The sequence below is a fragment of the Paraburkholderia sp. D1E genome (assembly GCF_052682275.1).
Window position 1 is genome coordinate 4,877,949 of the sequence record NZ_JBQYMB010000001.1, and the last position, 54,036, is coordinate 4,931,984.

General features: G+C 61.5%; 61 protein-coding genes, 1 pseudogene and 1 riboswitch (2 of these 63 running past the window's edge). Of the genes and pseudogenes, 49 read left to right on the forward strand and 13 right to left on the reverse strand.

The annotated features are described in order from the left end of the window. Window positions 1-433 carry the beginning of an MFS transporter gene (locus tag ACUN0E_RS21790; protein ID WP_408236075.1) on the reverse strand. 827 nt of this gene lie to the left of the window's left edge, so the window shows 433 of its 1,260 coding nt (coding positions 1-433); it begins with the start codon at window positions 431-433; its stop codon lies off the left edge, out of view. Between the two features lie 251 nt (window positions 434-684). Between ACUN0E_RS21790 and ACUN0E_RS21795 the strand changes: the two genes are divergently transcribed. Continuing rightward, on the forward strand, window positions 685-1,611 hold the full coding sequence (locus ACUN0E_RS21795) for a tyrosine-protein phosphatase (RefSeq protein ID WP_408236072.1): 927 nt from the start codon (window positions 685-687) through the stop codon (window positions 1,609-1,611). Window positions 1,612-1,824: 213 nt separating this feature from the next. Here the strand turns inward: ACUN0E_RS21795 and ACUN0E_RS21800 are convergent, their stop codons facing one another. Both ACUN0E_RS21800 and ACUN0E_RS21805 read right to left on the reverse strand, forming a co-directional pair. Then, complete coding sequence (locus ACUN0E_RS21800) at window positions 1,825-3,096, reverse strand: ATP-binding protein (RefSeq protein ID WP_408484822.1); 1,272 nt, start codon at window positions 3,094-3,096, stop codon at window positions 1,825-1,827. Continuing rightward, complete coding sequence (locus tag ACUN0E_RS21805) at window positions 3,093-3,833, reverse strand: response regulator (protein ID WP_445567930.1); 741 nt, start codon at window positions 3,831-3,833, stop codon at window positions 3,093-3,095. Before ACUN0E_RS21805 ends, ACUN0E_RS21800 begins: the two co-directional genes overlap by 4 nt. Window positions 3,834-4,252: 419 nt before the next feature. Here ACUN0E_RS21805 and ACUN0E_RS21810 point away from each other — a divergent pair, with 419 nt between their 5' ends. The 4 genes from ACUN0E_RS21810 (at window position 4,253) to ACUN0E_RS21825 (ending at window position 6,158) form a co-directional block, all read left to right on the forward strand. Beyond that, window positions 4,253-4,435, forward strand: coding sequence for a hypothetical protein (locus tag ACUN0E_RS21810; RefSeq protein WP_408236063.1), 183 nt, complete (start codon window positions 4,253-4,255; stop codon window positions 4,433-4,435). Window positions 4,436-4,480: 45 nt separating this feature from the next. Further along, window positions 4,481-4,648, forward strand: coding sequence for a DUF6726 family protein (locus tag ACUN0E_RS21815; protein WP_408236139.1), 168 nt, complete (start codon window positions 4,481-4,483; stop codon window positions 4,646-4,648). A gap of 3 nt (window positions 4,649-4,651) precedes the next feature. Then, window positions 4,652-5,362 (forward strand): hypothetical protein, encoded by a 711-nt coding sequence (locus tag ACUN0E_RS21820; protein ID WP_408236061.1) that lies wholly within the window; start codon window positions 4,652-4,654, stop codon window positions 5,360-5,362. Between the two features lie 124 nt (window positions 5,363-5,486). Then, on the forward strand, window positions 5,487-6,158 hold the full coding sequence (locus ACUN0E_RS21825; protein ID WP_408236058.1) for a flagellar basal body L-ring protein FlgH: 672 nt from the start codon (window positions 5,487-5,489) through the stop codon (window positions 6,156-6,158). Between the two features lie 66 nt (window positions 6,159-6,224). Here the strand turns inward: ACUN0E_RS21825 and ACUN0E_RS21830 are convergent, their stop codons facing one another. From ACUN0E_RS21830 to ACUN0E_RS21850, 5 genes are all read right to left on the reverse strand, one after another. Further along, entirely contained in the window at window positions 6,225-6,965 is a 741-nt protein-coding gene (locus tag ACUN0E_RS21830) for a response regulator (protein ID WP_408236055.1), read from the reverse strand. A 93-nt stretch (window positions 6,966-7,058) separates the two neighbouring features. Then, a complete protein-coding gene (locus ACUN0E_RS21835) occupies window positions 7,059-7,700 on the reverse strand; it encodes a hypothetical protein (protein ID WP_408236052.1) in 642 nt (213 codons plus the stop codon). Window positions 7,701-7,779: 79 nt separating this feature from the next. Further along, window positions 7,780-8,241 (reverse strand): hypothetical protein, encoded by a 462-nt coding sequence (locus ACUN0E_RS21840; protein ID WP_445567931.1) that lies wholly within the window; start codon window positions 8,239-8,241, stop codon window positions 7,780-7,782. A 233-nt stretch (window positions 8,242-8,474) separates the two neighbouring features. Next, window positions 8,475-9,248 (reverse strand): SDR family NAD(P)-dependent oxidoreductase, encoded by a 774-nt coding sequence (locus tag ACUN0E_RS21845; protein ID WP_445570502.1) that lies wholly within the window; start codon window positions 9,246-9,248, stop codon window positions 8,475-8,477. A 59-nt stretch (window positions 9,249-9,307) separates the two neighbouring features. Next, window positions 9,308-11,059 carry an ABC transporter ATP-binding protein/permease gene (locus ACUN0E_RS21850; RefSeq protein ID WP_445567932.1) on the reverse strand — a complete coding sequence of 584 codons (1,752 nt, stop codon included), beginning with the start codon at window positions 11,057-11,059 and terminating at the stop codon, window positions 9,308-9,310. A 368-nt stretch (window positions 11,060-11,427) separates the two neighbouring features. Beyond that, window positions 11,428-11,551: riboswitch (TPP riboswitch) on the forward strand. Window positions 11,552-11,782: 231 nt separating this feature from the next. Here ACUN0E_RS21850 and ACUN0E_RS21855 point away from each other — a divergent pair. The 29 genes and pseudogenes from ACUN0E_RS21855 to tatC all read left to right on the forward strand — a co-directional run bounded on the left by ACUN0E_RS21855 (window position 11,783) and on the right by tatC (window position 34,014). Then, window positions 11,783-12,913: an FAD-dependent oxidoreductase gene (locus ACUN0E_RS21855; protein WP_408520175.1), complete on the forward strand. Its 1,131-nt coding sequence runs from the start codon at window positions 11,783-11,785 to the stop codon at window positions 12,911-12,913. Window positions 12,914-12,999: 86 nt separating this feature from the next. Continuing rightward, on the forward strand, window positions 13,000-13,197 hold the full coding sequence (gene thiS / locus ACUN0E_RS21860; protein WP_408236041.1) for a sulfur carrier protein ThiS: 198 nt from the start codon (window positions 13,000-13,002) through the stop codon (window positions 13,195-13,197). A 39-nt stretch (window positions 13,198-13,236) separates the two neighbouring features. Continuing rightward, window positions 13,237-14,052 carry a thiazole synthase gene (locus ACUN0E_RS21865; protein ID WP_408216807.1) on the forward strand — a complete coding sequence of 272 codons (816 nt, stop codon included), beginning with the start codon at window positions 13,237-13,239 and terminating at the stop codon, window positions 14,050-14,052. Continuing rightward, window positions 14,049-15,152, forward strand: a complete 1,104-nt coding sequence (gene thiE / locus ACUN0E_RS21870; protein ID WP_408236038.1) for a thiamine phosphate synthase — start codon at window positions 14,049-14,051, stop codon at window positions 15,150-15,152. Before ACUN0E_RS21865 ends, thiE begins: the two co-directional genes overlap by 4 nt. Before the next feature lie 95 nt (window positions 15,153-15,247). Continuing rightward, window positions 15,248-16,069, forward strand: coding sequence for an ABC transporter ATP-binding protein (locus ACUN0E_RS21875; protein ID WP_408216801.1), 822 nt, complete (start codon window positions 15,248-15,250; stop codon window positions 16,067-16,069). Continuing rightward, complete coding sequence (gene mlaE / locus ACUN0E_RS21880; protein ID WP_201079580.1) at window positions 16,066-16,833, forward strand: lipid asymmetry maintenance ABC transporter permease subunit MlaE; 768 nt, start codon at window positions 16,066-16,068, stop codon at window positions 16,831-16,833. Before ACUN0E_RS21875 ends, mlaE begins: the two co-directional genes overlap by 4 nt. 91 nt (window positions 16,834-16,924) lie before the next feature. Beyond that, window positions 16,925-17,488, forward strand: a complete 564-nt coding sequence (mlaD, locus tag ACUN0E_RS21885) for an outer membrane lipid asymmetry maintenance protein MlaD (protein WP_408236036.1) — start codon at window positions 16,925-16,927, stop codon at window positions 17,486-17,488. 11 nt (window positions 17,489-17,499) lie between these two features. Beyond that, window positions 17,500-18,558, forward strand: coding sequence for an MlaA family lipoprotein (locus tag ACUN0E_RS21890; RefSeq protein WP_408236033.1), 1,059 nt, complete (start codon window positions 17,500-17,502; stop codon window positions 18,556-18,558). Between the two features lie 118 nt (window positions 18,559-18,676). Next, on the forward strand, window positions 18,677-19,309 hold the full coding sequence (locus tag ACUN0E_RS21895; protein ID WP_408236030.1) for an MlaC/ttg2D family ABC transporter substrate-binding protein: 633 nt from the start codon (window positions 18,677-18,679) through the stop codon (window positions 19,307-19,309). Next, window positions 19,306-19,599 (forward strand): STAS domain-containing protein, encoded by a 294-nt coding sequence (locus tag ACUN0E_RS21900; RefSeq protein ID WP_408236027.1) that lies wholly within the window; start codon window positions 19,306-19,308, stop codon window positions 19,597-19,599. The genes ACUN0E_RS21895 and ACUN0E_RS21900 overlap by 4 nt, the downstream gene beginning before the upstream one ends. Window positions 19,600-19,769: 170 nt before the next feature. Then, window positions 19,770-20,701: pseudogene (locus tag ACUN0E_RS21905) on the forward strand (ABC transporter ATP-binding protein). Continuing rightward, complete coding sequence (locus ACUN0E_RS21910; RefSeq protein ID WP_325044364.1) at window positions 20,698-21,462, forward strand: ABC transporter permease; 765 nt, start codon at window positions 20,698-20,700, stop codon at window positions 21,460-21,462. Before ACUN0E_RS21905 ends, ACUN0E_RS21910 begins: the two are co-directional and overlap by 4 nt. Before the next feature lie 15 nt (window positions 21,463-21,477). Further along, window positions 21,478-21,717 carry a BolA family protein gene (locus ACUN0E_RS21915; protein WP_006052280.1) on the forward strand — a complete coding sequence of 80 codons (240 nt, stop codon included), beginning with the start codon at window positions 21,478-21,480 and terminating at the stop codon, window positions 21,715-21,717. 12 nt (window positions 21,718-21,729) lie between these two features. Next, window positions 21,730-23,091 (forward strand): UDP-N-acetylglucosamine 1-carboxyvinyltransferase, encoded by a 1,362-nt coding sequence (murA, locus tag ACUN0E_RS21920; protein WP_408236021.1) that lies wholly within the window; start codon window positions 21,730-21,732, stop codon window positions 23,089-23,091. After that, on the forward strand, window positions 23,088-23,786 hold the full coding sequence (hisG, locus tag ACUN0E_RS21925) for an ATP phosphoribosyltransferase (protein WP_408236018.1): 699 nt from the start codon (window positions 23,088-23,090) through the stop codon (window positions 23,784-23,786). Before murA ends, hisG begins: the two co-directional genes overlap by 4 nt. Before the next feature lie 61 nt (window positions 23,787-23,847). After that, on the forward strand, window positions 23,848-25,170 hold the full coding sequence (gene hisD / locus ACUN0E_RS21930) for a histidinol dehydrogenase (RefSeq protein WP_408236015.1): 1,323 nt from the start codon (window positions 23,848-23,850) through the stop codon (window positions 25,168-25,170). A gap of 192 nt (window positions 25,171-25,362) precedes the next feature. Continuing rightward, the gene (hisC, locus tag ACUN0E_RS21935) at window positions 25,363-26,433 is read left to right on the forward strand and encodes a histidinol-phosphate transaminase (RefSeq protein ID WP_445567933.1); all 1,071 of its coding nucleotides are present in this window, start codon (window positions 25,363-25,365) and stop codon (window positions 26,431-26,433) included. A gap of 113 nt (window positions 26,434-26,546) precedes the next feature. Further along, on the forward strand, window positions 26,547-27,134 hold the full coding sequence (hisB, locus tag ACUN0E_RS21940; protein ID WP_408236010.1) for an imidazoleglycerol-phosphate dehydratase HisB: 588 nt from the start codon (window positions 26,547-26,549) through the stop codon (window positions 27,132-27,134). 93 nt (window positions 27,135-27,227) lie between these two features. Then, complete coding sequence (locus ACUN0E_RS21945; RefSeq protein WP_325044358.1) at window positions 27,228-27,848, forward strand: MarC family protein; 621 nt, start codon at window positions 27,228-27,230, stop codon at window positions 27,846-27,848. After that, window positions 27,845-28,486 carry an imidazole glycerol phosphate synthase subunit HisH gene (gene hisH, locus ACUN0E_RS21950; protein WP_445567934.1) on the forward strand — a complete coding sequence of 214 codons (642 nt, stop codon included), beginning with the start codon at window positions 27,845-27,847 and terminating at the stop codon, window positions 28,484-28,486. The genes ACUN0E_RS21945 and hisH overlap by 4 nt, the downstream gene beginning before the upstream one ends. A 214-nt stretch (window positions 28,487-28,700) precedes the next feature. After that, complete coding sequence (gene hisA, locus ACUN0E_RS21955; protein ID WP_408338236.1) at window positions 28,701-29,453, forward strand: 1-(5-phosphoribosyl)-5-[(5-phosphoribosylamino)methylideneamino]imidazole-4-carboxamide isomerase; 753 nt, start codon at window positions 28,701-28,703, stop codon at window positions 29,451-29,453. A 192-nt stretch (window positions 29,454-29,645) separates the two neighbouring features. After that, window positions 29,646-30,419: an imidazole glycerol phosphate synthase subunit HisF gene (gene hisF, locus ACUN0E_RS21960; protein ID WP_054036627.1), complete on the forward strand. Its 774-nt coding sequence runs from the start codon at window positions 29,646-29,648 to the stop codon at window positions 30,417-30,419. Window position 30,420: 1 nt separating this feature from the next. Continuing rightward, window positions 30,421-30,831 carry a phosphoribosyl-AMP cyclohydrolase gene (gene hisI, locus ACUN0E_RS21965; protein ID WP_445567935.1) on the forward strand — a complete coding sequence of 137 codons (411 nt, stop codon included), beginning with the start codon at window positions 30,421-30,423 and terminating at the stop codon, window positions 30,829-30,831. Then, complete coding sequence (locus tag ACUN0E_RS21970; protein ID WP_445567936.1) at window positions 30,828-31,220, forward strand: phosphoribosyl-ATP diphosphatase; 393 nt, start codon at window positions 30,828-30,830, stop codon at window positions 31,218-31,220. The genes hisI and ACUN0E_RS21970 overlap by 4 nt, the downstream gene beginning before the upstream one ends. 94 nt (window positions 31,221-31,314) lie before the next feature. Then, entirely contained in the window at window positions 31,315-31,710 is a 396-nt protein-coding gene (locus ACUN0E_RS21975; RefSeq protein WP_408216758.1) for a DUF4870 family protein, read from the forward strand. An 82-nt stretch (window positions 31,711-31,792) separates the two neighbouring features. Continuing rightward, window positions 31,793-32,158: a histidine triad nucleotide-binding protein gene (locus ACUN0E_RS21980; protein WP_408216755.1), complete on the forward strand. Its 366-nt coding sequence runs from the start codon at window positions 31,793-31,795 to the stop codon at window positions 32,156-32,158. Window positions 32,159-32,402: 244 nt separating this feature from the next. Beyond that, the gene (gene tatA / locus ACUN0E_RS21985) at window positions 32,403-32,642 is read left to right on the forward strand and encodes a Sec-independent protein translocase subunit TatA (RefSeq protein ID WP_028199650.1); all 240 of its coding nucleotides are present in this window, start codon (window positions 32,403-32,405) and stop codon (window positions 32,640-32,642) included. Between the two features lie 39 nt (window positions 32,643-32,681). Further along, complete coding sequence (gene tatB / locus ACUN0E_RS21990; RefSeq protein ID WP_445567937.1) at window positions 32,682-33,200, forward strand: Sec-independent protein translocase protein TatB; 519 nt, start codon at window positions 32,682-32,684, stop codon at window positions 33,198-33,200. A 34-nt stretch (window positions 33,201-33,234) separates the two neighbouring features. Beyond that, on the forward strand, window positions 33,235-34,014 hold the full coding sequence (tatC, locus tag ACUN0E_RS21995; RefSeq protein ID WP_408235992.1) for a twin-arginine translocase subunit TatC: 780 nt from the start codon (window positions 33,235-33,237) through the stop codon (window positions 34,012-34,014). Between the two features lie 139 nt (window positions 34,015-34,153). Here tatC and ACUN0E_RS22000 read toward each other — a convergent pair whose 3' ends face one another. Then, the gene (locus ACUN0E_RS22000; protein ID WP_445567938.1) at window positions 34,154-35,380 is read right to left on the reverse strand and encodes a Do family serine endopeptidase; all 1,227 of its coding nucleotides are present in this window, start codon (window positions 35,378-35,380) and stop codon (window positions 34,154-34,156) included. A 19-nt stretch (window positions 35,381-35,399) separates the two neighbouring features. Here ACUN0E_RS22000 and ACUN0E_RS22005 point away from each other — a divergent pair, with 19 nt between their 5' ends. From ACUN0E_RS22005 to ACUN0E_RS22060, 12 genes are all read left to right on the forward strand, one after another. Further along, window positions 35,400-36,146, forward strand: a complete 747-nt coding sequence (locus ACUN0E_RS22005; RefSeq protein WP_445567939.1) for a Nif3-like dinuclear metal center hexameric protein — start codon at window positions 35,400-35,402, stop codon at window positions 36,144-36,146. 221 nt (window positions 36,147-36,367) lie between these two features. Continuing rightward, a complete protein-coding gene (gene petA, locus ACUN0E_RS22010; protein ID WP_408236133.1) occupies window positions 36,368-36,988 on the forward strand; it encodes a ubiquinol-cytochrome c reductase iron-sulfur subunit in 621 nt (206 codons plus the stop codon). Further along, window positions 36,988-38,367, forward strand: coding sequence for a cytochrome b (locus ACUN0E_RS22015; protein ID WP_445567940.1), 1,380 nt, complete (start codon window positions 36,988-36,990; stop codon window positions 38,365-38,367). The genes petA and ACUN0E_RS22015 overlap by 1 nt, the downstream gene beginning before the upstream one ends. Window positions 38,368-38,390: 23 nt before the next feature. Beyond that, the gene (locus tag ACUN0E_RS22020) at window positions 38,391-39,146 is read left to right on the forward strand and encodes a cytochrome c1 (protein WP_408235982.1); all 756 of its coding nucleotides are present in this window, start codon (window positions 38,391-38,393) and stop codon (window positions 39,144-39,146) included. Window positions 39,147-39,240: 94 nt separating this feature from the next. Then, window positions 39,241-39,852, forward strand: a complete 612-nt coding sequence (locus ACUN0E_RS22025) for a glutathione S-transferase N-terminal domain-containing protein (protein WP_006052302.1) — start codon at window positions 39,241-39,243, stop codon at window positions 39,850-39,852. Between the two features lie 74 nt (window positions 39,853-39,926). Next, window positions 39,927-40,454 (forward strand): ClpXP protease specificity-enhancing factor, encoded by a 528-nt coding sequence (locus ACUN0E_RS22030; RefSeq protein WP_445567941.1) that lies wholly within the window; start codon window positions 39,927-39,929, stop codon window positions 40,452-40,454. A 175-nt stretch (window positions 40,455-40,629) separates the two neighbouring features. Next, on the forward strand, window positions 40,630-40,929 hold the full coding sequence (locus ACUN0E_RS22035; protein WP_445567942.1) for a hypothetical protein: 300 nt from the start codon (window positions 40,630-40,632) through the stop codon (window positions 40,927-40,929). An 8-nt stretch (window positions 40,930-40,937) separates the two neighbouring features. Next, entirely contained in the window at window positions 40,938-42,122 is a 1,185-nt protein-coding gene (locus ACUN0E_RS22040; protein WP_445567943.1) for a tyrosine-type recombinase/integrase, read from the forward strand. After that, window positions 42,119-43,615, forward strand: a complete 1,497-nt coding sequence (locus ACUN0E_RS22045) for a tyrosine-type recombinase/integrase (RefSeq protein WP_445567944.1) — start codon at window positions 42,119-42,121, stop codon at window positions 43,613-43,615. Before ACUN0E_RS22040 ends, ACUN0E_RS22045 begins: the two co-directional genes overlap by 4 nt. Then, entirely contained in the window at window positions 43,608-45,509 is a 1,902-nt protein-coding gene (locus ACUN0E_RS22050) for a hypothetical protein (protein ID WP_445567945.1), read from the forward strand. The genes ACUN0E_RS22045 and ACUN0E_RS22050 overlap by 8 nt, the downstream gene beginning before the upstream one ends. Further along, window positions 45,506-45,973 carry a hypothetical protein gene (locus tag ACUN0E_RS22055; protein WP_445567946.1) on the forward strand — a complete coding sequence of 156 codons (468 nt, stop codon included), beginning with the start codon at window positions 45,506-45,508 and terminating at the stop codon, window positions 45,971-45,973. The genes ACUN0E_RS22050 and ACUN0E_RS22055 overlap by 4 nt, the downstream gene beginning before the upstream one ends. Window positions 45,974-47,078: 1,105 nt before the next feature. After that, a complete protein-coding gene (locus ACUN0E_RS22060; protein ID WP_445567947.1) occupies window positions 47,079-48,203 on the forward strand; it encodes a methyltransferase in 1,125 nt (374 codons plus the stop codon). 61 nt (window positions 48,204-48,264) lie between these two features. Here ACUN0E_RS22060 and ACUN0E_RS22065 read toward each other — a convergent pair whose 3' ends face one another. Then, window positions 48,265-49,536 (reverse strand): TIGR03862 family flavoprotein, encoded by a 1,272-nt coding sequence (locus ACUN0E_RS22065; RefSeq protein ID WP_445567948.1) that lies wholly within the window; start codon window positions 49,534-49,536, stop codon window positions 48,265-48,267. A gap of 399 nt (window positions 49,537-49,935) precedes the next feature. Between ACUN0E_RS22065 and ACUN0E_RS22070 the strand changes: the two genes are divergently transcribed. Then, window positions 49,936-50,145, forward strand: coding sequence for a DUF1059 domain-containing protein (locus ACUN0E_RS22070; RefSeq protein WP_201079526.1), 210 nt, complete (start codon window positions 49,936-49,938; stop codon window positions 50,143-50,145). 92 nt (window positions 50,146-50,237) lie between these two features. On the opposite strand, the gene ACUN0E_RS22075 is transcribed toward ACUN0E_RS22070, so the two are convergent. Beyond that, the gene (locus tag ACUN0E_RS22075; RefSeq protein ID WP_074282059.1) at window positions 50,238-50,558 is read right to left on the reverse strand and encodes a DNA-binding protein; all 321 of its coding nucleotides are present in this window, start codon (window positions 50,556-50,558) and stop codon (window positions 50,238-50,240) included. 384 nt (window positions 50,559-50,942) lie between these two features. On the opposite strand from ACUN0E_RS22075, the gene ACUN0E_RS22080 reads away from it, so the two are divergent. Next, the gene (locus ACUN0E_RS22080; protein WP_445567949.1) at window positions 50,943-51,785 is read left to right on the forward strand and encodes a class I SAM-dependent methyltransferase; all 843 of its coding nucleotides are present in this window, start codon (window positions 50,943-50,945) and stop codon (window positions 51,783-51,785) included. Between the two features lie 42 nt (window positions 51,786-51,827). Here the strand turns inward: ACUN0E_RS22080 and ACUN0E_RS22085 are convergent, their stop codons facing one another. Together ACUN0E_RS22085 and ACUN0E_RS22090 are read right to left on the reverse strand one after the other, a co-directional pair. Next, the gene (locus ACUN0E_RS22085; protein ID WP_445567950.1) at window positions 51,828-52,382 is read right to left on the reverse strand and encodes a DUF1415 domain-containing protein; all 555 of its coding nucleotides are present in this window, start codon (window positions 52,380-52,382) and stop codon (window positions 51,828-51,830) included. 84 nt (window positions 52,383-52,466) lie between these two features. After that, the gene (locus tag ACUN0E_RS22090; RefSeq protein WP_445567951.1) at window positions 52,467-53,108 is read right to left on the reverse strand and encodes a TetR/AcrR family transcriptional regulator; all 642 of its coding nucleotides are present in this window, start codon (window positions 53,106-53,108) and stop codon (window positions 52,467-52,469) included. Between the two features lie 154 nt (window positions 53,109-53,262). On the opposite strand from ACUN0E_RS22090, the gene ACUN0E_RS22095 reads away from it, so the two are divergent. Next, window positions 53,263-54,036, forward strand: partial view of an MFS transporter gene (locus tag ACUN0E_RS22095; protein ID WP_408235961.1) — the 5' portion only. It continues 510 nt past the right edge of the window; the window shows 774 of its 1,284 coding nt (coding positions 1-774); its start codon is at window positions 53,263-53,265; its stop codon lies beyond the right edge, outside the window.

Below are 54,036 nucleotides of genomic sequence, written 5' to 3' on the forward strand. Positions count from 1 at the left end.
TGCCGACCGCTTTCGCACGATGCTGAGGTGAACGGATGGTTTCGGCCATCATGATCGTCACGACCGACCATTCACCGCCGAAGCCGATGCCTTGCAGCGTGCGCGTGGTGAGCAGTTGCCAGAACGAGTGGGTGAAGCCTGACAGGCAGGTGAAGATCGCGAAAGTGGCGATGGTCCACTGGAGCACACGCACTCGTCCGTAACGGTCGGCAAGGATGCCGGCGAGCCAGCCGCCGATCGCCGACGAAATTAGCGAGCTTGTCGCGATCATGCCGGCTTCGCTTTTGGTCATACCCCACGTCGCGATCAGCGTCGGAATGAGGAACGAATAGATCATGAAGTCGAAGGCGTCGACTGCGTAGCCGCCGAAGCCAGCATAGAGGGTGCGGCGTTCGCGCTGGGTCAGTTCTGTGAACCATTGAAGAGAGGGCATGTTTTTTTGTGGTCTCCGGGCGGTTTTTGCCGACCGGTGCCTTCCGGCGGTTTGATAGTGGATTTTTGTATTCTAAGGGGACGAGGTGTTGTGCGGCCAGTTGTGGTCAAAAATGGCGACAAGTAAGGAATTTCGCTCCGGTTTCTTACCAACTACTACGATGTAACCCAAAGATTATTGACCACGGTTAAACTGCGCCCGCAGCACTCGAGCTGCGAAAATCCTCCTCACGCCGGCGCTCGCCACCCTTAATGCTCGTAACCGCAAAAACCTGCTCGCCATCCCGCCGCTCCGCGAGTACGCCTTTGCGAGCACACCAATCGCGCCGTGCGTTCCTGAAATCTTCGGCAAGCGTGCTGCTGCTTTCGGGCGTGAGTAGTTCGTTGCTGTCGGCTTGCGGGGGCGGAAATCTGGACGCTGGTGTGCCGGAAACGCCACGTCTGGCGTCGGTGAATAACTTCCGCGATGTGGCGGGTGCGGCTGCCGGCTACCCCACAGTCGACGGCAAACAGATGCGCCGCGGCACCTTCTATCGCGCGAACGCGCTGACCCTTAGCGCCGCCGATGCAACCGCCCTCGAGAAACTCGGTATCGCTTCGGTCTACGATCTACGCACGCCAGGCGAAATCGCGCGTACCGCGGATATCCTGCCTGCCGGCTCCACATCGCAAGCACTCGACGTCCTGGGTATCAGCGACTTCGTCGCGCCAACGTTCGATACGACAGGCGCCGCCGTGGGGTTCATGGAAGCCCAGGCGCGTGCCTATGTCACCGGCGCCGCCCAGCGCGTCGGCTATGGCGAGCTCCTTACGCGGCTCGCCAATGGCGCAGGCGCGCAGCTGTTTCATTCCAACGCGGGTAAGGATCGCACCGGTTGGGTCGCGGCACTCCTGCTCAGCATTGCCAACGTGCCGCTCGACGTCATCATGCAGGACTATCTGCTCAGCAACGTCTATCTGGCTCAATCGATTGCGGCGCAGACCGAGACGCTGCGGGCACAGGACGGTGATGCGGTCGCAACGATCGAGTCGCCGTTGCTCAACGTCCAGGAAAATTATCTGCAAGCGGGGTTCGATCAGGTGCAGACGAGCTACGGCACGATGGCGAGCTATCTGACGCAGGGCCTTGGCATGTCGCAAGCGACGATCGACGCTCTGCGCGACCGCCTGGTCGCCTGACTGGCTTTCGTCTGTGGCTCGCTGCGCCCGGCGTTGCACAGAACGCGTCGGCAGGTACAGACGAAAAAAAGTCCGCCCCAAATAACTGGGCGGACGGAGAAGGGCGGCATCGAGGTTGCCGGGGGCGACTATAAGGCCATAGCCATCGCGAAACCCCCTCCAGTAAGGGCGCGTAAGTGCCCGCGCTCAACGCTGCCCCCTTCGTCATCATCCTCACGTGTAGGTCGGGCCAACCGGCAATTCGATCCGTACTTCCAGCCCGCCTTGCGCGTGATTGCGCACATGGCAGCGTCCGCCGCGATCGTGTGCGAGCCGCGCGACAATCGCGAGCCCCAGGCCGCAATGACCTTCGCCGCCACGTGCGGCGTCAAGTCGTACGAACGGTTTCATCGCTGCGGCGATGCGGTCGTCGGGAATGCCGGGGCCGTGGTCGCGTACGCTGATTACCCAATGCCGGTCAGTGCGCGCCGTGGCGATATCCACCGGCGGCGAGCCGTGCTCGAGCGCGTTATCGACGAGGTTCGTGACCAGCCGGTCGAGCAAGGTGCGCGGCAGCGTGAATGACGAACCGGCGTGCAGAGCGAGCGTGAACAGCGGCGTCTCGGTGCTGTCGCTGGCGGAAAACTGTTCCTGCAGGAATTCGTCGACGCCGACCGGCGGCCCGGCGTCGGCGGACTGGCCGGCAAACTCCAGAAACTGCTGGACGATGTTGGTCAGCGAGTCGACGTCGCGGATCAGTCCGGCCCGCTCGCTTTCCGCGACCAGCACGCTTGCACGCAATTTGAGCCGCGTGAGCGGCGCTTTCAGATCGTGCGCGACGCCGGCCAGCATCACTGCCTGGTCGTCGCCGGCCTCATTGATGCGTCGCATCATGTCGTTGAAGGAGCCGATCAGATCGCGCAGTTCACGAGGGCCTTGCACGGTCACGGGCTCCGGCCGGCCGCCGGAACCGAACGCGCGGGCGGCGTCGGCCACGCGCGACAGCGGCCGCTGCATCTGCCAGACCGCGAACAGCGACAGGATCAGCGCAGCTAGCAGCATCGAGATGGATTCGACCAGGAAGCGCGGGCGCGGCGGAACGTCGACCGGCACGACAACCCAGTTCGATTTGCCGGGAAACAGGACCCATAACTGCGGCGGGCGCAGGTCGTCGACAGCGATTTGCGTGCCGGGCGGCAGGTTCTCGCGCAAATGCCGGCTCAGTTCGACCAGCGGATGCATGGTCGGCGTGTGCAGATGAACGCTCGACGGCATGTTCCAGGTGGGCACGAGGTGCACACGCATGGCGGGCGCGAGCGCGGCGCCCTTCATCGGTTCGCCGTTGATTGCCTGCAGCACCAGCAGAATGCCACGCGCGAAGCCGTCGATTTCGTGGCGCGGCGGCTGCATCACCACCAGCACGAACCACCCGGCCTGAATCGCGAACAACACCGCCGTAGACAGCAACGCCATTCTGCCGAACAGCGTGTTCAGCGGGTTTCTCATGCGCTTGAGGCAGCCTCGTCGGTGAACGGCGTGCCGTCGGCGTCGGGCACGAACACATAGCCTTTGCCGCGCACCGTCTGCACGTAGCAGGGATTGGAGGGGTCGTCTTCGATCACGCGGCGCAGGCGCCAGATCGGCACGTCGAGGCTACGGTCGCGGAAGGCGAGATTGTCGCGGTGCACGAGGTCGTGAATCAGCACGCGCGACAGCACCTTGTACGGATTGTTGACGAAGATCTTTAGCAGCGCGAATTCACTGTCGCGCAGCGGCAGCTTCGAATCGTCGCGCGACAACGCGCGCGTGGCGAAGTCGAGTTCGAACGGGCCGAAGCGATACGGCTTGCGGGATTCCGGCGCGCTCGTCGTGGATGGCCCGCGGCGACGCAGCACCGTGTGGATGCGCGCGAGAAGTTCGCGCGGATCGAACGGTTTGGTCAGGTAGTCGTCCGCACCGAGCGAAAGCCCGACAATGCGGTCGGCCACCGTACCGCGCGCCGTCACGAAGATCACCGGGATGTCGTCGCCGGCGGCCCGCAACGCAGTGAGCGCGCGCAAGCCGTCGGTGTTCGGCATCATGATGTCGAGCACGACGACCGACGGCCGTTCACGTTCGAGCCGGCGTTGCAAATGGGTGCCGTCATGCAGCACCGACGCATCGAAGCCGTTCGTCTGCAGAAACTTGCAAAGCAGATCGCGTACGACCGGATCGTCGTCGACGATAAGGACCTGTGGATTCATGGCGAAATTCTAGACTGCCTCACGCGACGCGCGATCTGGTGTTTTCTTACCAATACTTACGTAATGCCATGCTGGGCCGGCCGATTCGGGCGTCGGGCCCGCTACCAAAGGCTCACGCCATATTTCACGGCCGCCATATTTGGCAACGCTTACCGACGTTCAGCACGGCGCGGCAGTCATTTTGCATCGCCTAAATTCCGCCGATGAAAGAATCTGCGCGAAATTGCTACTGACGGAAACGGGTCGCAACGGGTCGTAAGAACCGCCGGAAAGCGCGCGTTCCTTCGTGCATCGCCACCGCGTGTGCGGCGAGATGATTCGTCGTGCAGTACGTTGCGTCGCATGCCGAAAACAGCCTAACGCCTTGGGCCCACGGCAGGCGGCGTGAAATCGAAACCTAGCGCCACGCGAGGCTCATCATGACCGTTCACAGCAATCTCACTTCAACCCGCTTTTCTTCGCTCGCACCGACGCGGGCTGCGGAGAAACCTGCTCCCTCAAGTACGCCGTCGGCCACACCGCAGGAACGGGAGTCCGTCACCGAGGCGCTGCCCTCGCTGCCGTCCGGGCTGGTCGGGCATAACGTCAACACGACTGCCTGACGCACCGAGGCCCGTGTGTCGACCTCGAGCATTCCTGAGCGTTTTATCCGAGTCGCTGCGTGGTTGACGCTCGGCACGGCGCTGCTGCCACTCGGCGGCTGCGCCGTCGCCGCGCTGCCGTGCCGGCTGACCTCGGCCACGCTGAAAATCATCCCGGTCGTCGGCCATGCCGCGGCCACACCGTTCGACATGTGTTCATCCGCCATCGACTGAATCATGACACTCAAACGGATTGCCTGTGTGCTGGCGCTGCCAGGCGTCATGTTCTCGATGACCGCCCAGGCGCAGCCGGTCGCGCGTGAAGCGAGTGCGGCCAGCACCGTGTCGAAGGGCGCTAGCGCTGAAGCACGCCGGCGTCCGCAGGACAGGCCGTTCGCCTTTCGCGGCATAGCGCTTGGCATCACGCTCGACGAATTCCGCGCCGGCTCGAGCGTGCGGGCTACACCGCTCGGCAGTGTGCCCGTCTGCGAGACGGATGTGCAGGCGGGCGCGCTCGGCATGCGACTGAAATCGCAAGAGAGTCTGACGGTCGCGTGCCGCTGGGCGCATCACGCGGACGACGGCTGGGCGGTGTCGCAAGCGGTCGTCGACGGTGTACCGGCACAGGAGCACGTACTGCGCTTTGCACGTGTCGACGGGCAGAGCGCGCTGCGTCTGTACGAGATTTCTTTTGTGATCGACGAGATCACCGCGGAAGACTTGCGCGACGCGCTCGCCGACCGTTATGGCGCACCGCGTCTGGTGACACAAAGCGTGTCGTCGGGCGCGATGCCGGTCTACGTGTGGGAAAACGCGGTGAGTTCGATCACGTTGTGCTTTCTGCCAGGGACTCGCAACGGCACGCTCACCTATCTGCTGAAGGGCTCGGATGCATGGGTGAAATCGGTCGTTCGGCAATGGCAGGCGAGTGGTGCCGAGGCGGGGTGATGTGCATCATCCATCGCTCCGTTTGCGGGCTGATCTGTGATCTCGATTGCATCGTTGAGCGAAGCGTCGGCACTGCAACCGCAAAGTCCGTTTTCAATCCGGCCGATCGGGCCAAGGAGCATGTATGACTGCGCTACGTCTCACTGTCGCGCTAGGCGCGGCGGCCTGTCTCGCGGCTTGCTCGAGCAGCCAGCAGCCGTCAATCGTTGAAACGCCGATGTCGCCGCCGCTCACGTCGGCGCCGCTGAACGTCAACACGCAGGGTGCGATCTATCAGGCCGGCTCGCCGTTGCTGCTCTACGAGACGCCGCGTGCGCAGCATATCGGCGACGTGCTGACAATCCGCTTGTCGGAGTCGTACAGCGGCAACAATAGCGCGACCGCCGCCGCGAGCCGTTCGAGCAGTATCACCGCGACCGCCGCCGATCAGTCGACCAACGCCGCCGCGCGGCTCGCGAGGCTGTTCAATATCGGCTCGGCTAGCACCGACTACAAAGGGCAGGGCAGTCTCACCGATACGAGCGGCATGACGGGCACGCTGGCCGTGACCGTGATCGGGACCATGTCGACAGGCAATCTGGTGGTATCGGGCGAGAAGATGATCGCGATGAGCGGCAACCGCGACCGTCTGCGCCTGTCGGGCATCGTCAATCCGAAGGATATCGAAGCAGGCAATTACGTGGCGTCGAGCAAGGTCGCGAATGCGCGCATCGAGCAGGCCGGCGTGGGGATGGTGTCCGACTCCACCACGATGGGCTGGCTGCAGAGAATGTTTCTGAGCGTGCTGACTTTTTAGAGTCGACGCGGTGTGCACGCAGGTGCACGCGAAATACGTGACACGCCGCGCACATTTTTCCGGGTCCTACGCAAGCTGCGGTGCGCTGCGTTCCGCCGCGCCGATTTCACCGTCTGGCACGAACACATAGCCGCGTCCCCAGACGGTTTGCACATAGCGAGGCTCGGACGGATCCACTTCGATCAGCCGTCGCAAACGCCAGATCGATACGTCAAGACTGCGATTGCGATGCGCCTCGCTATTGCCGTGCAGTTTCTCCAGCAACTGCGCGCGCGTGAGTACGGTCATCGCATGTGTGACGAACACCTTCAGCATTGCGAATTCGCTCGAACGCAGCGGGATGCGCTCGTTATCGCGGCGCAGTTCGCGTGCCGGAAAATTCACCTCGAAGCGGCCGAAACGATAGGGCGCGCGTTGCTCCGGCGCGCTCGGCGCAATCGAGCCGCGGCGGCGCAGGACCGTGCGAATCCGTGCGACCAGTTCGCTCGGTTCGAATGGCTTGCCGAGATAGTCGTCGGCGCCGAGTTCGAGGCCGATCACGCGGTCGATCGGATCGGCGCGCGCGGTCAGCAGGATCACGGGAATATCGTCGCCGGCGACGCGCAATGCGCGCAGCGCGCTGATGCCGTCGAGCTCCGGCATCATGATGTCGAGCACGATCAGCGCGGGACGCTCGTTTTGCAATGTGCGTTGCAGCGCCATACCGTGTTCGAGCGTGGACACCTTGAAACCACGCCCTACCAGATATTCGCTGACGAGCTCGCGTACGACAGGGTCGTCGTCGACGACCAGAATGGATTGGTTCATCCAGGTCATCTTAGTGATCCGCGCGAGCGGCGCAAAGCGCATAACACTTTCGAATCCTTTCTCGTGTAAGAGAAAGCAAGCAGGTTGGCGCGCTTAATTTGCCAGTGATGTCTGGATGGTCTGCATTGGCTGCCGGGCCAGGTCGGTTTGATCGACCACCATCTTGTCGATCAAACCATTGAGCTTGGTCGATGCGGTGGAGAAGCGGTCGGCGTTGAGACCGCCGGTCTGGTAACGCGCGGTGACGAGAATACGCCCGTGCTGGATCAATGTCAGATCGATGATCGACAGATACTGGATGGTTTCGTCGCTAAACGAGCGGCGGCCGTAGTCGATTGCGGCGTTGTAGACGAGGCGCGCCTCGCATCCGGCCGGTGAGGTGCCCGGATTGTAGACATCCGAACGAATGCCGTGCCGGTCGAGCGCAAGTTGCAGTGCCGGCACGAAATCGCCGACCGACACCGTCTGATTCACTTCGATGCAGACGTTATGCACGTCCGCCGGACGGCCGTTGACGAAGGTCGGCGATGAATAGTTCGCCGCGATCGCGTAGCCCGCCTGAATCACGGAGCCGGTGGCATCGGCCGCCGAGATCAGTGTCCACGCGCAGCCGTTCAGACCGAATGCGAGGGTAGCCGTCGCGGCGAGCCACGTGCAAGGCCGCCGCAACGTGACCCACGCGGCCAAAGGGGCCCGCGTGAAAGCGTAAGCGTGCAAGCTCGGCATAGAGGTCATGATGCGGTGCCTGGTGGCGATGAACAGGTGCGGCGAATAACAGCGGGTCGCAGCGGATAGCGGCAAAAACCGGCCACGCTCAGCGCGTGACGCGCAGGCGCAGTTCGTTTTGCCCTTGCACGCTTGCCGTCACGTTCACGCGCCGATCGTCGGTGGTCACGATGAAATGCTGACGCGTCGGCGTGTTGACGTCGTGTACGACGTTCGGGAAGCAGGCGGCGATATCGGCACCGATTTCTTCGAGCGGATCGTTGACGACACCGTCAGCTTGCCAGTGCGCGCGCCAGTGGCAGTCGTAGGCGTGCGTGTTCGCGCGGCAGTCGTCCGCGGGTGACATGCCCGGCAGTTGCGCGGCGGGTTGCGCGTGCAGCTGTTTGAAGTCGGGCGCATCGACGATGTGTTTGAGCGCGGGGCAAACGTCCGCCGGCTCGTTGGGCTGGGTGGCTTGCGCAGCGTATGCGGCGCTCGTGAGCAGCAGGGCTGCGCCGAGAGCAAGCGCGGCGCGCTGGGTCAAAAGATAGGGGAGGCGATCGAATGACATGTGCGGAGAGTCCAGTATCAGTGAGTGGCGAAGCGGGCCGGACGTGGTACGGCTCGCACGACTATCGTCGCTGCTACAGGGGCTTTTCAAAGCGGGGAACAACTTGCCCGCTTCGCAAATGCTTTCGAACTCTTCTCGGGTGTTTCCGGATGTTGCGGTGTGTTGCCTGGCCGCGCGGAAGATTGGGAGCGTGTGCGGCGCCCACAGGGTTGCGCTGACGAGTGGCGTGTTGCCTAACCGAGCGTGAGCCCACCGTCGATATGGATCACCTGGCCGGTGATGTGACGCGCTTCATCGGAAAGCAGAAACGCGATCAGCGCCGCGATATCCGCGGGTTCGGCGACATGACCGAGCGGCGTCGCTTCGGCGGCGCGGGTCCACGCCGATGCGTTATCGGCACTTGGGCCGCGATCTTTACGGGTATAGCCGGGCGCCACGCAATTGACCGTCGCGCCATGCGGCGCAAGTTCGGCGGCTGCGGTTTTCGCCAGCGATTCGAGCGCTGCTTTCGCCGCCGCCGTGGCGGCGAACGGTGTATCCGCCCGATAGCGATGCGCGACGAACGAACTGAGCGCGACCACGCGACCCCGCTTCGAGGTTTCCAGGGCGGGCATCGCACGTTTGACGAGCGCGGCGAACGCGGCCGGCATGGCGGCGAAGGTGGCGCTGAACGCATCCGCGTCGAGTGCGCTGAGCGTTTGCCGTTGCGCGTGGCCGGCATTCGCGACCAGTTGATCGAGTGCGCCGAAGCTCGCGAGCGTTTGATGAACCACGTGTTCGGCGGCGCCGCGTTCGGCCAGATCGCCGAACACCGTCGCGCAGCGCGCGCCGTTTGCGCAGCAATCGGCGGCGACTTGCGCAAGACGCTGGCGGGATTCGTCGTCGGCACCGCGTGCGTGCAGCATCAACGCGGTGCGTGGCGCGGCGATGCGCCGGGCCAGTGCCGCGCCGATGCCGGAGCCCGCGCCGGTGATCAGGACGACGCGATCGAGTTCGGCGCCGCTCATGCCAGTTGTGCTGCTTGCGTCATCGGTGCTACTCATGTCGCTCATGTTGTTCATGCTGTTCACGCGGCAATCGGTTCGCCGGAGCGCTCGACGTCGAGCGTGTCGCCGTGGAACGCCGCCAGTGATTCGCGATGCGCGACGCTGACGATCGCCGCCTTCGGCAGCCGCTCGGTGAACAGGTGATAGAGACGTGCTTCGTTTTCCGAATCGAGCGCGCTGGTCGCTTCGTCGAGAAACAGATAGTCCGGCTTGTGCAGCAGCACGCGGGCGCCGGCGAGACGCTGTTGTTCGCCCGGCGAGAGAATGCGCGTCCAGTGTCCCGATTCCTGCAGGCGGTCGGCGTAGTCCGACAGGTGGCAGGTGACGAGCGCTTCGCGGCATTCGTCATCGGAATAGGTGTCCGCGGAGGACGGATAGGCGAGCGCGGCTTTCAGCGTGCCGATCGGCATGTAGCTGACTTGCGGAATGAACATCATGCGCGCGTTGACCGGGGCATCGATCGAGCCGTCGCCGAATGGCCACAAGCCGGCGAGTGCGCGCATCAGCGTGCTCTTGCCCGAGCCGGACGGGCCACGCACCAGCCAGCGCGAGCCCGGCTTGATCACGATATCGCGGATGCGCGACAGCGGGTTGCCGTTCGGCAGTGAGAGCTGGAGGCCAGCGGTGGTGAGCTTGTCTTCGTCGACAAAGTGAAGATTGATGCCGCCATGCGCGGTCGCGGGCGATGTGGCTTCTTTCATGCGCGACTCATGGACGACCCGCTTGAATTCCCGCAGACGGTTAACAGTAGCGCGCCAATCGACCAGGCTGCCGTAACTGTTGATGAACCAGGAGAACGAATCGCTGACGGTACCGAACGCCTGCTGAATTTGCATCAACACGCCGAACGTGAAAGCGCCAGCGAAGTAGCGGGGCGCCGCGACGACGAGCGGAAAAATGATTGCGATCTGACCGTAGAAACTCAGCACGAAGCTGAGTCGCTTGGTGTATTTCATCACGCGCCACCAGTTGTCGCGAATGCGTGCGAAGACACCTTGGGCGTTGGCCTTTTCCGTCTCCATGCCATCGTAAAAAGCGATCTGTTCAGCGTTTTCGCGCACGCGGATCAGGCCGAAACGGAAGTCAGCCTCAACGCGTTGTTGCTGGTAAGTGATCGATACGAGGGGGTGGCCGAGCTTGTGAATGACATACGAGCCGCCGAGCGCGTACAGCGCCGCGACCCATACCATGTAGCCCGGAATCACGAGCGGCATGCCGCCGAGCGTGATGCTCAGTGCGCCGGCCAGACCCCAGAGGATGGTGATGAACGAAACGAGTGTGACGACCGTCGACAGCAGATCGAGCGACAGCGACAGAGTGTTGGTGGCGAACGACTGCAGGTCGTCGCTGATCCGCTGGTCGGGGTTATCGGCGAGCCCATCGCGCTCGATCCGGTAGAACGCGCCCTTGCCCAGCCATTCTTCGAGGTATTCGTTGGTGAGCCACTGGCGCCAGCGGAAGCCGAGCATCTGGCGCAGATACCGGCCATATACGAAGAGAATGATCATCGGGAAGACGATCAGGCAGAAGACCACCATCAGATGCGGAAAGTCTTTGACGTTCTTGCTTTGCAGCGCGTTATAGAACTGCCCGCTCCACGTGTTGAACTTGACGTTCAGCCAGACGCTGGTGAGGTTGATGGCGATGATCGCAACGAGCAGGCTCCACGCCAATTTCCATTCTTTCGAAACCCAATAAGGTTTGATCAGGCTCCAGGCGGAGACTTTTTCGTCCGGCGGCAGCGCGGGGCTGGAAGCGGTATTCGGTGTCATGAGCATCCTGGTGAAGTGCTGGCCCATGCCGGGCCGGCCTCAGTCGGGCCGGCTCAACGGTGGGTTTGCGGTGCGTGCTCCCGGGCGTCGTGCTCGACGAACGCACGTCCGGGTGAGCGTCCGATTCTGGCGCGAAGCCCTTAAGTGAAAATTAATTCCCGCTCGGGGGCCTCGCCTCGATACCGCATGTTGCGCGTGCAACCAGGCGTGTCGCCCGCGCGCAGCTCCTGCGGTATCCGGTCCTGGCATTGTGCCAGAGCGCTGCATGCGGCCGTATTGATGAATCGAAAGATAGTGACGGATCAATTGCACACGACGGCGCAGGTCGCTGGTTTGCGGGCGCCGTGCCTTTTATGGTCTAATGACCTTCGACGAAACAGGGGTGCTTTGCCCACAGGCTGCGTGATTCGCACGCAGCGGCGGCGAGGCTGAGAGAGACCCTTTGCACCCGATCCGGGTAATACCGGCGCGGGAAGTTTCCGGAAGCAGCCAGTCTTCCATTCCCCGCCGGGCGGCGTCCGTCATTGGACACGTGTATTGCCCGGCCGGCCTCACCCGCCGGTTTCGTCCTGGGTACGTGCGTTTTTTGCCGTACGGAAAGGACTCGATGACCGCCTATTCTTCAGACATGTGTTTTGACTCTTGCCACGCTCTCGTCGGTTATGTCGGCGTGCCGTGCAGCTTTGGCTTTGCCTGCCATTGCTGTGCCGCGGAGCGCGCGCGATGACTCGTCTTGCGCAACCCGATTTCGCGGTGCTTGGCGGCGGCCTTTGCGGGCGTTTGGTCGCGTGGCGTCTCGCCGGCCAGGGGCATCGCGTCGCCCTCTATGAACGTGGCGACGCCGCCGGTACGCAAGCGGCAGCCTGGGTCGCCGCGGCAATGCTGGCGCCGCTTGCCGAAGCCGCCAGTGCTGAACTGCTGATTACGCGCCTCGGTGCGAGTTCGCTCGAAACCTGGCCGCAAGTCCTCGCTGAATTGCCGGAACCGGTGTTCTTTCAGCGTAACGGCACGCTGGTCGTGTGGCATCACGCCGATCGCACCGAAGCGCCGTTGTTCGAACGCCGTGTACGCTCGAACGCGCCTGCTGAATTGCTCGACGGCGGCTTCGTGACGCTGGCGGGCGCCCAGGTCGGCGCTGCTGAACCCGCGTTGGCGGGTCGCTTCAACCAGGGCTGGCTACTGCCGCGCGAAGGCCAACTGGATAACCGTCAGGTACTGTCTGCGCTGGCCGCGGGCCTTGCCGAGCGCGGTGTCGAAACGCACTGGAACACGCCAGTCGACGATCATGCGTTGCCGCCCGCGCGTGTCACGATCGACTGCCGGGGTTTGGGCGCGAAGCCCGTGCTGCCCACACTGCGCGGTATTCGCGGCGAAGTCGCTCGCGTGCATGCGCCGGGTATCAAGCTGACGCGGCCGGTGCGCCTGCTGCATCCACGCTACCCGCTGTATATCGCGCCGAAGCCGGACGATCTCTACGTGATCGGCGCGACCGAGGTGGAAGGCGAGGACATGTCGCCGGTCAGCGTGCGCTCGGCGCTCGAGCTGTTGAGCGCGGCGTTTTCCGTGCATCCCGGCTTCGGCGAGGCACGCATCCTCGAACTGAATTCGCAGTGCCGTCCGACTTTGCCGGACCACCGTCCGGCCTTGCTGTGGGATGGCGCGCAGACACTGCGCGTGAACGGCCTGTACCGGCACGGCTACATGATCGTGCCCGAAGTCGCCGACGAAGCCGTGCGCTTCGCCGCAGCGCTGCTCGACGGCCGCATCGGCGATGCCGATGCCTTCGCCGACTGGCAAAGCGCCGCGCGCTGGAGCGAGCTGTTTCAACTGGATTCCACGCGGGAACCGGCGTGAGCGTTGCGCGTCTGCTGGTGAAATAACCGCAGGCAAACAAGCGAGCCGCACCGTTACCGCCATCGATTGAACTGTATTCGAACACTATGGACATTCATATCAATCAGAAGCCGTTGTCGCTGCCCGAAGGCGCGACTGTCGCCGATGCGCTCGCCGCGTTCGGCGCGCGTCCGCCGTTCGCGGTCGCGCTGAACGGTGATTTCGTCGCACGCACCCAACATGCGGCGCGCGCGCTGCGGCCGGGCGACAAGCTCGATGTCGTGCAACCCGTGGCCGGCGGCTAAATCCCGCGCCACGCATTGCCGGAGACCAGGACTATGCAAATGACTTCCCCCCAAACCGCCGACGCGCTCACGCTCTACGGCCAAACTTTCGCGAGCCGCGTGTTGCTCGGCACCTCGCGCTATCCGTCGCTGCAGTCGCTGTCGGATTCGATCGACGCGGCCCGGCCCGGCATGGTGACCGTTGCGCTGCGCCGGCAGATGAACGAAGGCGGCGCCGAAGCCGGTTTCTTCGACCTGCTCAAGCGCCATGGTGTGCCGCTGCTGCCCAACACCGCCGGCTGTCTGACCGTCGGCGAGGCGGTGACGACCGCGCATATGGCGCGCGAAATCTTCGAAACCGAGTGGATCAAGCTCGAACTGATCGGCGACGATTACACGTTGCAGCCCGACCCGATTGGGCTGATCGAGGCGGCTGCACAACTGATCAAGGACGGCTTCAAGGTGCTGCCGTATTGCACCGAAGATCTGGTGATCGGTCGCCGTCTGCTCGATGTGGGCTGTGAGGCGCTGATGCCGTGGGGCGCGCCGATCGGCACGGGTAAGGGCGTGATCAATCCGTATGGCCTGCGTGTGTTGCGCGAACGGCTGCCCGATGTACCGCTGATCGTCGACGCCGGCCTCGGTGTGCCATCGCACGCGGCGCAAGTGATGGAGTGGGGTTTCGACGGCGTGCTGCTGAACACCGCTGTGTCGCAGGCGACGCACCCCGACGCGATGGCGCGCGCCTTCGCGCTGGGCGTCGAAGCGGGCCGCCAGGCTTTTCTGGCGGGGCCGATGGCCGAGCGCGAAAGTGCGCACGCGAGCACGCCGGTGGTCGGCATGCCGTTCTGGCATCAAGATGGGAGCGCCGCATGACGCAAACTTTGCCTTTGACTGGCCGCGACCTCTTCTGGCCGCCCGCCGATGAACTCACCGAAGCCGCCGAGCGAATCCGCGCCCGTTTGGGCGAGTGGCCGCCGACGCATGCGCCATGGCGTATCTGCCTGACCGCGCCGGACGAGCCGAACGGCGGGGACCTGATCGTCGTCGCCGACGCGCAGCAGCATGGCGAGCAGGTGGCGCGCTGGCAGGTGCAGGGCGCCGGCGTGATTGTTGCCGCCGAGCACACGGCGACGCTCCATCTGGGCGGCGAGAAATACGCCTTGGTGGGTCATCTGGCGGAAGACTGGATTCCTGCGCTGGCTGCGTTTCTGGACTGCGGCTTCGATCCGCATGACGCCCTGGTACTGGCTCTAGCCTGGCGCGACGGCGACGAAACCAGAGCGGACGACGCGTTTCCGGCCGATATCGCGCACTTCCCGCGCCTCGCCGGCCTGCCAGCCGCGCCGGCGCAAGCGTTCGCGCGTTGCCCCGACCGGCTCGGTCTGTACCCGGTGCTGCCGACCGCGGAGTGGGTCGAACGGGTGGTGGGTTTTGGCGTGAAAACGGTCCAGTTGCGCCGCAAATCGGCGGAACCCGCCGACGAATTGAAGCGCGAAATCGCACGCTGTGTCGCCGCGGGCCGCGAGCACGATGCGCAGGTTTTCATCAATGACCACTGGCAAGCCGCACTAGAAGCGGGCGCTTACGGCGTCCACCTCGGCCAGGAAGACGTGCATACGGCCGATCTGCCTGCAATTGCCGCCGCCGGCATCCGCCTCGGGCTGTCAACGCACGGTTTCTACGAGATTCTGAAGGCACTGCATTTCCGGCCAAGCTACATTGCATTGGGGGCGGTGTTCCCGACCACCACCAAGGTCATGCCGACCGCGCCGCAGGGCCTCAAGCGTCTGGCGCGATATGTACGCCTGCTCGACGGCGTCGTGCCACTGGTGGCGATTGGCGGGATCGATCTGCAGGTGCTGCCCGACGTGCTGGCGACCGGTGTGGGCTGCGCGGCCGTCGTGCGCGCCGTGACCGAGGCCGCCGACCCGGCCGGCGCAGTTTCTGCGCTGCAACATGCGTTTACGCAATAATCGTCAAGTTCAGTAAAAGGACAGGGGCACCTCACGGCAGCATTTCCATGATGGCCCTATAATTCGGCCTTCCGTGTAAAAGGACTGTCAGTTTCGTGTCTTCCTCCCCCGAGACCTTACTCGAGCTGCGCGACGTCGACTTCGGTTATGGCGACCGGCTCGTCCTGTCGAACCTGAATCTGCGCTTCAAGCGCGGCCAGGTCGTCGCGGTTATGGGCGGCTCGGGTTGCGGCAAGACCACGGTGCTGCGCCTGATCGGCGGTCTGGTGCGTGCCCAGCGCGGCCAGATTCTGTTTCAGGGCCAGGACATCGGCGCGCAAACGCGCGACGGCCTGTACGCGCTGCGCCGCAAGATGGGCATGCTGTTCCAGTTCGGCGCCTTGTTCACCGATATGTCGGTGTTCGAAAACGTCGCTTTCGCCCTGCGCGAGCACACCGACCTCCCCGAAGAACTGATCCGCGACCTCGTGTTGATGAAGCTCAACGCGGTCGGCTTGCGCGGCGCGCGCGACCTGGCGCCGTCGGAGATTTCGGGCGGTATGGCGCGGCGTGTGGCGCTGGCGCGCGCCATTGCGCTCGACCCAGAACTGATGATGTACGACGAGCCGTTCGCCGGCCTCGATCCGATCTCGCTCGGCATCACCGCGAATCTGATTCGCGCGCTGAATCAGGCGCTTGGCGCAACGTCGATCCTGGTCACGCACGACGTGCCGGAATCGTTCGCGATTGCCGATTACGTCTATTTCCTCGCCAACGGCGGGGTGCATGCCGAAGGTACGCCGGCTGAGTTGCGCGCGTCGACCGATGCCACGGTGCGCCAGTTCATCGACGGCGCGCCGGACGGTCCGTTCAAGTTTCACTATCCCAGCCAGACGCCGCTCGCGGCGGACTTCGGCATCGGCGGAGGTCAGTCATGATCAGTGCGCTTGGTCGCTCGGTGATCGGCGGGCTGGGCACGGCCGGCTACGCCACGCGCTTTTTCTTCCGGTTGCTGCTCGAATTTTTCCCGCTGCTGCGCCGGCCGCGCCTTGTCACGAAGCAGATCCACTTCGTGGGTAATTATTCGCTGGTGATCATTGCCGTGTCGGGGCTGTTCGTCGGTTTCGTGCTCGGCTTGCAGGGTTATTACACGCTGAACCGCTACGGTTCCGAGCAGGCGTTGGGGCTGCTCGTCGCACTTTCTCTGGTGCGCGAACTTGGGCCGGTGGTGACCGCGCTGTTGTTCGCGGGCCGCGCCGGCACGTCGCTGACGGCCGAAATCGGTTTGATGAAGGCGGGTGAGCAACTCACCGCGATGGAAATGATGGCGGTGGACCCGGTCAAGGTCGTGGTCGCGCCGCGCCTGTGGGCGGGCATCATTTCCATGCCAATTCTGGCCGCGATTTTCAGTGCGGTCGGCGTGTTCGGTGGTTATGTAGTGGGTGTGCTGCTGATCGGCGTCGACTCCGGCGCGTTCTGGTCGCAGATGCAAGGCGGCGTCGATGTCTGGCGCGATGTCGGCGCCGGGGTCATCAAGAGCGTGGTGTTCGGCCTCGCGGTGACCTTCGTGGCGCTGTTTCAGGGCTATGAAGCCAAGCCGACGCCGGAAGGCGTGTCGCGCGCCACGACCAAGACGGTCGTGTACGCGTCGCTTGCGGTGCTCGGCCTCGACTTTCTGCTAACAGCACTGATGTTCAGCTAAAACTGCGTTGCACGTTTCCGCTCAGCGGGCGCACCTCGGATTGCGCGTGACGGGAATGGAAGCAGCGTGGCGGATTCACTTTGGGATGACGATGAAAAAGACTGCTCTCGACTTCTGGGTCGGCCTGTTCGTGGTGTTGGGTTTCGTGGCGTTGCTGTTTCTCGCGCTGAAGGCCGGCAACATGAGCTCGTTGTCGTTTCAGGCAACGTACCCGGTCAAGCTCAAGTTCGACAATATCGGCGGACTGAAGGCGCGCGCACCGGTGAAGAGCGCGGGCGTGACGGTCGGCCGGGTTGCCTCGATCGGCTTTGACAGCAATGCGTATCAAGCTGTCGTCACGATCGATATCGACAAGCAATACCCGTTTCCGAAAGACACTTCGGCGAAGATCCTGACTTCGGGTCTGCTCGGCGAGCAATACATCGGGCTCGAACCTGGTGGCGACAGCGAGATGCTTAAAGCGGGTGACACAATTTCGATGACACAATCGGCGATCGTGCTCGAAAACCTGATCGGACAATTCCTGTATAGCAAGGCCGCGGACTCGGGCGCATCCAAGCCGGGCGCGGGTTCGGCCGCACCTGCGGCCGCCTCCGCCACGGCGCCCGCGCCGGCGGCGCCGACTCTGCCCGCCTCTGGCGCGGCCGGTCAATAAGGAGAATAAAAATGCAGACCATACGCATAAGGGGTGTGCGCACCGTCCAGATAGCGACGTTCGCGCTCGCGGTCGCTACGCTCGTCGGCTGCACGACCGTGCAGACGCCGACCAAGGGCGATCCGCTCGAGGGCTTGAACCGCACGATCTTCACCGTCAACGACAAGCTCGACCAGTACGCGCTGAAGCCAGTCGCGCAGGGCTATGTCTGGGCGACGCCGCAACCGGTGCGCGACAGCGTCACTAACTTCTTCTCGAACATCGGCGACGTCTACATCGCGGCGAACAACCTGCTGCAGTTGAAGATCACGGATGGCGTCGAAGACATCATGCGGATCGTGATCAATACGGTGTTCGGTGTCGGCGGTCTGTTCGACGTGGCGACGCTCGCCAAATTGCCCAAGCACGACAACGACCTCGGTCTCACGCTCGGTCACTACGGCGTGCCGGCGGGTCCGTACCTCGTGCTGCCGCTGTTTGGGCCGAGCACGGTGCGCGACGCGGTCGGCTCGATTGGCAACTACTATGTGAATCCGCTCAGCTACATTCATCCGGATGGTCTGAGCTGGGCGCTGTACGGCCTGAACGTGGTCAACACGCGCGCGAACCTGCTGAGCGCGAGCGGCTTGCTGGAAGGCGCCGCGCTCGACAAGTACTCGTTCGTGCGTAACGCGTATCTGCAACGCCGCCAGTATTTGCTGTCGGACGGCAAGCAATCGCAGGGGCTGCCGAACTACGGCGACGAGGCACCATTGCCGAAGTACGACGACGTCGATGGCGGCGCGGCTGCTGCGCCGGCAGGCGCTGCGACCGGCGCGGCAGGCACGCAAGGTGCTGCTGCGAAGGCGGCGGCTGCCTCGGGTACGGCAGCGGCGACACCGCCGCAAGCTGCTTCGGCAACTGGAGCAACCACGGGCGCGACCGGCACAGCGGCTGCACCTGAAGCCGCCTCCGGCAGCTCTGAAACGCCGCCGCTCGACCTGAACGGCGGTCCGGAAACGACGCAGATCCCGGCCGGTCAACTGGTGCCGCCAACGCGTTTCAACTTCCCGTCATTCAAATTGCGTTGATCGTGCGGCCGTAACAGATCGATACGACTCTCGCAGTTTGCGCATGGATTGCTGCTGAACTCGCGTGCTAATGTCGGCTCAAACGGTTGCACTATTTCTAAGGCAAGCAAGGTTCGATATGAAAAAACTATTCCTGATTCCGTTGTTCGCTGCGTTGTTTTCTTTCACGAGTGCCGGTGCATCGGCACAAACGGTCGATTCCAATTCGCCGGACGGCCTGATCAAGACGGTCACCCAGCAGGTGATCGACGCGGTGCGCGCCGACAAATCGATCCAGCAAGGCGATATTTCGCACATCACCCAGCTCGTCAACGAAAAGATCCTGCCGTACACGGATTTCCGCCGCACCACGCAACTGGCGATGGGCCGCAACTGGCGCACCGCGACGCCTGAGCAGCAGAACCAGGTGGTCGATCAGTTCAAGATGCTGCTGATCCGCACGTATTCGGGTGCGCTCGCGCAAGTACGCGACCAGCAGATCCAGTACAAGCCGTTCCGCATGAATCCGGACGACACCGATACCGTGGTGCGCTCGGTGGTGATGAACAACGGCTCGCCGATCGAACTCGACTACCGTCTGTACAAGACCCCGCAAGGCTGGCGCGTATATGACATCAACGTGCTCGGCGCATGGCTGATCCAGGCGTATCAGCAACAGTTCAACGAGCAGATCCAGCAGAAGGGTGTTGACGGACTGATTCAGTTCCTCACGCAGCGTAACCAGCAACTCGCCTCGGGCAAGCAGTCGTGAGCGAAGTGCTGAACGCCGTCGTAAGCCGCTTCGAAAGCGGCACGACACTGACCCACGAGAGCGCGAAAGCCGCGCTCGAGGCGGGCTTGCAGCGCATCGCTGCGGGCGCGAAGGGTGTAGATTGCGCGCCGCTCGCGCAATTCGATTCGTCCGCGCTTGCCGTCCTGCTCGCGTGGGAGCGTGCCGCGCAGGCACGCGGCATCGCGTTCGAGATCGTCAACCTGCCGGCTGGTCTCGCCAGCCTCGCACAAGCCTACGGCGTCGACACCCTCCTCCCGGTGCGACATTGACGCTCCAATAGCGTCACTTCCAATCCCCCCGGCTGAGTCGGGGCTGCCGATTTTTGCCCTATAATCAAACGTTTTTTGGGGCATTTAACCGGCCCCAATTTCGTCCCTTCCAGTACTTTTGCGCCCCCTCAGGGCTCCTTTAGGCGCCGCGCCGCACGCGGCCCACAGTCATGTCAGCCATAGAAATTCGTAACGTCAAGAAGCGCTACAAAGATTTGCAAGCGCTCAAGGGCGTGAGCCTCACGGTGGAAGAAGGCGAGTTCTTCGGACTGCTCGGTCCGAACGGCGCGGGCAAGACGACGCTCATCAGCATACTCGCCGGTCTCGCGCGCGCCGATGAAGGCAGCATCGCGGTGCGCGGGCACGACGTAGTCAGCGATTTCCGCGACGCACGCCGGGCGCTCGGCGTAGTGCCACAGGAGCTCGTGTTCGATCCGTTCTTCACCGTGCGCGAAACCTTGCGCATCCAGTCCGGCTACTACGGGCTGCGCAATAACGACGCGTGGATCGACGAGATCATGGCCAATCTCGATCTCACCGACAAAGCCGACGCCAACATGCGCGCGCTGTCGGGCGGCATGAAGCGCCGCGTGTCGTGGCGCAGGCGCTGGTGCACCGGCCGCCGGTGATCGTGCTGGATGAGCCGACTGCGGGCGTCGACGTCGAGTTGCGTCAAACCTTGTGGAAATTCATCTCGCGCCTGAATCGCGAGGGGCACACGATCGTGCTGACCACGCACTATCTGGAAGAAGCCGAATCGCTGTGCGACCGAATCGCGATGTTGCGGCGCGGCGAGGTCGTCGCGCTTGAGCGCACCAGCACGCTGCTGCAGCGTTTTGCCGGCATGCAACTGTTCCTGCGCTTCACGCAAGGCGCGCTGCCGGCCGAGCTGCGGCCGCTCGAAGTAGAAAGCGGCCCGGGCAATGGCAACGGCCGCCAGCATCTCCTGCGGCTCGCGAGCTACGACGACGTTGAGCGGATTCTCGCGCAGTGCCGCGCAGCGGGTTGTACATTCGAAGAAATCGAGGTCCGCAAAGCTGATCTCGAAGATGTGTTCGTTCAGGTGATGAACGGTCCGGAAGTGATCGAGGGGCTTGCATGAGCGGCTATGGTGGTTTCAGCACGCTGTTTTACAAAGAAATCCTGCGTTTCTGGAAGGTGTCGTTCCAGACCGTGCTGGCGCCGGTCATCACCGCGCTGCTGTATCTGACGATTTTCGGCCACGCGTTACGCGGTCATGTTCAGGTCTATCCGGGCGTGGAGTACACGAGTTTCCTGATTCCTGGCCTTGTGATGATGAGCGTGTTGCAGAACTCGTTTGCGAATAGCTCGTCCTCGCTGATCCAGTCGAAGATCACCGGCAACCTGGTGTTCGTGCTGCTGCCGCCGTTGTCGCACTACGAGATGTTCGGTGCGTATGTGCTCGCCGCCGTGGCGCGCGGGTTGGCGGTCGGTTTCGGCGTGTTCATCGTGACGATCTGGTTCGTGCCGGTCAGTTTTAGCGCGCCGCTCTACATTATCGCGTTCGCGATTTTCGGCGCGGCGATCCTCGGCACGCTCGGTTTGATCGCCGGCATCTGGGCCGAAAAGTTCGATCAGCTTGCCGCGTTTCAAAACTTTCTGATTATGCCGCTCACGTTCCTCTCGGGCGTGTTCTACTCGACGCATACGTTGCCACCGGTGTGGCGCGAAGTGTCGCGGCTCAATCCCTTTTTCTACATGATCGACGGCTTTCGCTACGGTTTCTTCGGGATGTCGGATATCAATCCGCTCGTGAGCCTCGCGATCGTTGCCGGTTTCTTTGTGGTGCTGGCCGTGGTGGCGATGCGCATGCTCGCCTCCGGCTACAAACTGCGCCACTGATCAGGAGCTTCTCTCATGTTGCCGACTCCCGAACAGGTCAAGCAATACATCGCGGCTGGGCTCGCTTGCCAGCATCTCGAAGTCGAGGGCGACGGTCAGCATTTCTTTGCGACGATCGTTTCGCCGAGCTTCGAAGGCAAGCGTCTGATCCAGCGCCATCAACTCGTGTACGCGGCGCTTGGCGACCGCATGCGCGAAGAAATCCACGCGCTCAGCATGAAAACGCTGACGCCCGCCGAATGGCAGAACGCGTAATCTGGAAATTTAGTGCGAATTACTCAAGAAAGGCGCGACGCCGGTAGCGGCGCGTCGAACACAGTCAAAGCAGACCCGTCTGAAGCCCGGGTCAATCAGGAACTGACAGGCATGGATAAACTCGTCATTGAAGGTGGCTACCCGTTGTCGGGTGAGGTCGTCGTCTCAGGTGCGAAGAACGCGGCGTTGCCGATCCTGTGCGCGAGTCTGCTCAGCGCGGAACCGGTCGATCTGGAAAACGTGCCCGACTTGCAGGACGTGCGCACGATGCTCAAGCTGCTTGGTCAGATGGGCGTGCGCATCGAGAGCGGTGAGGGGCGCGTGTCTCTGGATGCATCGAAGGTCGACAACCTCGTCGCACCGTACGAGATGGTGAAGACCATGCGTGCGTCGATCCTGGTGCTGGGTCCGCTGGTCGCGCGCTTTGGTCATGCCAGGGTGTCGCTGCCGGGCGGCTGCGCAATCGGTGCACGCCCCGTAGATCAGCACATCAAGGGTCTGCAGGCCATGGGCGCCGAGATCACGATCGAGCATGGCTTCATCGAAGCGCGTGCTACGCGTCTGAAGGGCGCACGCATCGTGACCGACATGATTACCGTGACGGGCACCGAAAACCTGCTGATGGCGGCGGTGCTGGCCGAAGGTGAAACGGTTATCGAGAACGCGGCGCGTGAGCCGGAAGTCGGCGACCTCGCGCATCTGCTGGTCTCGATGGGCGCAAAGATCGAAGGTATCGGCACGGATCGCCTGGTGATCCAGGGCGTCGACAAGCTGCATGGCGCGAAGCACACGGTGATCCCGGACCGCATTGAAGCCGGCACGTTCCTGTGCGCAGTCGCGGCTGCGGGCGGTGACGTCACGCTGCGTCGCGTGCGCCCGCTGATCCTTGAGGCCGTCACCGAAAAGCTGCGTGAAGCCGGCGTCACGGTCGAAGAGGGCGACGACTGGATGCGCGTGCGTATGGACAAACGTCCGAGCGCCGTCAGCTTCCGCACGTCTGAATATCCGGCGTTCCCGACCGACATGCAGGCGCAGTTCATGGCGCTCAATACGATCGCGGACGGCACCTCGCAAGCCGTCGAGACGATCTTCGAGAACCGCTTCATGCACGTGCAGGAATTGAACCGCCTCGGCGCGAATATCACGATCGACGGCAACACCGCGCTCGTGACCGGCGTCGACAAGCTCTCCGGTGCGAAGGTGATGGCGACCGATCTGCGTGCCTCGGCGAGCCTGGTGATCGCCGCGTTGCGCGCCGAAGGCGAAACGCTGATCGACCGTATCTATCACCTGGATCGTGGTTACGACCGGATGGAGACCAAGCTCAACGCCATTGGCGCCAGGGTGCGCCGCATCGCCGGGAGCCAGGCATGAGTTCGATGCCGCAAACGTCGTCTTCGCCGGCCGTGAGTGCACCCCTTACGCTGGCATTGTCGAAAGGGCGTATCTTCGAAGAGACGTTGCCGCTACTCGCCGCGGCCGGCATTGAAGTTGCCGAAGATCCGGAAACTTCGCGCAAGCTGATCCTGCCCACTACGGACGCGAACGTGCGTGTGATCATCGTGCGCGCCACGGACGTGCCGACCTACGTCGAATACGGCGCCGCCGACTTCGGCGTGGCCGGCAAGGACGTGCTGCTCGAGCACGGCGGCAGCGGGCTGTATCAGCCGGTCGACCTGGATATCGCGCGTTGCCGGATGTCGGTCGCAGTGGCAGCCGGTTTCGACTACGCGAATGCGGTGCGCCAAGGCGCACGCCTGCGCGTGGCGACCAAGTACGTTGAAACCGCACGTGAGCACTTTGCCGCCAAGGGCGTGCACGTCGACCTGATCAAGCTATACGGTTCGATGGAACTGGCGCCGCTGGTTGGCCTCGCCGATGCGATCGTCGACCTGGTGAGTTCGGGCAATACCCTGCGTGCCAACAATCTTGTCGAGGTGGAGGAGATCATGCAGATTTCGTCGCGCCTCGTTGTGAACCAGGCGGCGCTGAAGCTTAAGCGCGCCGCGCTGCGGCCGATTCTCGATGCATTCGAACGCGCGTCGAAGGCCGGCACTGCGGCAGTCTGAATAGTTTGACCGCGCGCGTGGTCAAACTTTTAACGCGCGCCTTACCGAAACGGATACCCGTATGTCTATCAAGATTCGCAAACTCGATTCCAGCGCACCCGACTTTCAAAAGTCGCTGCACGCGGTGCTCGCGTTCGAGGCGAGCGAAGACGAAGCAATCGAGCGCTCGGTCGCGCAGATTCTGAACGACGTGAAGACACGCGGTGACGCTGCGGTGCTCGAGTACACGGGCCGCTTTGACCGTGTCGAGGCGAAGAGCGTCGGGGCGCTCGAGTTGCCGATGTCCGAACTCGAAGCGGCGCTCGAAGGCCTGGAGCCGAAGCGCCGTGCGGCGCTCGAAGCGGCGGCGGCGCGCGTGCGCGGTTACCACGAGAAGCAGAAGATCGAATGCGGCAGCCATAGCTGGCAATACACGGAGGCCGACGGCACCGTGCTCGGCCAGAAGGTCACACCGCTCGATCGCGCGGGTATCTATGTGCCGGGCGGCAAGGCGGCGTATCCGTCGTCGGTACTGATGAACGCGATTCCGGCACGCGTGGCCGGTGTACGCGAAATCGTCATGGTCGTGCCTACGCCGGATGGCGTGAAGAATCCGCTGGTGTTGGCGGCTGCATTGCTGGGCGGCGTGGATCGCGTGTTCACGATCGGCGGCGCGCAGGCAGTGGGCGCATTGGCCTATGGCACGGAAACGGTGCCCGCGGTCGACAAGATCTGCGGCCCGGGCAACGCTTATGTCGCGTCGGCCAAGCGCCGCGTGTTCGGCACCGTTGGGATCGACATGATCGCCGGGCCGTCGGAAATTCTCGTGCTGTGCGACGGCACGACCGACCCGCGCTGGATCGCGATGGACCTGTTCTCGCAAGCCGAGCACGACGAGCTCGCGCAATCCATCCTGCTGTGCCCGGACGATGCATTCATCGCCCGCGTGCGCGACGCGATCAACGAGTTGCTTCCGACCATGCCGCGTCAGGACGTGATCCGCGCATCGCTCGAAGGACGCGGTGCGCTGATCAAGGTGCGCGATATGGCTGAAGCCTGCTCGATCGCCAACGACATCGCGCCGGAACACCTCGAAATCTCCGCGCTGGAACCGCATCAATGGGGTCAGCTGATCCGCCATGCCGGTGCGATCTTCCTCGGCCGCTACACCAGCGAAAGCCTCGGCGACTACTGCGCGGGCCCGAACCACGTGTTGCCTACGTCTCGTACCGCACGGTTCTCGTCACCTTTGGGCGTCTATGATTTCTTCAAGCGTTCAAGCGTGATCGAAGTCAGCGCGGAAGGCGCGCAGACGCTCGGCGAGATCGCCGCTGAACTCGCCTACGGCGAAGGCCTGCAGGCGCATGCCCGCAGCGCCGAATACCGGATGCGTCAGAACGGCTGAAGGTGAGGCACAAGCGCCTGAATGCGGCGAATCCGATGATGGAGCAAGCGGGCGCGAACTGACGCCCGCGAACCTCACCGACGGATTTCGCGCGTTTCCCCGTTAAATAACGACAATACAGACCAACCTGGAACGGCCGGCGTGCCGCCGGTGCCAGGCCGGATTCTCCCTTGCGGCCCGGTCCGCTGACTTATGACGACACCTCAAGACATCATCCGCCGCGACGTGCTCGCGATGACGAGCTATCCGGTTCCGGACGCTACGGGTTATATCAAGCTTGACGCGATGGAAAATCCGTTTCCGTTGCCGCCGGTGCTCGCCGCGCATCTGGGTGAGCACCTGGCCGGCGTCGCGCTAAACCGTTACCCCGCGCCGCGCCCGGAAGCGCTGATCGAAAAGATCAAGCGCGTGATGGCCGTGCCCACGGGTTGCGACGTGCTGCTCGGTAACGGCTCGGATGAAATCATCAGCATGGTGTCGGTGGCGTGCGCGAAGCCGGGCGCCAAGGTGCTCGCGCCGGTCCCGGGTTTCGTGATGTATCAGATGTCGGCGAAGCTGGCGAATCTGGAATTCGTCGGCGTGCCGCTAAAGCCCGATTTCACGCTCGACGCCGAAGCGATGCTCGCGGCGATTGCCGAGCATGAACCGGCGATCGTCTATCTGGCCTATCCGAACAACCCGACCGGCACGTTGTACGACGACGCGGACATGGAGCGCATCATCGCCGCGGCGAACCAAAGCCTCGTGGTGATCGACGAGGCGTATCAGCCGTTTGCCCAGCAAAGCTGGCTGCCGCGCGCCGATGCGTTCGACAACGTCGTTGTGATGCGTACCGTGTCCAAGCTCGGTCTGGCCGGCATCCGCCTCGGTTACCTGGTCGGTAAGCCCGCCTGGCTCACCGAATTCGATAAGGTGCGGCCGCCCTACAACACCAATGTGCTGACGCAAGCCGCCGCCGATTTCCTGCTCGACCACGTCGACGTGCTCGACGCTCAGGCCCAGCAACTGCGCGAAGAGCGCACGAAACTTGCGCACGCGGTGGCCCAATTGCCGGGTGCCGAAGTGTTCCCGAGCGCCGGTAACTTCCTGCTGGTGCGTGTGCCGGATGCATCCGTTATGTTCGAAACGCTGCTGGCAGCACGGGTTTTGATCAAAAACGTGAGTAAAATGCACCCATTGCTGGTCAATTGCGTGCGTTTGACGGTCGGTTCGCCCGAAGAAAACGCCCAATTGATCGCCGGACTGAAACTCGTGTTGCACTGAACGGCGTGCCGAATGGCCGTGAGCGCTTTTCCGCCCAGCGGACAAGCGCGCGCGGCCCGCCGTGTTCCCATCCCACACTACTATCGCTTTCTAGCTAGATTCGAGGAATTACCATGCGCCTTGCGGAAGTCGTTCGCAACACAAGCGAAACGCAGATCCGTGTGAAGATCAATCTGGACGGCACCGGTCAGCAGAAGCTGGCCACCGGTGTGCCGTTCCTTGATCACATGCTCGACCAGATCGCACGGCACGGATTGTTCGATCTCGACATCGAAGCGCATGGCGACCTCGAAATCGACGACCACCATACGGTTGAAGACGTCGGCATCACGCTCGGCCAAGCCGTTGCGAAGGCAATCGGCGACCGCAAGGGCATCCGCCGCTACGGCCATTCTTACGTACCGCTCGACGAAGCGCTGTCGCGCGTCGTGATCGATTTTTCCGGCCGTCCGGGCCTCGAATTCCATGTGCCGTTCACGCGCGCGCGTATCGGTACGTTCGACGTCGATCTCTCCATCGAATTTTTCCGCGGCTTCGTGAATCACGCCGGCGTCACGCTGCATATCGACAACCTGCGCGGCCTGAACGCCCATCATCAGATGGAAACGGTGTTCAAGGCGTTCGGGCGTGCGTTGCGCATGGCCGTCGAACTGGACGAACGCGCGGCGGGGCAGATTCCGTCGACCAAGGGCAGCCTTTAAGCGCTCATTTACCCGCTTATTGACCGGCTCATTGACCGGCTCATTGACCGGAATTAGAACCAGGACCGGCCGCTTGCGCGTGCCCGGTGTGCGATGGACATTCTGAAGTCGTTTATTTCGCTGCTGGCGCTGATCAACCCGGTCGGCGCCATCCCGTTCTTCATGAGCCTCACTGCGCTTCAGAGCGACGTAGAGCGGCGCAGAACCATCCGTATCGCGGCGATTTCGGTGTTCTGCGTGATCGCGGTGACCACGCTGCTCGGACAGCAGATCATCAGTTTCTTTGGCATTTCGGTCGGGTCGCTCGAAGTGGGTGGTGGGATCATCATGCTGCTGATGGCGATCAACATGCTGAACGCGCAGATTGGCAACAGCCGTTCGACGCCGGAAGAGCGCCATGAAGCCGAGCAGAAGGACAATATCGCGGTCGTGCCGCTGGCGATCCCGCTGTTGACCGGCCCGGGCGCGATCAGCACCACGATCATCTACGCCGCCGGCTCGACGCATTGGTACGACCGGCTGAGCCTTGTCGCAATCGGCGCGGTGCTGGCGGCCATCTGTTTTTTTTCGCTGCGGCTCGCTGAACCGATTGCTCGCTGGGTAGGTCGCACAGGTATCAATATCGGTACGCGGCTCATGGGTTTGATGTTATCGGCGCTGGCGGTGGAATTCATCGTCGACGGATTGAAGGCATTGCTGCCTAACTTGAAATGAAAACTTCGATAGCGATTGTGGATTACGGAATGGGCAACCTCCGCTCGGTTGCTCAGGCATTGCGCCACGCCGCGCCAGAGGCGGACGTGGCGATCGTCGACCAGCCCGAGGCAATCCGCTCGGCCGACCGCGTGGTGCTGCCCGGCCAGGGTGCGATGCCCGACTGCATGCGCAGTCTGGCCGAATCCGGCTTGCAGGAAGCGCTCATTGAAGCCGCGCGCACCAAGCCGCTGATGGGCGTGTGCGTCGGCGAGCAGATGCTGTTCGACTGGAGCGCCGAGGGCAATACGCCCGGTTTGGGCCTATTGCCCGGCAAGGTGTTGCGCTTCGACCTGGAAGGTCAGGTGCAGGACGACGGCTCGCGCTTCAAGGTCCCGCAAATGGGCTGGAACCGCGTGCGTCAGGCCCAGCCGCATCCTCTGTGGGAGGGCGTCGCGGACAACGCGTTCTTCTACTTCGTGCACAGCTATTACGTCGTACCGGACAACGCCGCCCATACATCGGGCGAAACGGTGTACGGTGTGCCCTTTACCTCGGCGGTGGCGCGGGATAACATCTTCGCGACCCAATTCCACCCGGAAAAGAGCGCCGAAGCGGGGCTGCGCGTATATCGCAACTTTGTGCACTGGAACCCGTGAGCGCCTTTCTTCATCCTGTTGCCGTGCGTCGTTCCGCCACAAGCGGAGCGTCGACCGTGCGCCATGACCGCAGCAAGACGATTTCACTCCAATACGGCGCTCTGCAAGGGCGTCGAAAGAGTTGTACTAAACTAGCGAAACGGCGTTGTGTTGGGCTGGTTTGTCAGCCGCTGCCGCCGACCTTCAACCACCTCCCAGACAACACCCGATTGCTATGCTGCTGATTCCCGCCATCGACCTGAAAGATGGTCACTGTGTACGCCTCAAACAGGGCGATATGGACCAGGCGACGATATTTTCCGAGGAACCGGCGGCGATGGCCCGACATTGGGTCGACCGCGGCGCCCGGCGTCTGCACCTCGTCGACCTGAACGGCGCGTTCGCCGGCAAGCCGAAAAACGAAGACGCGATCCGCGCGATCATCGAGGAAGTGGGCGGCGCGATTCCCGTCCAGCTGGGCGGTGGTATCCGCGACCTGAACACGATCGAGCGTTATCTGGACGACGGTTTGTCGTACGTCATCATCGGCACGGCTGCGGTGAAGAATCCGGGCTTTTTGCAGGATGCGTGCACGGCTTTCGGCGGCCATATCATCGTCGGCCTGGATGCGAAAGACGGCAAGGTTGCCACCGACGGCTGGAGCAAGCTGACCGGCCACGAAGTGGCTGATCTGGCGCGCAAGTTCGAGGATTACGGCTGCGAGTCGATCATCTACACCGACATCGGCCGCGACGGCATGCTGCAAGGCATTAACATCGAAGCGACGGTGCGGCTCGCGCGCGCGGTGAAGATTCCGGTGATCGCGAGCGGCGGGTTGTCGAACCTCGCGGACATCGAGTCGCTGTGCGAAGTCGAGGGCGAGGGCATCGAAGGCGTGATCTGCGGCCGGGCGATCTACTCGGGCGATCTGGACTTCACGGCTGCGCAGACCCTCGCGGACCGGCTGCGCGAATCGGACGACGCTTAAGGCTCAAGCTCGAGGCGTCGCGGTCGACTCAGAATCGAGGCAGCAGCGAACTCAAAAGCGGACGCAACGGCGCGTCCTGAAAGCGCGTCAAGCCGCTTGCGGCCTGACGCGGCTCGCCGCGCCGGCACTGTGCCGCTCGTTGAAGATTTACGCGAGCGGCCTCATCAGCGGTATTGGCAGAATTGCAAGATCATGGCTCTAGCTAAACGCATCATCCCCTGTCTCGACGTCACGGCTGGACGCGTGGTCAAGGGCGTCAACTTCGTCGAACTGCGCGATGCGGGCGACCCGGTCGAAATCGCGCGCCGCTACGACGACCAGGGCGCCGACGAACTGACCTTTCTCGACATCACCGCCACTTCCGATCAGCGCGATCTGATCCTGCCGATCATCGAAGCGGTCGCCTCACAGGTGTTCATTCCGCTGACGGTCGGCGGCGGCGTGCGCGCTGTTGAAGACGTGCGGCGGCTGTTGAACGCGGGCGCGGACAAGATCAGCATGAACTCGTCGGCGGTCGCGAATCCGCAACTCGTGCGCGATGCGACGGACAAATACGGCTCGCAATGCATCGTCGTCGCCATCGACGCGAAGCGCGTGTCTGCAGACGGCGAACCGCCGCGCTGGGAAGTCTTCACGCATGGCGGGCGCAAGGCCACCGGCCTTGAAGCCGTCGAATGGGCGCGCAAGATGGCCGAACTGGGCGCGGGCGAAATCCTGCTGACCAGCATGGACCGCGACGGTACCAAGAGCGGCTTCGATCTTGCGCTCACGCGCGCGGTGTCCGATGCGGTGTCCATTCCGGTGATCGCCTCGGGCGGCGTCGGCTCGCTGCAGCATCTGGCCGACGGTATCAAGAGCGGCCACGCGGACGCCGTGCTGGCCGCCAGCATCTTCCACTACGGCGAACACACCGTGGGCGAGGCCAAGCGCTTCATGGCCGATCAAGGCATTTCGGTGAGGTTGTGACGTGGTGAATCCTTCTGCAGCAGAGTGGCTCGACAAGGTCAGATGGGACGCGAACGGCCTCGTGCCGGTGATCGCGCAGGAAGCGTCGACCAACGACGTGCTGATGTTCGCGTGGATGAACCGCGAAGCATTGGCGAAAACCGTCGAAACCGGCCGCGCGGTGTATTTCTCGCGCTCACGCCAGCGCTTGTGGTTCAAGGGCGAGGAGTCCGGCCACGTGCAGCATGTGCATGAAGTACGGCTCGATTGCGACGAAGACGTCGTGTTGTTGAAGGTCGAACAGGTGTCGGGCATCGCGTGCCACACCGGCCGTCACTCGTGTTTTTTCCAGAAATTCGAAGGCACGGTTGAAGAGGGTGGCTGGGTCGCCGTCGATCCCGTGCTGAAAGACCCCGAACACATCTACAAATGACGCAATCCACTCAATCCACGGAACCCTCTTCGTCCACCAACGACACGCTGCTGCGTCTCGCGGCCATCATCGACAGTCGCAAGGGCGGCGATCCGGACGTCTCGTACGTGTCGCGCCTGTTCCACAAGGGCGATGACGCGGTTCTCAAGAAGATCGGCGAAGAAGCCACCGAAGTCGTACTGGCCGCCAAAGACGTGCGTCAGGGCGGCGCGCCGAACGCGCTGGTCGGCGAAGTGGCGGATCTGTGGTTTCACTGCCTCGTGATGCTGTCGCATTTTGACTTGAGCCCGGCGGACGTGCTTGCCGAACTCGAGCGCCGTGAAGGCCTGTCGGGCATCGAGGAAAAGGCGCTGCGCAAGAGCCGCGAGCGCGAGCAGAACGGCGACTGATTGTCCGGATTTGTCCGCCCTGTCTTGAAGTGGCGAACGTCGGTACCCACATTGCACTGAACGCATAGGATCGCATCCTCGGGAGGACGCAAGCATGGAACAGTCGCAAGGAAATTATCCGCCGCCGGTTTATCGCAACGCGATCGAGCCAGAGCGCGAACGGAGTCTGCGCACGCTCACGCATGTGCTGTACGGCCTGTATGCGGTCCACTGGCTGACCGGCGGGCTGACGATTCTGATCGCGATCATCATCAACTACGTGAAGCGGCCCGACGTGGTGGGCACGCCTTACGAAGCGCATTTCGAGTGGCAGATCCGCTCGTTCTGGATGGCCTTGCTAGGTTATGCGATCGGTGGCGTGCTGCTGTTCGTGGTGATCGGCATTCCGGTTCTGTGGGCCGTCAGCATCTGGATGCTGTACCGTATTATCAAAGGCTGGCTGTATCTGTACGATAACAAGCCGCTCGCGAATCCACGTGGCTGGTTCTGAGTCGAGTCCGGCTGCGTCCGGGCGGGACATGAGCCAAGCCGCGTCGCGCTTCGCGCTCTAGTCATACTGTGTCAGGAATACGATGAGTCACGACCCGAACTGCCTTTTCTGCAAGATCGCCGCCGGCGAGATTCCGTCGACCAAAGTCCACGAAGACGAGGAGTTTGTTGCCTTCCGCGACATCCGTCCGGCAGCGGAAACGCATGTGCTGGTGATTCCCCGCAAACACATCGCCACGCTGTCGAATTGCACCGAAAGCGATACACCGCTGCTTGGTAGAATGCTTGTGTTGGTGGCGCGTCTGGCCGACCAATTGGGCGTGGCGTACACCGGTGGTGAAACCGGTTTTCGCACGGTAATCAATACCGGTCCGGGCGGCGGGCAAGAGGTGTATCACCTGCACGCGCACATCCTCGCAGGGCCGCGTCCGTGGCAGCGAATGGGCTGACGGATAACTGCGGGCCGTGAGGCGCGCGGCGAGTTTTGGCGGTCGACAATAGCGCGGCCGTTGTTTTTGCCGCACTGTAATGACGCCGACGCGATCGTCAGGTCACAATGACACGCCGTGTTGCCGGTTGCATCGGAACAGCTCGCGGCAACGTATAGATGGAGCGTACGCGCTTCGATTCACGCCGCAAGGCGCACGAGTTTTGCCGCATCAAGATGCGGTGTCGGGGTTAAGGAGAGTAGTCATGGGTTCGTTGAGCATTTGGCATTGGCTGATCGTGTTGCTGATCGTGGCGCTCGTGTTCGGCACGAAGAAACTGCGCAATATCGGCACCGATCTGGGCGGCGCGGTGAAGGGTTTCAAGGAAGGCATGAAGGAAGCCGAAACGCCCGCAGGTGAAGCGCAACAGCGCGAACTGCCGCGTAACGGCACCGTAGATGTGGATGCGAAGGAAAAGACGCCGCGTTCCGGCGATTACCGCTAAGCCGCGGCCCAACCGCGTTACTGACGGACACTCCACTTCATGCTGGACCTCGGTCTAACCAAGATGGCGCTGATCGGCGTCGTCGCGCTGGTCGTACTCGGGCCTGAGCGCCTGCCTCGCGTCGCCCGCACGGCCGGCGCGTTGTTCGGCCGCGCGCAGCGGTATATCAACGACGTAAAGGCTGAAGTCACCCGCGAAATCGAACTCGACGAATTGCGTCGCATGAAAACCGAGTTCGAAGCGGCGGCCAGCAACGTCGAAACCAGCGTTCAGGACAATTTGCGCAAGCATGAATCCGAACTGAACGACGCGTGGAATAGCGGCACGTCGGTGTCGCCGAGCATTGCCGGCGGGGCGCTCGAAGATGCCGGCAATTCGCCGTGGCGAACCAGCACGCCACCGGCAGGCCCCAAACGCAAGAACTGGCGCGTCAAGCAGACGGCCATGCCCACCTGGTACAAGCGCGCCACCACGCGCCGCACGCGCGTGCAGTCGGGCGCTGCGCGGGTGGCGCGGCATACGCCGGCCACCATGCGTCGTCAGACGCGGTTCTTCTGATGATCAGAACGACAATCTCTAACCGAGGGCCGGTGTGAGCGACCCCCAGCAGACCCAGGACGAAGGCACTGAAGAGACCTTCATTTCCCACCTCGTTGAATTGCGCGACCGTATCATTCGCGCCGGCCTTGCCGTCATCGTGGTGTTTGTCGGGCTCGTGTATTGGGCGCCGGATATCTTCCGGCTGCTGGCGCGGCCCCTGATGCAGAATCTGCCGAAGGACGGCAAGATGATCGTCACGGATGTGACCGGCTCGTTCTTCGTGCCGATGAAGGTGACCATGATGGTCGCCTTCGTGATTGCGCTGCCGATCGTGCTGTACCAGATCTGGGCGTTCGTCGCGCCGGGTCTGTATCAGCATGAGAAGAAACTGGTCGGGCCGCTGGTGGGCAGCAGCTACACGCTGTTCCTGTGCGGCATGGCGTTCGCGTACTTCGTGGTGTTTCCGACCATCTTTCGCGTGATGGCGCACTACAACGCGCCGCTCGGCGCGGAGATGAACACCGATATCGACAACTATCTGAGCTTCGTGCTGACCATGTTCCTCGCGTTCGGGGTGACGTTCGAAGTGCCGATTGTCGTGGTGCTGCTGGTCCGCATGAACGTGCTGACCATCAAGAAGCTCAAGGAAATCCGTCCGTATGTGATCGTGGCTGCGTTCGTGATTTCAGCGGTGGTGACGCCGCCGGACGTGTTCTCGCAGCTGATTCTGGCGGTTCCGCTAATCGTGCTGTACGAGGTGGGCATCATTGCTGCGCGGTTGATTGTCGGCAAGCAGCGGGCGGTTGTTGAGGATGCGAGTCCGCCGAATTGATGTAATGCGCCTCGGGCGCTGGTCGCGCTAGCCGGAAGGCCGGGCGCAGCAAAAAAGGGCAGTCCATTGCGGACTGCCCTTTGTTTTTGCGGTTGCGGTGCTGTCTGGTTTGCCGTATCGCTGAAGCGCCACTCCGTTTTCAACCGCCGTCGTCGTCCTGCTGATCGCCGCCGCCGTTGTCGTCTTCCGCTGGTTGCTTTGGCGGCGGCGGGCGCTTGCCGATGGTCACGTCCAGATCCATCTCGTGGCTCTTGCGCACCAGGTGAACCTTCGCCGCCGTGCCCGGCTTGATCTGCGCGATGACGTTCAACAGACGCGTGGTGTCAGTGATCTCCTGGCCGTCCACGCTCACCAGGATGTCGCCCGGCTTGATGCCGGCCCGGTCGGCCGGCCCGTTTTTCAGCACGCCTGCGACGATCGCGCCCGACTTCTGTTCGAGCCCAAACGATTCGGCGATTTCCGGCGTGACGTCCTGCGGCTCCACGCCGATCCAGCCGCGCGTGACCGAGCCCGTCGTGATGATGCTCTCCAGCACGCTGCGCGCGGTCGAGACAGGAATCGCGAAGCCGATGCCGAGCGAGCCGCCCGAGCGCGAATAGATGGCGGTATTGATGCCGAGCAGGTTGCCGTTCACGTCGACCAGAGCGCCGCCCGAGTTACCCGGGTTGATGGGCGCGTCGGTCTGAATGAAGTTTTCGAACGTGTTGATGCCGAGGTGATTGCGCCCGAGCGCGCTAACGATACCCATGGTCACCGTCTGGCCGACGCCGAACGGATTGCCGATCGCCAGCACCACGTCGCCCACGCGCGTCTGATCCATACGGCCGAGCGTGATGGTGGGCAGGTTGGTCATGTTGACCTTCAGCACGGCCAGATCGGTCTCAGGATCGACGCCGATCACCTTGGCATTGGTGGTGCGGCCGTCGGCGAGCGCGATTTCGATCTGATCGGCGCCGTCCACGACGTGCTGGTTCGTTAGAATGTAACCTTCCGAACTCACGATCACACCTGAGCCGAGATTCGAGGCCGGTTGTTCCTGCTGCTTGCCTTTGTTCTTGTCGCCGAAGAAATAGCGGAACAACGGGTCTTTCGCGCGCGGATCGGGTGGCAGTGAGCCATCCTTGCTGGAAAACACATTGACGACCGCCGGCATGGCTTTTTGCGCGGCGTCTGCATAGGACGCCTGCGCAGGGCCGGTGCCGATGCCTGGCGCCACTTCCCGAAGCGCGACGATCGGTTCGGCGAGTTGCTTGCCGAATTGCCCTTGACGCTGGAGCCACTGCGGTTTGAGGGTCGCAATGATGAACATCAGCGCCAACAGCACGGTCACCGCTTGGGCAAAGAACAGCCAAAAGCGTCTAAGCATCTGAAGACTAGAGGTTTATATGGATCGGATCGAACTTGAATTGTACTTGAACAATGTTCTTGAAACCGCGCGCTTCAAGGACTATTGCCCCAATGGATTGCAGGTGGAAGGGCGCCGCCGGATCAATAAGCTCGCGACCGGCGTGACGGCTTCAGTGGCCTTTCTCGAGGCCGCGCTCGACTGGGGCGCGGATGCAGTGCTGGTCCATCACGGCTACTTCTGGCGTAACGAGGCGCCGCAGATCACCGGGCGCAAACACGCGCGGCTGAAGCTGCTGATCGCCAACGACCTGAACCTGTTCGCCTATCACCTGCCGCTCGACGACCATCCCGAGTTCGGCAACAACGCGCAGATCGGCGCGAAGATGGGCTGGATCAGCGACGCGCGCTTCGGCGAGAACCATCTCGGCTGGCTCGCCACGTTTCCGATGCCGATCACGCTCGCGCACTTCACCGCGCAAGTCGAGCAGACACTCGGCCGCACGCCGCTCGTGTTCGGCGACCCGGATCGCGAACTGCGCCGCGTAGGCTGGTGCACGGGCGCCGCGCAAGGCATGTTCGACGCCGCGATCAATGCCGGCGCTGACGTCTACCTGACCGGCGAAGTGTCGGAATCGGTGATGCACACGTCGGCGGAAAGCGGCGTTGCATTCCTCGCAGCCGGCCATCACGCCACCGAGCGTTTCGGCGTGCAGGCGGTGGGTAAGCACCTGTCCGAGCAGTTCGATATCGAGCACCTGTTTATCGATATCCCCAATCCCGTTTGAATTGAAATTCGGCATTAGATAAGAAAAAGGCACGAATAACGCAGAGGGCGCTTAAAAGGAGGTGCAAAAAAGTTTGCGATCCGTACGGAGAAACCCTGACTTATCAAGGGCTTCGCACGGTTTTTGGCAATGGGGCCTTGTAAATGCCGACTCCATTCGCGCAAACTAGCGGCGGTAGAAGCGACGTGAAGGAAAAATCCAACTCAGAAGTGGGGCGTGTAATGCGAGACAAGGAAGATGAACGCGTCGACGGCGGCCGCCGTACCTGGCTGATAGCGACGACCGTAGCAGGTGGCATAGGAGGCGTTGCCACTGTCGTACCCTTTGTTAGTTCGTTTGCACCATCTGAAAAGGCCAAGGCGGCAGGCGCCCCGGTCGAAGTCGATATCAGTGATCTCAAGCCTGGTGACATGAAGACCGTTGCCTGGCGTGGTAAGCCGGTGTGGATCATCAACCGCACCGACAGGATGCTCGCCGATGTCCAGAAAGCCGATAACGAAGTAGCGGATCCTCACACCAAGAATCCTTTTTCGATGCCGTTGCCGGAGTATTGCAACAACGAATTCCGTTCACGCACCGACCACAAGAATCTTTTCGTCGCCGTCGCCGTATGCACCCATCTGGGCTGCACGCCGACGCCGCGCTTCCAGGAGGGGCCGCAGCCCAATCTTCCTGACGACTGGCCAGGCGGCTTCCTCTGCCCTTGCCATGGCTCGACCTATGACATGGCCGGCCGCGTCTTCAAGAACAAACCTGCGCCGCAGAACCTCGACATCCCGCCTTATATGTTCACGTCGGCCACCGGCCTCGTGATCGGCAAGGACGAGAAAGGAGAAGCGTAATGGCGATCGAACATGAAGTAGAGACGACCGGGCTGGTCGGCTGGATCGACCGGCGCTTTCCTCTGACGTCCACCTGGAAGAAGCACGTTTCCGAGTACTACGCGCCGAAGAACTTCAACTTCTGGTACTTCTTCGGGTCGCTCGCGCTGCTGGTGCTGGTCAATCAGATCGTCACCGGCATCTTCCTCACGATGAACTACAAGCCCGACGCGACGCTCGCGTTCTCGTCGGTCGAGTACATCATGCGTGAGGTGCCGTGGGGCTGGCTGATCCGCTATATGCACTCCACGGGCGCGTCGATGTTCTTCGTCGTCGTGTATCTGCATATGTTCCGCGGGCTGATGTACGGCTCGTACCGCAAGCCGCGCGAACTGGTGTGGATCTTCGGCTGCGCGATTTTCCTGTGCCTGATGGCTGAGGCGTTCTTCGGCTACCTGCTGCCGTGGGGCCAGATGTCGTTCTGGGGCGCGCAGGTGATCGTGAACCTGTTCTCCGCGATTCCGTTCATCGGGCCGGATCTCTCGCTGTGGATTCGCGGCGACTATGTCGTCTCGGACGTCACGCTGAACCGCTTTTTCGCGTTTCACGTGATCGCGATTCCGCTGGTGCTGATCGGGCTGGTGGTCGCTCACTTGGTGGCGCTGCATGAAGTGGGTTCGAACAACCCCGACGGCATCGAGATCAAGGCGAAGAAGGGCCCGGATGGCATTCCGCTCGACGGCATTCCTTTCCATCCGTACTACTCCGTGCACGATTTCATGGGCGTGTCGGTGTTCTTGATGATCTTCGCGGCGATCATTTTCTTCGCGCCGGAGATGGGCGGGTATTTCCTTGAAGCGAATAACTTCATTCCCGCCAATCCGCTGCAAACGCCGCAGGAAATTGCGCCGGTGTGGTACTTCACCGCCTTCTATGCGATGCTGCGCGCCACCACCGATCCGTTCAAGATCGTGTTGATGATCATCATCGCGCTGCTCGGTCTGTTCGCGCTGGTGCGCGCACGCGGCAAGTGGAAGCTCGGTTTGCCGGTGCTCGCGGTGCTGGTGGTTCTGGCCATGGCGTTCACCGAATCGAAGTTCTGGGGCGTGGTGGTGATGGGCGGCGCGGTGATCTCGCTGTTTTTCCTGCCGTGGCTCGACCGCTCGCCGGTGAAGTCGATCCGGTACCGACCGTTTTTTCACAAGGTGTTCTACGGGATCTTCGTGCTCGCTTTCCTGACGTTGGGTTTCCTCGGCACCAAACCGCCGTCGCCTGCCTCGACGTTGATTGCACAGGTGTGCGCGCTGATCTACTTCGCGTTTTTCCTCGGTATGCCCGTCTGGACGAAGCTTGGCACGTTCAAGCAGCCGCCCGAGCGGGTGCGGTTCAAGCCCCACTAATCGCGAGCCAGGAGAACACGAAGATGAAAAAACTGCTTTCGACGTGCGCGCTGATCGGCGCGACACTGCTCGCGGTGCTGGCAGGACCGGCGCACGCGGACGAGAATTTCCCTCTCGACCGCGCGCCCGATAACGCGGAGAATTTTGCTTCGTTGCAGCACGGCGCTCAATTGTTTGTAAACTATTGCCTGAATTGTCACAGTGCGAACCTGATGCGCTATAGCCGGCTGACCGACCTCGGCATTACGCCGAACGAAATTCAGTCGAACCTGTTGTTCACCACGGATAAAGTCGGCAACACCATGACCGTGGCGATGCGCCCGGACGACGCGAAAGCGTGGTTCGGTGCGAGTCCGCCAGATTTGTCTGTGGAAGCGCGGGCGCGCAGCAAGGACTGGCTGTACACGTATCTGCGCAGCTTCTATCGCGACAATACGCGGCCGACCGGCTGGAACAATCTGGTGTATGAGAACGTGAGCATGCCTCACGTGCTGTGGCAGCTTCAGGGGCAACGTACCGCGAAGTTCGGTGACGAAGTCGACGAGAAAACAGGTGAAACGGTACACAAGTTTGTCGGCTTTCAACAGGTCACGCCGGGGACAATGTCGCCGGTAGATTATGATTCTGCTGTGGCCGACCTCGTGTCGTACCTGTCATGGATGTCCGAACCGACGCAGAAAACCCGCAAACAGCTTGGCGTGTGGGTACTGCTGTTCCTCGGGATCCTGAGCTTTTTCGCCTGGCGATTGAACGCCGCGTACTGGAAAGATATCAAATAATCACGCTGTCACCGGCGTGGGGCCGGCGCCAGGAAGAACCTGTGATACGGTTTTTCTGCGCGCTGGCCTTTCAGCTTTTTGAGGAAACGTAAACATGATGGTTCTGTATTCCGGCACAACTTGCCCGTTCTCCCAGCGCTGCCGGCTGGTGTTGTTCGAAAAGGGCATGGACTTCGAAATCCGCGACGTCGATCTGTTTAACAAGCCGGAAGACATCGCTGTGATGAATCCGTATGGTCAAGTGCCGATTCTCGTCGAACGGGACCTGATTCTGTACGAATCGAACATCATCAACGAGTATATCGACGAGCGCTTCCCGCACCCGCAACTGATGCCGGCCGATCCGGTTCAGCGCGCGCGCGCTCGCCTGTTCCTGCTCAATTTCGAAAAGGAACTGTTCGTTCACGTCGGCACGCTCGAAAACGAAAAGGGTAAGGCTGCTGAGAAGAATCACGAGAAGGCACGTCTTGCGATCCGCGATCGTCTCACGCAGCTTGCACCGATCTTCCTGAAGAACAAGTACATGCTCGGCGAAGAGTTCTCGATGCTGGACGTCGCGATCGCGCCGTTGCTGTGGCGTCTGGATCACTACGGCATTGAGCTGTCGAAGAACGCTGCGCCGCTGATGAAGTACGCCGAGCGCATTTTCAGCCGCCCGGCTTATATCGAAGCGCTGACGCCTTCGGAAAAGGTGATGCGTCGTTGAGTTTGGCTTTGGGGTGAGGGCGCCGCGTCTCGATTGTTTTCCGTGCGCGCCCAAACCCGGTAAGAGGACTGTTGATGCAAGAGATTTCCACCAAGCCTTATCTGCTGCGCGCGCTGTACGAGTGGTGCACGGATAACGGCTACACGCCGCATATTGCGGTCCGGGTCGACAATCAGACGCGCGTGCCGCGTCAGTTCGTGCGCGATAACGAGATCGTGTTGAACATCAGCTTCGAGGCGACCAGCCAGTTGCAGATGGGCAATGAATGGATCGAGTTCAGCGCGCGCTTCTCCGGAAAGTCGCACAAGATCGAAGTGCCGATCACCAATATTCTCGCGATCTATGCGCGCGAAAACGGGCAGGGTATGGCGTTCCCGGTCGAGTCGGCAGGCGGCGAAGCGCAGGATTCAGGCGCCGACGCGGAACTGGCGGACGAGACGGAGGCGCTAGCTGCACCACGCGCCACGGCGCCGCGCGCGGTCGAAGCGTCGCCGGCAACCGATGCCGCTGCCGCCAAAGCGGATAGCGCGACGGATGGCCCGCAGCCTGACGATGATGGATCAAAAGGTGGCGGAAGGGCTCGCCTCAAGATCGTGAAATGAAGTAGAATCACGGCCTCATGCCGGCTTAGCTCATCAGGTAGAGCGCTTGACTTTACTGTGTACCTAGTGGGCCTGTTGCGTTTCATCTCCCCAGGCAGTACGATTCCCGTGGGTTTGCTTTGCTTTTAGAGCCTATCTTTGATAGGCGAGTAGCAAGGAGGGGGTCCGGGGGAGGATGAAGCCTGTGGATAAGTCCTTGCTCGCGCACTGGCGTGAGCTATCAGCGGTCGACGTGCTTACAGCACTTTCTGACCATGCGAAACGCGACATCACCTATGTCGCGGTCAAGTCCCCTCTTTCTAGTCGCTGGCACGCTAGGCTTGGTGCCCGCGAATTCGAACTTCTACTTACGGGTCCCAAATTTTGGGATACGCGTGAGCGTAAAGGCGGCGGCGGTGCGGTAGACCTCGCAATGCATCTCGCGCGGGTCGACTTTTCCGGGGCGGTTCGCCTGCTTCAAAGCTACGGTCTTTAGAGACAGACATGAGCGTCGTCTCGACCGGAGCCAACCCACCATACGTTGTTACTTCCCCTTCATGCTTCGGTCGGCCGCGCTTCTGGTCGACAGTCTGGACGTTGGCCAAAGCCGGCAAAAATTGGGCTGAAAATACTCAGTTGGCTCGGCTGCGGCACCTGGATAGGCTCTACCTGTACTGCGACAGGAGGTTCGGTACCGACGCGCTTGATATCGCGCTCGGCGACGCTAATGCCTTCCTTGTTCACTTGATGGTCAACGATTTCTATGCCGAACTGACCTCGAACAAGGACTACACGTTTGCCGATGTCCAGTGCTGGGATGCCGTCCGGTTGTTCACCCTCCATTTCGCGCGCTACTGGGCGGTCGGAAGCGAGGAGTGGCGCTCGGTCGTCTCCTCAATGACCGGCACGGGCCGCATGCGTGACCCCAAACGCGGTCGGGTTAGGTTCATTCGAGCATTGCCGGATGTGACCTTGACCGAGCTTCTGTCTGTCGCCGAGCCGGGTGCTACCCGAAATCCTTTCGAAAGCCTCGCTATCCAGGTGCGCAATTGGTTGGTCGTACTTCTGCTGCTTCTTTGTGGCCTGCGCCGTGGAGAGGCCCTCCTGCTGACAGTCGACTCGTTGAAGCACGACCTCGACCGGCAATCTGGCGAGGTCAAATACTGGTTGGATGTAACAACCACCGACGATGAGGATAGACGTTCATCGAAACCGGGTATCAAGACCTCGGATTCTCATCGTCAAGTTCCCATATCTGCGGACCTTGCCAGCCTCGTCGAGGTGTACGTAGCCGAGCATCGGAGAGACGATGGCACGACTAGGTTCCTTCTGACAGCCGAAGACGGAGGCGAGCTGTCTGCGGAAAGTGTCAACAAACTGCTTGCGAAGCTCTCCGCTGCAGTGTCGCCGGCCGCGCTTCAACGCTTCAAAGAGCGGAGCGGCGGAAAACAACGCATCTCGTCGCACGACCTTCGCCATACGTGCGCAACCGTCAGATATGGGTTGTTCATCGCAGCGGACGCGGACCGAGAGTTGGCTTTCCAACGTATGAGGGCGTTCTTCGGTTGGGCAATCGCCTCCGACATGCCAGCCCTGTACGCCCGAGCCGCCATCGAAGATGACTTGATGAAGTCGTGGACCGATGTATTCGACAAACGAGTGGACGTTCTGAGAGGGATGACCGTATGAATGGGCCCAAAAGTAAAGAAGCCATCCGCGCACCGGGGCGTGACGTCCCCAGTTGCTTCAGTTGGGCGTGGCCGGCATCTCCCCAATTCTTTAGGGTCTACGACAAGTACGCGGATACAGAGGCCGTCCTAGAAGCGGGGGCCGAAAAGTGGACCCTGTCAGTGCAGGGAAAAAAGCAGGACTTCCTGTTCCCCTCAGAACCGGTGCGTGGGCTGCAGCAGAAGTTGGTGATGCTTACGCAGGTCGAGCGCTCCCCTTCCTCTGTGTACAAGTTTACGCGCTCGCTCCTGCTCAACTGGACGCTTTACGTTCAATTGCTCGAGGAAGGGCCATTACACGTGCAGGAGAGCTGGGACGAAGGCGTGCATGATATCGACACGGCGAAAGCGGCCAAGACCATTCTCAGGCTCGCAATCAGCTCGTCGTTGGGCGCGTGGAGCACGCGCTATGAGGAATTGGTCAAAGGGTTGGATACGAGGGCCAACTCAACGGTTGCGGCGCAGCGCGAAAAGATTCGGCGGCGGGAGTCACTCGTCAGCATTGCGCGACAGGCAGAGCTTGTCAGAGTCCTGGACACTCGCGCACTGGAGCCCGCGCTCCTTGAACAGCAAGCTGAAGGATTGGCGGCGTTGGCGCTTGCGTTCCAACACGGAATGCGGCCGGTACAGATATTGTCAATCAAGCTGGAGCATGTCCATAGTTTGTTGGATGCGTCAGGCGACCCTGTTTGCCTAGTGTCTTTCCATCAGGCGAAACAAAAGGACGGGGAGACAGTCGGCAGGGAGATGGTGCGCCAAGTAAATCCGGAATGGGCGCGGCCAATCGCCATGCTGCTTGAGTACGCAAAGAGCGCAAGGCGGACACGTTTGTTCTCGTCTGAAAACGGCGAGGACCTCTGGTCGAACGTTCGGAAGGTCTGCTCAGAGGTTGGCGTAAAAGTCGACTTCAAAATCAACAAACTTAGGCATTCATCGGCCCAAGCCTTGGCCGATGCCGGGCACAGTCGCAAGAGCATTCAATGGTTCTTGGGGCACGCTAACGAAAACGCGGCAACTTCATATATCAAAGCAAGCCGCCTCCAAGGAAACCTCATTAACGAGGCGCTAGGGGCGTCAAAGCTGTACGACAGTATGGTGTCGATGGCGTTCGGCGAGTTCGTGACCGTGGAAGAGCTCAGCCGAGTCGACGAAACCGAACAAATCGGCGGCATCGTGGGCGACAGGCTTGTCGCCGGCATCGGACGCTGCCGCACTAGGCAAAGTGCATGCAGCTATGACCCCGTCATCTCCTGCTACGGGTGTCACAAGTACATTCCTGCCTTGAATCCAGAGGCACACATGGAAGCGATAGCAGGCATGCGTGAACAAGTCATCGTGTTCGTGAAAGCTGGCGATGATACGAGCTCGTCATACCTCCAAATGAGGAAAGCTCTCGCCGGCGCGCAAAGAGCGCTGGATGACTCTCGGCGGATTCTCGGAGGCTCGCTTGGCTAAGCTCTCCGTGCGGCAAAAATCGGCGAATGAACCGCCTTCCAGCTATGTTGACTTCATCGCACGGATGCGTCGCTTTGTAGAGTCAAAAGGCGTCACGTGGGCGATTCTCGTTGCTAAAGACGGTAGCGTCTCTGAAGCGGCCGATTGGGACCTTCGATTGTTAAGCGGCAGCCACTCTCGATTCGCCTCGCGCACGAATGGGTTCGCGATTGATGAGAATTTGCGCGAGGTTGCCATCGACGCGGGTTGGTCCCTTGCCCATCTGCCTGAAGGGCAGGTGTTAAGCCACGACGTCCAGGAGTTCATTAAGGCTTTGATTGCTTACCGCTGCAGACAACACGTCGTGCCGCGCAGTGTTCGCCACGAGGCGTTGGTCTGGCGCACGTTCTTCTCTGTCGTTCACAAAGCCCCTTGGGAGCTGAACACCGATGACTTCAATCGGTTCATGTCGCTCAAGGAATGGAAAGCAAAGGCTGTGGCAACAATCAGCGTGCTCGCGACCGCAATAAACGAGAACATGCTGTCTGAAAATGTGCCGGTTGCAGCGGAGGTGCGCGCGAAGGCTGCGACGCATCTGCGGTCCTACCTGGACGAACGTCTTTATTCGGAAAAGTTGCCGGACCCCAAATCACTGCATGAACTGGTTCGCATCGTATTCCAGGAGACTCCTGTTGGGCACCACGACCGCATCCGCTTCTATGCTCTTCACTTGCTCCTCTTCACCGGTCTACGATTTAACGAAGTCCTGATGCTTCCAGCCGATTGCCTTTGCTGGGAGACTCATGTGGATGTTGTCACCGGGAAAGATGCCGGCGAAATCGGTGGAGAAAGCCGCACACTTTGGTTGCGCTACTTTGGCGAGAAACGCGACGAAGGACGACCTGACTTGCTCGTCGAAGACCGCCAGTTCGTGCCGGAGCAATTCCAACGCATCATCGTTGAGGCCGTCGAAGGTGCATTGGCAGCAACAGCTTCCCTGCGTGCTGCGTTGAAACGCAATCCTCAGGGCGGTCGCCAGTTTAAGACTGCGGGCGGCGATGACCTTGGCGTGGCGGACCTCTTGTTCCTCGTCCTGCATGGAGCGACAGGCGAGGTGCCTACAGTCATCCCAAATGATGCGGTTATCGAGGTCGTTGCCGAGTCGTCCTTTTACGCGTTCCTGACTAGCCGGAACAACCGAAAGCACACTATCTTTACCCGATATGGGAAGGGGCCGAACCTTGAGGGCCTGAAGATAAATCCACACTCATTGCGACATCTGATGAACACGGAATTCTTCCGGCTCAACATCCCGGACACTGTCATCACGCAACACTTCGGCAGGACGACAGTCGTACAAAGTTATGTGTACGACCATAGGAGTCTGGGCGAGCAACTCTCCTTTATTGAGTTGCCGAAAAGCGCCCAAGACATAATCGCGCCGGGAACTGTGCAAGAGACAGTGGCGAAAATGGTTCTGTCAGGCTTCGCTGGGCTTAGCCACATTGCCGAATCCTTCAAAAAAATCCAGCAGGAGCATGGCGACGAGGCGGCGTTCACGTATTTGGCGGCGACATCCGACGGATTCCACGTCACCCCCTACGGCTTCTGTACCACCAGCTTTGCAGTGAATCCCTGTGTGCGACATCTGAAGTGCTTCCACAAATGCAAACGCTACGTTCCTAGCGGTCTGCCAGAGCATCGCATCACGTTGGAGGAGTTGCGTGGCAAGCTCTCGGTGATGCGGAAAAAAGCTGCGGCCAAACCGGCAAACTCGATTGGACGGAAGAACCAGATTGCGCATGCGGACGAGCTTCTCGCAGGAGTTGACGCTGCACTTAGTGCTCAGCCCGGCGAAGTCGTGTTCCCCGAGGGCCCCGATTACTCTGAATCCGAGAAGGATGTGTTCGCATGAAACCAAGAGCTGACGACGGTAACACCGAACTCGCCGGGATTCTGGATGCGCTGCTCGCCTCGGACGTTGTTATCACGGTTCGCGAAGTCGCGCGACGCCACACCTCTTTGCGCAATGCATCTGCGTTCACCCGCGACTCCGAACGCATGAAGCTAATTCAGCAGGCTCAAGCGCGGCAAGCTCACTTGCGTACAACGCTCAATCCACATGCCGAACGTGCCCTGACGCTGACAGAGAGACTTGATGCAAAGTCCGAGAGCGTTTCGCAACTCGAGACACAAGTGCGGGCATTGGTGACCTCCCACGTTGCCTGCATTCATGCCGTCATGACTGCTGGCGGCATGGCAGCGCTTGAGCGGTTCTGGAAAGAATATCGAGCGGTCGGCGATTCATTACGCGAGGTCAGCGCCTACCCGGCGGCAGCCGAAGTGGTGGAGCTGAGAAAAGAAAGGCCCAAGTCGTGACGCGACGGCGTCACCCACAAATCATCCTTCGTTGTTTGCCGAAATCTAAAACGCTACGCTATAATTAATGATTGTGCCGTGTTAGCTCAGTTGGTAGAGCAACCGCCTTGAAGATACGAGTGCCCCATTGGAAACGGTGGGAGTAGAACCCCTCAAACTCGGGGAACGCTAAAGCCCGTTGGGCTATGCCAATCCCGAGCCAAGCTTGCCGACGGCAAGAAGGTGTAGAGACTAGACGGGGGGAGCCTAAAGCGTTAGCTATGGCTAAGGGATAGTCCAGACCACAAACGATAGGCGGCGAAAGCCGTAGTGGTAAGGTAAGCGGTAGGTCGTCTGTTCGAGTCAGACACGCGGCACCAGCACAACAGGCAATCGCAACACCCTGCGATTACCTACGCAACAGCAAGTTTTAGGCGCGCCACGAGACAAGGGTTTGAAACGCAACACCACCCAGGTACGTATTTTCATTTGTAATCATGAGGTGGCGGGTTCGAGTCCTGCAGCCGGCACCAGTTGTACGAAAACGGGTTTCTGAAGAATTTCAGAAACCCGTTTTTTTATTCCTGGAGAGAAATCAGGCTGGTGCCGGTGCCGGTAGTGCCCGGCGCAATGCGGTGCGTGAGCGAGAGCAAAAGAGCACTCGGCGTCCAAAAAATACTGGCGCCGGCGGTCGCAATATTGCTTGATGGGACAACGCTGGGGCCGTGCAGACAGGCGGCCGTGAGCGCTTCGCCGCGAACCACCGGAATGCCGTCTGAGCCTCACTGGGCTTGCATTCGGCGGCCACTGCGTGACGGTCTGGAAACGCGAAGGTCAGTCGATTCAGGGTGCTGAGCGAGACGGGAAATGGCTCATTTTTGCCAGATCTCATTCACCTTGTCGATTGTGGACTTTTTAGTCCATTATTTGCCGACAGGCCGCAGTAAAAGGCGCTCGCATCGGCCTTATCCCGGCGGCGGCCAACAGATACCGTCCCGCGAATCCGACCGGGAGAGGTACTATTCGGGCGTCAGTCGGCATCACTATCCGTTCAGTTCGGCGGGCAACGCCCCCGAGACGCGAGATTTCACCGCGTCACTCCCGCACAACACATCCCACCTTCACCATGACCAGCCCCGCAACTATCACCTGGCCCGAAGCCGACGGCCCCCGCACCGCGCGTTGGCGCTCCGAAGCCGCGGTGCCGCCGCCCAAACGCGTCGTCGTCGCGGATGACCGCACAACGGCTGACTCAGCCTACCGCCTCGCCTGCGAAGGTACGGCGCTGCTGTGGAACGGCGACTTCCAGAACGCTCGCCAACTGTTGCAGGCGGTCACGCGCCGCCTGGAACGCAAACCGCGCAAGCAGGGTGAAACGCCGATCGACGTGTTCAACCTGCATCGTCAGGCGCAGTCGCAACGTGCCCGCACGCTCGGCATGATCCTGATCCCGCTCGACGCCGCTTACGGCATCCCCCTGCGCCGCGCGCCTGAAGTGCAGCAGGCGTGCATCGAAACTTATGGGCCGTCCGCCGACGAACCGTCTGTCGTATCGCTGCGCGAATTGCTCGGTCTGATCGGCGCGCACGAGTGGCGTAAGAAGGGCGTGGAAATTCCCGCGCTGGGCGAGCGCGTGCACCCGCACTACGGCGTGTTCTCGCCGGTGCGTGGCGAATACGTGGATCTGGTCGCGCGCACGCCGTTGCCGTCTTTGAACAAAGCGTTCGATATCGGCACCGGCACTGGCGTGCTGGCCGCGCTGCTCGCCAAACGCGGCGTGAAGAAAGTCGTCGCGACCGACCAGGATCCGCGAGCGCTTGACTGTGCGCGCGAGAACCTCACGCGTCTCGGCTACGTTCAGCAGGTCGAGGTCGTGCAAGCCGATCTGTTTCCGGAAGGCCGTGCGCCGCTGGTGGTCTGCAATCCGCCGTGGGTGCCGGCGCGACCCGCATCACCGATCGAATATGCGGTCTACGATGCGGAAAGCCGTATGTTGCTCGGTTTCCTGAACGGCCTCGCGGAGCATTTGTCGCCGGGTGGGGAAGGCTGGCTGATCATGTCGGATTTCGCCGAGCATCTTGGATTGCGCACACGCGAGTGGTTGCTTGCGGCCATTGAAAAGGCCGGGCTGACCGTGGTTGGTCGCGAGGACATTCGTCCGCGGCACCCGAAGTCGACCGATGAGACCGATGCGCTGCACACGGCGCGCGTGGCTGAAATGACGTCGCTCTGGCGTTTGAAGGCGCGCTAAATGGTGGCGCTCGGGTGAGCGCGATGACACGCGTGATGAGACGTAGCTGAAGAACGGCGCGTCAGACCGGCACGCCGCGCGCCTTGAGATACGCTAATGCGCCGCGGCCTGCTGCTAGCCCGCTGGCGAAGCAGGCGGTGAGCAGATAGCCACCGGTCGGCGCTTCCCAGTCGAGCATTTCGCCCGCGCAGAACGCGCCGGGCAGACGTTCGATCATCAAATGTTGATCCAGCGCTTCGAAGGGGATGCCGCCGGCGGTGCTGATCGCTTCCTCGATAGGCCGGGCGCGCGTGAGCCGTACCGGCAGTGCCTTGATCGCATGCGCAAGACCGTTCGCGTCGGCGAAGGCTTCCTTCGACAGGATCTCGTGCAGCAGGGCCAGTTTTACGCCACTAATCCCGATTCTGCCGTGCAGGTGAGTCGACATGGACCGCGAGCCGCGCGGTCGCTTGACCTCGGCCACGACGCGCTCCAACGTCAAGCCTGGCGTCAGATCCAGCGCTATCGTGACGTCTCCGTCGGCCAGAATCCGCTCCCGGATGGCTGCCGACAACGCATAAATCAGACTCCCCTCAAGGCCGGTTTCGGTCAGAAGTATTTCACCTTGTCGATTGTGGACTTTATTGTCTACATCGGTGAGCGTGATCGCTATCGATTTCACGGGCTGGCCGGCGAAACGCTCACGCAGATAGGGGCTCCAGTCTGCGTCGAAGCCGCAGTTCGCGGGCCGCAGCGGCGCCACCGGCACCTCGCGTGCGCTCAGCAGCGGCACCCAGGCGGCGTCGGATCCGAGCCGCGGCCAGCTTGCGCCACCGAGTGCGAACACCACGGCATCGCAGCTCACGTGTTGCTCGCCGTCGGGTGTTTCGAAGCGCAACGTGTGCGTCGCGGTGTCGCCGTTATCGTTGTCCCAACCGGTCCACTTGTGGCGCATGTGAAAGCGCACGCCAGCTTCTCTCAACCGATGCAACCACGCACGCAGCATCGGCGCCGCTTTCATATCGGTCGGAAAAACCCGGCCCGAACTGCCGACGAAGGTTTCAACGCCAAGCCCATGCAGCCAGGTCCGCAAGGCGTCGGGACCGAATAGGTCGAGTAGCGGCGCAATCTGTTCGCGGCGCGCGCCGTAGCGACCAAGAAACGGCTCGAGCGGTTCCGAATGCGTGATGTTCATGCCGCCTTTGCCCGCCATCAGGAATTTGCGGCCAACGGACGGCATCGCGTCGTAGACGTCGACTTGTACGCCGTGCTGGGCGAGCGCCTCGGCGGCCATCAAGCCGGCGGGGCCGCCGCCGATTACGGCGACGCGGGCGAAATCGAAGGAGGATGACATGCGATCCTGCGGATGAGCGGAGGGGCGGCGCGTTGGCCTGATCTGACAATCGGGCGGCACGAAGGGCGCTATTTTCACACCGCCGGCAACGCAGGGCAAACGGCGCGCGGCGAACGGCCAACGAGCTAAAGGGCCAGCGCGAGCTAGTGGCCGAAAAGAGCTGGGTTCGGGCGTGTCGCAAACCTCCGCGCTCACGTTCGCTCCTTTGCTATTCACACGTGCGAACTATACTTTTCAAACACCTTCCACCGGACGCAGTCTGCTTCTTCCCCCGCGTCACACTACCCCACCACTCTCATTTCGCCCACACGGCCAATGCAGCCGCGCCCGTGGCTGGCGACGTGGTCTGCGCGCCCGCTGTTTGTCTGGATGTTTCGACGTTTGATCAAGGAGATTGCCATGACTCGCAAATACATCGACTGCCGCGAGTTCCCGAGCGAAATGAATTGCACGGTTGCCCTGTCCGCCGACAGCGAGAGCGAATTGCTCGACGCGGCCGTGCAGCATGCCGTCACGGTGCACAAACATACGGACTCGCCGGAACTGCGCTCGCAGCTCAAGACGCTCTTTCATGAAGGCACGCCACCGGTCGAGGCGCCACGCGCGTGATTCGTTGTTTCTTTTCCTTGAGGATGAGGGCCGGCTAACCAGCGCGAGCGGCGGCGCGCCGCTCGCGCTGGTCGCGGCGTTGTCTGGGCGTCCTAGCCGGGATAAGCCTCATCAACCTTCAGGCCGGCCAGCTTGAAAATGACGCGCAGCGTTTGCGGTTTGATGTCGCGGCGCGAAGCGAGCGTCGTCATGACGAAGTCGAGCACTTTCGCGTACTTGAGCATCGTCAGGCAGGTTTCCATGTCAACGCTGCCGTCGCGCATGACTTCGGCCAGCCGCAGCATTTCGGTGGATATGTCGCGCGCCATTTCCAGTTCGAGCTGTTGCTTTTCCGACCACGCGGGCGCGGCGGTGAGCTTCGCCAGCATTTCCTGAAATTTCTGTTCGACGTTTCCGTTGGGTACCGTATCCATTGCTGCCTCTTCTATTATCCAGGGCGCGCGTCCGTTTGAGATCGCGGCGCGCTGCTGGTTACGTAACGTTCGGTCCGTGTTCCGGGACCGCCCTCCCCACATGCATTCGGTTCGCGTGACTGGAGCCACGGCCGGCAGCCTGTTGTTATGCGCGACACGGCTTACGCCATCGTGTGAGCCGGCCCGCAAGATGCTTCAAGCCACGTCGAGAACGTCCCGCATACCGCCTTTTGAGCAGGAAGTGTTCCAGGTTTGCGGTGTTTCTCGCATGGTCAACGCGGCTTCTTAGGTGAGTGGCCTGCGCTTTGGGTAAACTGGCAGCAACTTTTCCCTTTTTCCGTCATCTGTCGCACGTTCGCGTTGCAATCGATGGCGGTCCCCACGATGTCCAGCAAAACCCACGAAATCCGTCCGAACCAGTCCGTCGAACTGTTGAAGGAGCTTCATATCCTGACGCGCGACGGCAAGATGAACCAGGACAGCCGCCGCAAACTGAAGCAGGTCTACCACCTGTTCCAGTTCATCGAGCCGCTGCTGAAAGACCTCAAGGACCAGCAGGGCGCGGTGACGCTCGTCGACCATGGCGCGGGCAAGTCATACCTAGGTTTTATCCTGTATGACCTTTTCTTCAAGGAGTTTCAGGACACCGCAGGTGGTGCTTCGCACATTTATGGCATCGAGACGCGCGAGGATCTCGTGACGAAATCCGAGGAACTGGCCGACCGGCTGGGCTTCAAGGGGATGTCGTTCCTGAATCTGTCGGTGGCGGAGTCGATTACTTCGGAGCGTTTGCCGGCGCAGATCGATATCGTGACGGCGTTGCATGCCTGCAATACCGCGACTGACGACGCGCTTCGGTTTGCTTTGGAAAAGCATGCGAAGTACATCGTGGTCGTGCCGTGTTGCCAGGCTGAGGTGGCCGGGGTTTTACGGCAGAACAAGGGTAAATCGCTGGGAAATGCTTTGACCGAGATATGGCGGCATCCGCTGCATACCCGGGAATTTGGAAGCCAGATTACCAACGTGCTGCGCTGCCTGCAGCTGGAAGCACATGGCTATCAGGTGAGTGTGACTGAGCTGGTGGGTTGGGAGCATTCCATGAAGAATGAACTGATTATTGCGCAGTTCAAGGATCTACCGAGACGGCGGCCGACCGAGAGGCTTAATGAAGTGATGGAGACACTCGGGATCGAGGAACTGAAAGACAGATTTTTTGTTTCTGCCTGATCTGTCCTGTGGCGGTGGCTTTTTCCCTGGCCACCGCTCGAACTACATTTTCATCAATTCATTCCAGCCTTTAAGACCGATCCGCCGAAGGGTTTCCTGATTCCGCTCGTAAATATCTTCAGCATCGGGAAAAGCCTGAACCGCCCGTTCAATACTATTCTCGCGAAGCAGATGCAAAATAGGATACGGTGCACGATTCGTATAATTCTCGATATCGTCGGGTTCACTGCCTTCAAACTGATAATGCGGGTGAAAGCTGGCAATCTGAATAATGCCTTCAAGCCGAAGTTGCTTGATCATTCTTTCGGTAAAGAAAAGGCAATCGTTATAGTCGAGAAAATCGCCGAGCGCCTGCGGTAAAATCAGAAGCGTGGTATCCACCGCTTCAGGATTTGCCGCGATCAGCGCCTGAATCTCGGTTTCGAGATCGATTAAAACCTCTTCCCTATCCACAGCGTCGCTAACTGCATAGCGAATCTGCCCCTTCACATGCACGGCCTTGGCAAAAGGACACAAATTGAGCCCAATCACGGCCTCCGTCAGCCAATGGCGAGTGGCGGCGATAACAGCATCATGGGATTCGGCAGGCGACGACATGGCAAGCAGCGAAAGGGGAAAGTATCATTCTAACGGCGCGGAACGGCACCGATCCGCACCGGCCGCAACAGGGCGGCAAAAACCTTAACGAGCAGGCGACCCGCCGCACGCCGCGGCCATCAACTGCGCCGCCATCTTCGGTGCGACAAGAATCGGCCCGCAGCCCGGGCCGTAGGTCTGACTGGCCGCGTACACGCCTTCGATCATCAAACCCAGACCATTGGCCAGCGCCACCGGATCATCAGCGCCTGCCGCGGTCGCCAGTTCCAGAAGCCGCGCCATCAGCCGTTCCTTGTTGCGAAACACGAATTGCCGCGCCGGGTGCGCCGCGTCGGGAAACTCCACCGACACATTCACGAAAGGACAGCCCCGGTAGTCGTCGATCGATGCACGCACGGCCAGGTCGTCGAAATATTGCTGGAGCTGCTTCGCGGGCTCGCCCGGGTGCTTCGCAAAACTTTTCTCTACGTAGCCGAAAAACTGCTCGTCCTTTTGCTCCAGATAGGCCATCACCAATTCGTCCTTCGACGAGAACTGGCGGTACAGGCTCATCTTGTTCACGCCCGCGCGTTCCACGACCGCGTCGACGCCGACCGCCCGCACACCCTCGCGATAAAACAGTTCGGCCGCGGCGCGCAACAGGTGCTGCTGCGCCTGCGGACCGGCTGTTTGCGCGCCGCGCGCGCGCCGTGCACTGGCCAGCTTGGGGGTTTCACTATCGGACATGGGCTACCACCTGAATTGAATTGACGCCTTGACATGTTACCGACCAGTCACTAATATCGCAACACTCATTGTGACTGATCTGTCACAAGTCCTTTACCGAAGTCGTAACAATGCGAGCGGCGCGGCCTGCGGGCAGGCGTCGATTGGAGAACCGATGAACTGGGCAGCGAGACTGATTGGCGGACGTTTTCACTACGGCTGGTTGACCGTGGCGGTGGTATTTCTGGTGTTGCTGGCGGCGGCCGGCACGCGCGCCACGCCGAGCGTGATGATGCTGCCGCTGGAGCATCAATTCGGCTGGAGCCGCGCGACGATTTCGCTCGCGATCTCCGTGAACATCGCGCTGTACGGCCTGATGGGGCCGTTCGCGGCCGCGGCAATGCAACGCTTTGGCGTGCGTCCCACTTTGCTGATCGCGCTCGGCACGATGGCGGCGGGCGTGGCGCTGTCGTCGCTGATGACGCATCCGTGGCAGATGATTCTGATCTGGGGCGTAATGGTCGGCGGCTCGACGGGGGTGGCGGCGCTGTCGTTGTCCGCGACGGTCGTGACACGGTGGTTCACCACGCATCGCGGCCTCGTGATGGGAATTCTCACCGCCAGTTCGGCGACCGGCCAACTGGTATTCCTGCCGATGCTTGCGGCCATCGCCGAGCATTACGGCTGGCGCCAGGTGGTGTGGGTCGTCGCGGGCGCGGCGGCGATTGTTTTGCCGTTGGTCGCGTTTCTGTTGCCGGAGCGGCCCGCGGATATGAAGTTGCGCCCGTTCGGCGAACCGGCCGACGCACCGATCTCCGCCTCGGTGACGAAGCAGAATCCGCTGGCCATCGCCTTCGGCACACTCGCGATGGCGAGCAAGACGCGTGATTTCTGGCTGCTGTTCTTCAGTTTCTTTATCTGCGGTGCAAGTACCAACGGTTACGTCGGC

What these genes read in the sequence shown, in the direction of transcription:
- ACUN0E_RS22025 (WP_006052302.1), top strand. Translation starts at nt 39,241, where the DNA reads ATGATGGTTCTGTATTCCGGCACAACTTGCCCGTTCTCCCAGCGCTGC.
- ACUN0E_RS21830 (WP_408236055.1), bottom strand. Translation starts at nt 6,965, where the DNA reads ATGAACCAATCCATTCTGGTCGTCGACGACGACCCTGTCGTACGCGAG.
- ACUN0E_RS21810 (WP_408236063.1), top strand. Translation starts at nt 4,253, where the DNA reads ATGACCGTTCACAGCAATCTCACTTCAACCCGCTTTTCTTCGCTCGCA.
- petA (WP_408236133.1), top strand. Translation starts at nt 36,368, where the DNA reads ATGCGAGACAAGGAAGATGAACGCGTCGACGGCGGCCGCCGTACCTGG.
- thiS (WP_408236041.1), top strand. Translation starts at nt 13,000, where the DNA reads ATGGACATTCATATCAATCAGAAGCCGTTGTCGCTGCCCGAAGGCGCG.
- ACUN0E_RS21915 (WP_006052280.1), top strand. Translation starts at nt 21,478, where the DNA reads ATGTTGCCGACTCCCGAACAGGTCAAGCAATACATCGCGGCTGGGCTC.
- ACUN0E_RS22075 (WP_074282059.1), bottom strand. Translation starts at nt 50,558, where the DNA reads ATGGATACGGTACCCAACGGAAACGTCGAACAGAAATTTCAGGAAATG.
- ACUN0E_RS22085 (WP_445567950.1), bottom strand. Translation starts at nt 52,382, where the DNA reads ATGTCGTCGCCTGCCGAATCCCATGATGCTGTTATCGCCGCCACTCGC.
- ACUN0E_RS21800 (WP_408484822.1), bottom strand. Translation starts at nt 3,096, where the DNA reads ATGAGAAACCCGCTGAACACGCTGTTCGGCAGAATGGCGTTGCTGTCT.
- ACUN0E_RS22060 (WP_445567947.1), top strand. Translation starts at nt 47,079, where the DNA reads ATGACCAGCCCCGCAACTATCACCTGGCCCGAAGCCGACGGCCCCCGC.
- hisD (WP_408236015.1), top strand. Translation starts at nt 23,848, where the DNA reads ATGTCTATCAAGATTCGCAAACTCGATTCCAGCGCACCCGACTTTCAA.
- ACUN0E_RS21975 (WP_408216758.1), top strand. Translation starts at nt 31,315, where the DNA reads ATGGAACAGTCGCAAGGAAATTATCCGCCGCCGGTTTATCGCAACGCG.
- ACUN0E_RS22030 (WP_445567941.1), top strand. Translation starts at nt 39,927, where the DNA reads ATGCAAGAGATTTCCACCAAGCCTTATCTGCTGCGCGCGCTGTACGAG.
- ACUN0E_RS22035 (WP_445567942.1), top strand. Translation starts at nt 40,630, where the DNA reads ATGAAGCCTGTGGATAAGTCCTTGCTCGCGCACTGGCGTGAGCTATCA.
- ACUN0E_RS21850 (WP_445567932.1), bottom strand. Translation starts at nt 11,059, where the DNA reads ATGACACCGAATACCGCTTCCAGCCCCGCGCTGCCGCCGGACGAAAAA.
- ACUN0E_RS21825 (WP_408236058.1), top strand. Translation starts at nt 5,487, where the DNA reads ATGACTGCGCTACGTCTCACTGTCGCGCTAGGCGCGGCGGCCTGTCTC.
- ACUN0E_RS22015 (WP_445567940.1), top strand. Translation starts at nt 36,988, where the DNA reads ATGGCGATCGAACATGAAGTAGAGACGACCGGGCTGGTCGGCTGGATC.
- ACUN0E_RS22040 (WP_445567943.1), top strand. Translation starts at nt 40,938, where the DNA reads ATGAGCGTCGTCTCGACCGGAGCCAACCCACCATACGTTGTTACTTCC.
- ACUN0E_RS22055 (WP_445567946.1), top strand. Translation starts at nt 45,506, where the DNA reads ATGAAACCAAGAGCTGACGACGGTAACACCGAACTCGCCGGGATTCTG.
- ACUN0E_RS21805 (WP_445567930.1), bottom strand. Translation starts at nt 3,833, where the DNA reads ATGAATCCACAGGTCCTTATCGTCGACGACGATCCGGTCGTACGCGAT.
- ACUN0E_RS22020 (WP_408235982.1), top strand. Translation starts at nt 38,391, where the DNA reads ATGAAAAAACTGCTTTCGACGTGCGCGCTGATCGGCGCGACACTGCTC.
- ACUN0E_RS21895 (WP_408236030.1), top strand. Translation starts at nt 18,677, where the DNA reads ATGAAAAAACTATTCCTGATTCCGTTGTTCGCTGCGTTGTTTTCTTTC.
- mlaD (WP_408236036.1), top strand. Translation starts at nt 16,925, where the DNA reads ATGAAAAAGACTGCTCTCGACTTCTGGGTCGGCCTGTTCGTGGTGTTG.
- ACUN0E_RS22080 (WP_445567949.1), top strand. Translation starts at nt 50,943, where the DNA reads ATGTCCAGCAAAACCCACGAAATCCGTCCGAACCAGTCCGTCGAACTG.
- ACUN0E_RS21970 (WP_445567936.1), top strand. Translation starts at nt 30,828, where the DNA reads ATGACGCAATCCACTCAATCCACGGAACCCTCTTCGTCCACCAACGAC.
- ACUN0E_RS21865 (WP_408216807.1), top strand. Translation starts at nt 13,237, where the DNA reads ATGACTTCCCCCCAAACCGCCGACGCGCTCACGCTCTACGGCCAAACT.
- ACUN0E_RS21835 (WP_408236052.1), bottom strand. Translation starts at nt 7,700, where the DNA reads ATGACCTCTATGCCGAGCTTGCACGCTTACGCTTTCACGCGGGCCCCT.
- ACUN0E_RS22065 (WP_445567948.1), bottom strand. Translation starts at nt 49,536, where the DNA reads ATGTCATCCTCCTTCGATTTCGCCCGCGTCGCCGTAATCGGCGGCGGC.
- ACUN0E_RS22045 (WP_445567944.1), top strand. Translation starts at nt 42,119, where the DNA reads ATGAATGGGCCCAAAAGTAAAGAAGCCATCCGCGCACCGGGGCGTGAC.
- mlaE (WP_201079580.1), top strand. Translation starts at nt 16,066, where the DNA reads ATGATCAGTGCGCTTGGTCGCTCGGTGATCGGCGGGCTGGGCACGGCC.
- hisB (WP_408236010.1), top strand. Translation starts at nt 26,547, where the DNA reads ATGCGCCTTGCGGAAGTCGTTCGCAACACAAGCGAAACGCAGATCCGT.
- tatB (WP_445567937.1), top strand. Translation starts at nt 32,682, where the DNA reads ATGCTGGACCTCGGTCTAACCAAGATGGCGCTGATCGGCGTCGTCGCG.
- ACUN0E_RS21820 (WP_408236061.1), top strand. Translation starts at nt 4,652, where the DNA reads ATGACACTCAAACGGATTGCCTGTGTGCTGGCGCTGCCAGGCGTCATG.
- ACUN0E_RS21795 (WP_408236072.1), top strand. Translation starts at nt 685, where the DNA reads ATGCTCGTAACCGCAAAAACCTGCTCGCCATCCCGCCGCTCCGCGAGT.
- ACUN0E_RS22005 (WP_445567939.1), top strand. Translation starts at nt 35,400, where the DNA reads ATGGATCGGATCGAACTTGAATTGTACTTGAACAATGTTCTTGAAACC.
- hisF (WP_054036627.1), top strand. Translation starts at nt 29,646, where the DNA reads ATGGCTCTAGCTAAACGCATCATCCCCTGTCTCGACGTCACGGCTGGA.
- hisC (WP_445567933.1), top strand. Translation starts at nt 25,363, where the DNA reads ATGACGACACCTCAAGACATCATCCGCCGCGACGTGCTCGCGATGACG.
- ACUN0E_RS21845 (WP_445570502.1), bottom strand. Translation starts at nt 9,248, where the DNA reads ATGAGCGGCGCCGAACTCGATCGCGTCGTCCTGATCACCGGCGCGGGC.
- hisH (WP_445567934.1), top strand. Translation starts at nt 27,845, where the DNA reads ATGAAAACTTCGATAGCGATTGTGGATTACGGAATGGGCAACCTCCGC.
- ACUN0E_RS22090 (WP_445567951.1), bottom strand. Translation starts at nt 53,108, where the DNA reads ATGTCCGATAGTGAAACCCCCAAGCTGGCCAGTGCACGGCGCGCGCGC.
- ACUN0E_RS21980 (WP_408216755.1), top strand. Translation starts at nt 31,793, where the DNA reads ATGAGTCACGACCCGAACTGCCTTTTCTGCAAGATCGCCGCCGGCGAG.
- ACUN0E_RS21840 (WP_445567931.1), bottom strand. Translation starts at nt 8,241, where the DNA reads ATGTCATTCGATCGCCTCCCCTATCTTTTGACCCAGCGCGCCGCGCTT.
- ACUN0E_RS21910 (WP_325044364.1), top strand. Translation starts at nt 20,698, where the DNA reads ATGAGCGGCTATGGTGGTTTCAGCACGCTGTTTTACAAAGAAATCCTG.
- ACUN0E_RS22070 (WP_201079526.1), top strand. Translation starts at nt 49,936, where the DNA reads ATGACTCGCAAATACATCGACTGCCGCGAGTTCCCGAGCGAAATGAAT.
- hisA (WP_408338236.1), top strand. Translation starts at nt 28,701, where the DNA reads ATGCTGCTGATTCCCGCCATCGACCTGAAAGATGGTCACTGTGTACGC.
- ACUN0E_RS21890 (WP_408236033.1), top strand. Translation starts at nt 17,500, where the DNA reads ATGCAGACCATACGCATAAGGGGTGTGCGCACCGTCCAGATAGCGACG.
- tatA (WP_028199650.1), top strand. Translation starts at nt 32,403, where the DNA reads ATGGGTTCGTTGAGCATTTGGCATTGGCTGATCGTGTTGCTGATCGTG.
- ACUN0E_RS21855 (WP_408520175.1), top strand. Translation starts at nt 11,783, where the DNA reads ATGACTCGTCTTGCGCAACCCGATTTCGCGGTGCTTGGCGGCGGCCTT.
- ACUN0E_RS21945 (WP_325044358.1), top strand. Translation starts at nt 27,228, where the DNA reads ATGGACATTCTGAAGTCGTTTATTTCGCTGCTGGCGCTGATCAACCCG.
- thiE (WP_408236038.1), top strand. Translation starts at nt 14,049, where the DNA reads ATGACGCAAACTTTGCCTTTGACTGGCCGCGACCTCTTCTGGCCGCCC.
- hisG (WP_408236018.1), top strand. Translation starts at nt 23,088, where the DNA reads ATGAGTTCGATGCCGCAAACGTCGTCTTCGCCGGCCGTGAGTGCACCC.
- ACUN0E_RS22000 (WP_445567938.1), bottom strand. Translation starts at nt 35,380, where the DNA reads ATGCTTAGACGCTTTTGGCTGTTCTTTGCCCAAGCGGTGACCGTGCTG.